This window comes from Microbacterium sp. KUDC0406 (assembly GCF_021582875.1).
Taxonomy (GTDB): Bacteria; Actinomycetota; Actinomycetes; order Actinomycetales; family Microbacteriaceae; genus Microbacterium.
In genome coordinates, this window is the sequence record NZ_CP091138.1 from 1,368,672 (window position 1) to 1,423,582 (window position 54,911).

Below are 54,911 nucleotides of genomic sequence, written 5' to 3' on the forward strand. Positions count from 1 at the left end.
CCGCCGCGGCGGCGACGCCAGCCGTCCACCGTGCCGGCGATCCCGCCGGGAAGGAACATCACGACGAGGATGAACAGCACGCCGAGCAGGAACAGCGGCTCGGACAGCGGCACGCGCAGCACATCGGGCAGCTGCTGGATCGCGTCGGCTCTGGCGAGCACGGTGAGACGCTGATCGAGGATGGTGTACAGCACGCCACCAACGATCGCACCCCAGCGGAATCCCACGCCACCGAGAACCACCATCACCAGCACGGTGATCGTGAGGTCGGCCCCGACGGCGCTGGGCTGCGTGCCGGACTGCAGCAGCAGGTAGGCGATGCCGGCGAGACCCGCGCACGCGCCCGCGATGACGAAGACGATGAGCTTGGCGCGTCCGGGCCGAAGCCCGAGCACGCGCACGCGCAGCTCGTTCTCGCGCGCCGCGGCGGCGAGGTGGCCGAGCCGGGAGCGATCGACCCAGAGCACGATCAGGTAGACGAGGACGACCACGACCAGCGAGGCCCAGTACAGGTTGCGGGTGTTCACGACGCCGACGAGGAAGTCGGGCACGTTCTTCGTCTCGAGCGCGAGGCCCTCCTCGCCGCCGGTGAGCGCCTGATTGCGGCGCACGAGGACGGAGCCGGCCTGGGCGAATGCGAGGGTGACCATCGCGAACGGAATGCCGTCGACCCGCATCGCGATCGCGCCGGTGATGAGCGCGATCACCATGCCGCCGATCAGAGCGGCGAACACGCCGGGAACGAGCGGCAGGTCGATCGCCTTCAGCAGGATTCCCAGGCCGTAGGCGCCCGCGCCGAAGTACAGCGCGTGCCCGAACGAGAGCATGCCGGCCGTGCCCAGCAGCAGGTTGTACGACAGTGCGAGCGCGGCGAACACCATGCACAGGGACAGCAGCGCGAGCGTTCCGGGCGTGTAGGTGGGGCCGGGCAGGATGCCGGGCAGCTGCAGGTTCAGCAGCGGCAGCACCGCGAGCAGAACCACGAACGCGGCGCCGATCACGATCGGGAGGAAGCGGGTGAAGCGGGTCATGCCGTCCTCCCCATCAGGCCGCGCGGGCGCACCAGAAGCACGACCGCCAACAGCACCACGACGATGAAGTCCCCGGTGCCGCCCAGGTAGGTGTTCGCGACCTGCTGCAGCACGGCGACGAGCACGGATGCCACGGCCGCGCCGGCCAGTGAGCCCAGGCCGCCGACCACGGTGACGATGAAGGCGAAGATCAGCAGAGTGGAGCCCAGATGCGCCGAGACGTAGGTGAGAGCGTGCATCGCCAGGACACCGCCGATGCCCGCCGCCGCTCCGCCGATCGCGAAGACCAGGGTGAACGAGCGGCGCACGTCGATGCCGAGGGCCGTGACCATCGACCGGTTCTCCACGCCGGCGCGGATGATGAGTCCGTACCGCGTCTTCTTCAGGAACAGCACGAGTCCGGCGAGCACCAGGGCCGCGGCGATGATGAGCACCCAGTACTTGTTCGGGATGCTCGCGCCGAGGATCGAGGTGGTCCGGCCGAGCCACGCCGGTCCCTTGACGTTGACGGGATCCGTGCCCCAGATTCCCTCGAACAGCGCCACGGCCGCGAAGGAGAGCCCGACCGTCACGAGCACCTGCTCGATGTGCCGCTCGTACAGCGGCCGGATCAGCGCGAGCTCGGTGAGGGCGGCGAAGACCGCGCCGACGACACCGCCGACGAGGATCGACAGCAGAAACGACCACCATGAGTCGGAGCCGAGCGCCTGGGCGACAGCCCAGCCGACGAACGCGCTCAGGGTGAGGAACGCGCCGTGCGCGAAGTTCAGCACGTGCATGAGGCCGTAGATCAGACTCAGGCCGCTGGCAACGAGGAAGTACAGGGCGCCGAGGCCGACGCCGATCACCAGGGTGAGGATGAGGGTGCTCATGCTGCCTCCGCGCTGACGCCGAGCAGGCGGCGGGTGAGGTCGGCGTCGTCCAGCACCTCGGATGCCGGACCGGTGTGCACGACGCGTCCGCCGGCGATCACGACCGCACCGGACGCCAGGCGCCGCACGACGTCGAGGTTCTGCTCCACGAGCAGGATCGGCACGGTCTTCGCCGCCTCGGCGAGTGCGTCGGCGACCTCGGTGACGATCTTGGGCGCGAGCCCCTTCGTGGGCTCGTCCACGAGCAGCAGTCGATTGTCGTTGAGCAGCGCCCGAGCCACCGAGACCATCTGCTGCTGGCCTCCGGAGAGTGTGCCGGCGCGCTGGTCGCGCCGGGCGACGAGGTCGGGGAACAGGTCGGCGACGAACGCGCGACGCGGCGACGACTGCCGTTCGGCGAGGGCGAGGTTCTCCGCGACCGTGAGCGCGGAGAACACCTCGCGGTCCTCGGGCACGTAGCCCACGCCGCGCCGCACGATGCGGTGCGTCGGCAGTCCGTCGATGCGCTCGCCGTCCAGGAGCACCTCACCGCGTCGGTGGATGAGGCCGAGAACGGCCCGGAGCGTGGAGGTCTTGCCCACTCCGTTGCGGCCGAGCACCGCGGTGATGCCAGTGGCCGGGACCTCGAAGCTGACGTCCTCGACGACCTGCTGACCGGCGATCGACGCCTGCAGCCCCGTGACCTGGAGGATCGGCGCACTCACGCTGCGGTCCCCAGGTAGGCGCTCTGCACAGTGGGGTTCTCCATGACGCGTTGCGGGGTGTCCAGCGCGATGATCGTGCCGAAGTACATCACCGCGACGAGATCGACGAGACCCATCAGCACGTCGATGTGGTGCTCGACCATCAGCACCGTGCATCCGGTGTCGCGATGCAGGGCACGGATGTTCTCGACCAGCCCCGCGACGTCCCCGGACGCGACTCCTGCCATCGGCTCGTCGAGCAGCACCAGTCGGGATCTCATGGCCAGAAGCACGGCGATCTCGAGCTTGCGTTTGTCGCCGTGACTGATGTCGCCCGCATAGGAGGTGCTGCGGTGCTCGAGGCCGACCGCCTGCAGCAGTTCGAGCGCGCTGTGCGTCTCTGCATCCGACTTCCGCGGGAAGCGGAACAGCGAGTAGCTGCCGCCACCGGTGGCCTGCACGGCCAGGCGCACGTTCTCGAGCACGGTGAGCCTGGGGAACAGACTGGACGTCTGGAAGGTCCTGCCCAGCCCCGCCCGCGCCCGCTGCGGCACCGGCATCCGGGTGATGTCGTCGCCGTCGAGAAGGATGCGGCCGGATGTCGGAGACAGCACGCCCGAGATCGCGTTGAACAACGTGGTCTTCCCGGCCCCGTTGGGGCCGATCACGCCGACGAGCGATCCGGGGCGATGTCGAGTGCGACATCGTCGAGGATGGTGGCTCCGCCGATGCGGAGGCCGAGTCCTTCGACGCGCAGGGCGGCACCTGCGAGCGGGGGCGGGGCGGGCAGTGTCATGTCGTGCGTCGTCCTCGGGTCAGGGGGCCACGTCGGCGCCGGGCACGGTCTTGACGAGCTCGGGCACGAAGGACCCGTCCTTCGCGACCAGCTTGGCCTGGTACATGTCCTGGATCAGCGCGTGGTCATCGGCACGGACGGTGTTGCCGCCCTTCGGACCGTCGAACTCGAAGCCCTCCAGTGCCTTGACCATCTTGTCGACGTCGCCGTCGCCCTCCTTGACGGCCTGCACGAGCATGATCGCCGCGTTGAAGCCGTCGGGGCTGAAGAGGTCGGGCGTTCCGCCGGCCTCCTCGATCGCCTTCACCATCGCGGTGTTGACGTCGTTGTCGGGCGCGCCGGGGAAGTAGTGGTTCAGGAAGCTGATCTTCTCGGATGCCTCGCCGTAGGCGCCGAACGTCGGCGAATCGCCGAGTCCGGTGACCACGGGGATGTCGTCCAGGACGCCCTGCTGGCTCATCGCCTGCCACATCGCACCGGAGGTCGCGCCGGCCCAGGCGACGAACACCAGGTCGGGCTCGGCGGTGAGCACCTGCTGCGCGAAGGGCGTGAACTCGGTGACGTCCTCCGCGACGAGCACGGGCTCGACCGTCGCGCCCTTGCCACCGAGGATGCTCTGCACGGCGGCGACGTTGCCCTGCCCGAACGCGTTGTTCTGGGCGAAGACCACGACCTTCTTTCCGTTCAGGTCGTCGAGGAACGTTCCGGCGGTCGCGACGTCCTGTGCGGACTGGCGGCCGGAGCGGAACGTGTACCCGTTGATGCCGGTGATGGCATCTGCCGCAGCGGGCCCCGAGATGAACAGCACCTTGTTCTGCGCCGCCTGCTCGGCGACCGCGAGTGCGACTCCGGACGAGGCGCTGCCGAGCAGGATGTTCACGCCGTCGCCGATGACCTCCTTGGCAGCCGTCACCGGCGGTGTCGGGGTCACCGGTGTCGTCACGGTACTCGATCACGATCTTGGTGCCGTCGACCTCGCCTGTGCCGTCCGTGGCGTAGTCGAGACCGGCCTTGAAGGCGTCGAGGTACTGCTTTCCGTAGCCCGCGAGCGGACCGCTCTCGCTGGTGATCACGGCAGCGCGGACCTCTGTGGGGCCGTCACCTCCGGTCTCAGCACCGGGCTGCGGCGCGCACGCCGACATCACGAGGGCGGCGCTGGCGAGCACCGATCCCAGGAGCAACTTCTTCGTAACCCGCATGGGGACGCCTTTCAACGGTGGAAGGTCGAGATACCTGAAAGGTGATTCAGGTCATTGGAATGCTAAGCCGTATGGCATCCACGGTCAAGCCGGCAGAAACTACATACCAGTTGATATATACTTGTTGGTATGGATCGTGACGAGATCATCCCCTCGATGGTGCTGTCGGCGCACGCCCTGGCCCGCATAGCGGCTCAGGACGCCCGCAACGACGCCCCCTCCGCCCAGTGGCGGGTGCTCAGCCTGCTGGAGGACTCCCCCGCGCAGCGGGTCGGAGCGCTGGCAGTCGCGGCGCGCACGACGCAGCCGGGCATGACCAGGCTGATCGGGGATCTCGAGCGCGCCGGCCTCGTCACCCGCGCCCCCGACCCGGAGGACTCCCGGGCGACGCTGGTGGCCATCACCGACGAGGGGCGGCGCACCGCACGCGAGTGGCGCGCGGAGTTCCGCGCCACGCTCGCGCCCCGGTTCGCCGGCCTGAGCGACGAGGACTGGGAGGTCCTCTCCAGGGCGGCGCAGATCCTGCATGACCACAGCAATGAACAGCGGACAGGAGACGCAGAATGAGCACGACGACAGGATCGGTCTGGAGACAGCCCGCGCAGGTGTGGGCGGTGGCGTTCGCCTGTGTCGTGGCGTTCATGGGCATCGGTCTGGTCGACCCGATCCTGCCGGCGATCGCCGAGTCCCTGGAGGCGACCCCCGTCGAGACCGAGCTGCTGTTCACCAGCTACCTGCTCGTGACCGGACTCGCGATGCTCATCACCAGCTGGGTGTCCAGCCGCATCGGCGCCAAGGCCACGCTGCTCACCGGCCTCGGGCTCATCGTGGTGTTCGCACTGCTCTGCGCCACGAGCGGCAGCGTCGAGGCCGTGATCGGCTTCCGCGCCGGCTGGGGTCTCGGCAATGCGCTGTTCATCTCCACCGCGCTCGCGACCATCGTCGGCGCGGCGTCCGGAGGCAGCGCGGCGGCAATCGTGCTCTACGAGGCCGCCCTCGGCCTCGGCATCGCCGTCGGCCCGCTGCTGGGCGGACTGCTCGGCGAGGTAAGCTGGCGCGGCCCGTTCTTCGGGGTCGTCGTGCTGATGGCCATCGGATTCATCGCCGTGCTCACCCTGGTGCGCGGCAAGGGCGAGAAGCGCGAGCCCGTGCCCTTCTCCGCGCCGTTCACCGCCCTGGGACGTCCGGCGCTGGCCATCCTGGCCGTCGCAGCGCTGTTCTACAACATCGGCTTCTTCGTGCTGCTGGCGTTCTCACCGTTCCCGCTCGGATTCGGCGCAATGGGCATCGGCTTCACCTTCTTCGGGTGGGGCGTGGCGCTCGCGGTCACCAGTGTCTGGGTGGCACCGGTCCTGATGCGCCGGATGCGCCGCACCACGATCATCCTCACCGTGCTGCCGCTGCTGGCGATCGATCTCATCGTCGCCGGGCTGCTCGTGGCCGACCCGGCCTCGCTCGTGGTGTGCATCATCGTCGGCGGCCTGCTGCTCGGCATCATGAACACCGTGCTCACCGAGGCGGTCATGGAGGCGACCGATCTGCCCCGCTCCGTGGCATCCTCGTCGTACTCGGCCGTGCGATTCCTCGGCGGTGCAGCCGCCCCGCCCCTGGCGGCCCTGCTGTGGCACCACTACAACGCGACGGTGCCGTACCTTTCGCCGCGGGGTCGGTGCTCGTCGCCGCCCTGACGGTGCTGCTCGGTCGCAGGGTGCTCGCACACATCGACGACGAGGGTGAGGGCGCCGGCGAGGACGCGGAGGCTATCCTCGTGGGAGATGCGGCCTGAGCCGCACTTCCCCGACCCGAGGACAGGACCACCTCATGACCGCAGAGCAGGCCCTCCCCGAGCGCAGCCGCATCGTGGCCGAGCACCTGGCCGCGGCCGGCGTCGACACCCGCGTCGTCGTGCTGCCGGATTCCGCCCGCACAGCGGCAGAGGCCGCACGGGCGGTGGGCTGCCCGGTCGGCGCGATTGCGAACAGCCTGGTGCTCACGGCCGACGGCGACCCGGTGCTGGTGATGACCAGCGGCGCCCACCGCGTCGACTTCACGGCCCTGAGTGCCGCCCTCGGTGCCGCCGAGGTCGCCATGGCGCCGGCAGCGATCGTGCGCGAGGTCACCGGCCAGGCGATCGGCGGCGTCGCCCCGGTGGGCACCCGGAGCCGCTGCGCACGTACATCGACGAGGACCTGCGGCAGCACGCGCAGATCTGGGCGGCGGCGGGCACACCGCACGCGGTCATGCCTCTCACCTACGAGCAGTTGCGCACCCTGACTGGTGGGACACCGGTCAGGGTGGCCTGAGAGGCATCACTCGACCATCAGGTCGTCGATCTCCAGGTCGTCGTCGAGCAGGCAATAGACCGTCGTGTCGGGAAAGTTGTCCGTGGCCACGTAGAGCAGCGTGATGCCGCCGTCGCCGAACACCACCACGCCGTCCAGAGTGATGTCGTCGGCGAGATCCGTCAGCAGATCATCGAGGTCGGACTCGTCGTCCTCGGCCGCGGCCTCAGCCAGCGCCCGGACGACGTCGCGTTCGATACCGTCCAGCAGCTCCTCCCCCAGCCGCGCGAGAGCGTGCTCTGCGGTGGCCTGCATCTCATCGAGGTCCGGCAGGTTCTCCGGGTCCAGGCCACCGCCGTCGTCGTCCTCGTCGTCGTCATCAAGGTCGTCGTCCTCGCCCTCGTCGAGGTCGAAGTCGTCATCGAAGTCGTACTGCACCGTGACCCGACGCCCACCGGGAAGCTCGGCGATCGCCGTGAGCGCGCCGTCCTCGTCGGTGTCGATCTCCTCGAGCTCGATCATGGGAGCCTCCTCGTGAAGGCCATGATCCCACCACGATGCGCGGGACGGAAGAGCCGGGTGGGTGAACCTCGCCGACGCCGTCCTCCCTGCGCTGGCAGGACCATCCGGAACACCGGTGGGGCCGGCCACGCGAGACACCGGTCGAGGAGCAGGACGAGGACCGCGACGCACTCCATGCGGCGTGGAGTCGGATCGCCACGACGATCATAGAACCGCAGCGCAGGCCGAACGGTGAGATCGCGGTGCTGCGTCTCAACGATGCCGGGGCGCCTCTGAGAGGCGCCCCGGGGCTTGCAGAAAGCGAAAAAGCCCCGAGGACTGGCGAGAGTCCTCGAGGCTGATCCGTGCACCCCCTGGGACTTGAACCCAGAACCCACTGATTAAGAGTCAGTTGCTCTGCCGATTGAGCTAGAGGTGCTTGCTGCCGTCTCCGGCACCGAGGAATTACGTTACCAGCCACGGCGGTCGCGCACAAAATCCCGCCGAGTCGCCCGGGCGCGTCGCACCCGACCGACGCACAGAGTTCGCCCATTATCCTGAGACCGTGACCTCTTCCCCGCGGACAGCCTCCTCGACGACGACCTTGAACTCGCCCTGCGCCTCGCAGACGCCGCGGATGCACAGTCGCTGCCGCGGTTCGACGCGGCCGATCTCGAGGTGTCGGTGAAGGCCGACCGCTCCCACGTCACGGACGCGGATCTCGCCACCGAACGCGCGATCCGCGATGTGCTCGCCGCCGAGCGACCGGAGGACGGCATTCTCGGCGAGGAGTTCGGCACCGGCGGCGACACGCACCGTCAGTGGATCATCGACCCGATCGACGGCACCGCGAACTTCCTGCGCGGCGTGCCGCTGTCGGGCACCATGATCTCCCTCGCGATCGACGGCGCGCCCCGACTGGGTGTCGTCAGCATGCCGGCCCTGGGACGCCGCTGGTGGGGTGTCGTCGGTCGGGGCGCATGGACCAACGGTGACGGCGGCTACCGCCCGATACGGGTGTCGGAGGTCGCCTCCCTCGACGAGGCGAGCGTGAGCTTCCAGAGCATCACCCAGTGGGTGGATGCCGGGCACCTCCCGCAGCTGCTCGCGCTGGCCGAGCGCGTCTGGCGCGACCGCGCATACGGCGACGTGTACAGCTACATGCTGCTCGCCGAGGGGCGCCTCGAGATGGTCGCCGAGTTCGACGTCAAGGAGTACGACATCGCCGCGGCGGTGGCGATCGTCCGTGCCGCCGGGGGCCGGTTCAGCGCGTTCGACGGATCCGACTCGATCACCGACCGCTCCGCCCTCGCCACCAACGGGATGCTGCACGACGCGATCCTCGAACTCACTCGCAGCGCTGCGAACTGACCCACCTCGGTGATGCCCGCGCACACCGACCGAACCGACAAGAGACGATGACCCCCCGCATCCCCGTCGCCGCCATCGGCATCCTGGCCCTCGCCCTCGCGATCACCGCCTGCGCGCCGTCCCCCGAGCCCGCACCGACGAAGACGACGGCCGAGAAGCCGCCCGTCGAGGCCCCACCGGCGACAGCCGCGGCCGAGGATCCGGATCCCGCGCCCGCCGAGGGCGCCGACCCGACCTGCGACACCATCATCTCCGAGGGCACCGTCGAGGCCCTGAAGGAGCAGGGCTGGTCGGCGGAGGCCTCCGAGTTCCGCGTGGGTGAGCTCGTGCTCGACGGCGGCCTCATGTGCAGCTGGGCCGACTACTCGACGGCCTCGGATCACGGGCAGCAGTACGGCTGGGCGCCCGTCGACGCGAAGACCGCGTCCGATCTGCAGGCGACCCTGCTGTCCGAGGGCTGGCAGCGGGTCGAGGGCGAGGACGGCGTCATCACCGAGGACCCGAGGTACGCGTTCGCGACCGACGACGAGGGCTACGGGGTGACCTACCAGTTCGGCGACGGCTGGGTGGAGATCGCCGACACCAAGCAGGGGCTGCTCCTCATCGACTGGAAGTGAGCGACCCGGCTCTCCCCGCACATGAGAGCGCGCGACGGCCGCCGGGCCGTCGCGCGCTCTGCGTCAGTGGCTCAGCTGTCCTGCGACCAGTTGTTCGAACGACGCGTGGCGGAGCCCCGCTGACGCATCAGGAAGGCCAGGGCGAGGCTGATGATCAGGATGCCGGCGATGAAGACGACGCCCTGGAAGGCCTCGAGACCGAACGAGATCCCGAGCAGGTAGATTCCGCCGAGGAACATGATGATGAAGGCGATGAATTCGGCCATGACGGTCCTCTCGGATTCGGGCAGTGTCCCTCCAGCTTAGCGCCGACGTCCCGCTACGTTTGATCCAGGATGCTGACGCGCCGACGCGTGCGCACGGAGAAGGGGGTCCGCGATGACGGCACCGCAGACGGCACGCCGCGGACGACCCGGCTACAGCCGGGAGGAGGTGCTGCGGATCGCCGTCGCACTGTTCAACGAGCAGGGCTATGACGCGACCTCGGTCTCGGATCTCGCCGCGCGTCTGGGACTGACGAAGTCGGCGCTGTACCACCACTTCGACTCGAAGGCACAGCTGCTCGAGCTCGCGCTGGACAGCGCTCTGGGCGGCCTCGAGGGCGCCATGGACGTGGCGATGGAGCGCAGCACCGTCGCCGAGCAGCTCGACGAGGGCATCCGCGGCGCCGTGCGCGTGCTCACCGCGCAGCAGCCGCAGGTGACCCTCCTCCTGCGTCTGCGCGGCAACAGCCCGGTGGAGGTCGCCGCGCTGCAGCGCCGTCGGGCGTTCGACCAGCGTGTGTCCTCGCTCGTGCGGAGGGCCCAGCGCGAAGGACTGCTGCGCGACGACATCGGCGCGGGGACGATCACGCGGCTGATCTTCGGGATGATCAACTCGATCGTCGAGTGGTACCGGCCCGACGGTGCGATCGACCCGCAGGGGCTGGCCGACGACGTGCTCGCCGTCGCGATCGACGGGCTGCGCCGGCCTACCGCCCGGTGAACACCGGCGGACGCCGGGCGAGGAACGCCTCGACGGCGTCGCGGTGGTCCTGGGCGGCTCCACTGCGCGCCTGAGACACCGCTTCCGCTTCCAGCGCCGACTCGAGCGCGTCGACATCCAGCAGCAGCCGCTTGCTCTCGGCGTACGCGGTGGTCGGCCCCTGAGCGATGAGCCCGGCGATCTCCCGCGCCCGCGCACGCGGATCGTCGGCGATCTCACCGGTGATCCCCCATGACACGGCCTCCTGCGGCCCGAACATCCGCGGCAGCAGGATCAGTTCGCGGGCGCGGGCGTCTCCCACCGAGCGCGGGAGCGTGTAGGAGAGCCCGGTGTCGAACGTCAGCCCGATGCCGGTGAAGGCGGTGCCGAGCTTCGCGCCAGGACCGAACACACGCAGGTCGCCGGCCAGCGCCAGTCCGAGCCCGGCCCCGACACAGGCGCCGTCGACCGCGACGATCACCGGCTTCGGCATCGTCATCACGGAGCGGACCACAGGTGAGTAGTGCTCACGCACCGTGCTGATCGCCGACGCCGCGCCTCCGCCGCCCGCCAGCTGTGTCGCATGCTCGGCGAGGTCCTGCCCCACGCAGAACGCCGGGCCGTTCGCATCGAGCACGACCGCGCGGACCGCGGAGTCGGCGGCCGCCTCCGAGACGGCGGCGACCAGCGCCGTCTTCAGCACGATGTTCAGCGCGTTGCGCGCTTCGGGGCGATTCAGCGTGATGACGGCGACCGCGCCGTCGCGCTCGAGCAGAACCGGATCGGTCATGAGTCCTCCAGGACGGGACGGCCGAGGGAGCGGCTGCGTCCTCGGAACACGGCGACGACCTCCTCGTCGCGACGCACCACCACATCGTAGACACCGGAGCGCCCGCGCAGCACGAGCTCGCGAGCCTCGGCGACGAGGCGATCGCCGAGTGCGGCCGGAGCGAGGAAGTCCACCTCGAACCCGGCTGCGACCGTGACGGTGCCGTGGCTGTTGCAGGCGAAGGCGAACGCGCTGTCCGCGAGCGCTGAGATGAGCCCCCCGTGGCAGATGCCGTGGCCGTTCACCATGTCGTCGCGCACGGTCATGGTCAGTGTCGCCGTGCCGGGCGTCACCCGTACGATGCTCATCCCGAGGGCCATGCTCGCAGCATCCGTCGCCCACATCCGCGCGGCGCACGCCTCTGCGAGCCACTGGGGGTCCGCGTCGCTCACCATTCGTAGAATCCCCTGCCGCTCTTGCGTCCCAGGTCACCGGCTGCGACCTTGTCGCGCAGCACCTGAGGCGGCGCGAACCGGGACCCGAGTTCGCGCTCCAGATGCTCGGCGATCGCGAGCCGAACGTCCAGGCCGACGATGTCGGTCGTCCGCAGCGGACCCACCGGGTGCCGGTACCCGAGCGTCATCGCGGTGTCGATGTCGGCCGCGTCGGCGACACCCTCCTCGAGCATCCGCATCGCCTCGAGAGCGAGCGCGACGCCCAGCCGGCTGCTCGCGAATCCGGGTGAGTCCTGCACGGTGATCGCCGTCCTGCCGAGGCCCGCCACCCAGGCGCGAGCCTGCTCGACGAGCCGCGCCGAGGTACGCGGTCCGACCACGATCTCCACGAGGTCGCTCATCGGAACGGGATTGAAGAAGTGCAGGCCGATGAGACGGGACGGGTCCGGCACCGCATCGGCCAGTGCGTCGATCGACAGCGAGCTGGTGTTGGTCGCCATCGCCGCCGACGGGGCGATCCGAGCGATCCGCGCGAGCACCTCGCTCTTGAGCTGGGCGACCTCGGGCACTGCTTCGACGACCAGCGCGCAGTCGTGCAGCGCTGACCCGTCGGTCACGACGAGGCTGGTGCCCAGGATCGCTGTGCCCTTCTCCGACGCCCTGGCAAGGCTCGCAGCGATCCGGTCGCGGGCCGCGGCAGCGGCATCCTCGCCGTTCTCGACGACCGTGACGGCGGCGCCGGCGGCCGCGAACGCGTGGGCGATCCCCGCCCCCATCCGCCCACCGCCGTAGACCCCGACGCGTGCCGGAACAGAGCACCGAGACCCCGCCGTGCCGTCGACACCCCTCCGCGGACGTCGGCACGGCGGGGTCTCGGCGGGAACGGGGTGTTTCGGCGGAATTCATGAGCGTCCCTTCTTCGTGCGGCGCTCCAGGAAGGCCGTCATCCGGTCGACCTTGTCCTGCGTCTCGAAGAGCACGGCCTGCGCGAGGTCGTCGATGATCGGGTGCGCCTCGCGCGGCGCGTGGAACGCCGCCTTCGTGAGACGCACCGCCAGCGGCGACTGCGCGGTGATCCGGTCCGCGAGCCGGTGACCGGCATCCTCCAGCTGGTCCGCGGGCACGACGTCACCGAGCAGGTGCATCTCGCTCGCCTCGCTCGCGGTGAGGATGCGCCCGGCCAGCAGGATCTCCTTCGCGAGGGGCTCGCCGATCAGCTCCTTGAGCCGCCACGACGCGCCCGCAGCGGCAAGGATGCCGAGTCCGGGCTCGGGATTGCCGATCCGGGCATCCGGCGTGCCGATGCGGAAGTCGCACGCGTAGGCGAGTTCTGCTCCCCGCCGAGCGCGTATCCGTCGATGAGCGCGATGGTCGGCATGGGCAGCCGCTGGATGCGGTCGAACAGCCCGGAGTTGATGCCGGCGAGAGCGTCGTCGCGGCGACGCTCCCTCAGCTCGGCGATGTCGGCGCCTGCGGCGAAGGTCCCGCCCGAGCCGATGATCAGCGCGATACGCGGCGCCCGCTCCAGCATCCTGCACGCGTCGTGCAGCGCATCGACAGTGGCGAGGTCGATCGCGTTGCGCATGGCAGGGCGATTCAGGCGCAGCACGACACGGTCGTCGTGCTCCTCGACCAGCACCGGCGCGCTCATGCGCGCTCCAGCAGGACCGCCGTGCCCTGACCGACGCCGACGCACATCGTGGCGAGACCGGCGGCTGAGGTCGTCGTGCTCCAGGCGATTCAGCAGCGTGATCACGATGCGGGTTCCGGAGCATCCGAGCGGATGTCCGAGGGCGATCGCCCCTCCCCAGGAGTTGACCCTCGTCTCGTCGAGCTCGAGACCGCGCATGCAGGCGATGGTCTGGGCGGCGAAGGCCTCGTTCAGCTCGATCGCTTCGAGGTCGGCGCCGTCCCAGCCTGCGCGGTCGAGTGCCCTGCGGGTCGCCGGGATCGGGCCGACCCCCATGATCTCCGGGGCAACGCCGGCGCTCGCCCCGGCCACGATGCGCGCCCGGGGCTGCAGGCCGTGCCGGTCGACGAAGCGCTCGCTGGCCACCACCACAGCTGCGGCGCCGTCGTTCAGCGCGCTGGAGTTGCCGGCCGTGATCAGGCCGCCCTCGCCGTGGATCGGGCGCAGAGCGGCGAGGCGCTCCGCACTGGTGTCGCGTCGCGGCCCCTCGTCCGCCGTCACGTCGCCGACGGCCACGAGCTCGGTCTCGAAGAAGCCGGCGTCCTGGGCGGCGATCGCACGCCGGTGCGAGCCGAGTGCGAAGTCGTCGAGCTCCGCCCTGGTCAGCCCGTACCGCTCGGCGACGCGCTCCGCCGTCTGCGGCATCGTGAGTGTGGTGTCGTCATCGAAGCGCGGATTCGTGAAGCGCCAGCCGATCGACGTGTCCCACGACCGGCCCGGCCGCCCCCACGCCTTCGCAGGCTTCTCGGTCACCCAGGGGGCGCGGGTCATCGACTCCACTCCCCCGGCGATCACGACATCGGCGTCGCCGGCGGCGATCATCTGACGAGCGGTCTGGATCGCGGTCATGCCCGAGGCGCAGAGCCGGTTCACGGTGAAGCCGGGCACGCTGGCCGGGAGTCCGGCGAGAAGTCCCGCCATCCGAGCGACGTTGCGGTTGTCCTCCCCGCCTGGTTGGCGGCACCGAAGACCACTTCGTCGACGTCGGCCGGGTCGATGACCGTGCGGTCGAGCAGCGTCCGGATGACCAGGGCGGCCAGGTCGTCTGGCCGCTCTGCGGCGAGCGCGCCGCCGTAGCGTCCGATCGGCGTCCGGATCGCGTCGAGGATGAAGGCGTCTGTCATGTCTGTCCCCCTCAGCTGTCGTAGTCCACGGTGACCTCGTCGCTCACGGGGAACGACTGGCAGGTGAGGATGAATCCGGCATCGACCTCGCCGGGTTCGAGGGCGTAGTTGCGCACCATGTCGACCTCGCCGGTGCACAGCTTGGCACGGCAGGTGCCGCACACCCCGCCCTTGCACGCGAACGGCAGATCGGTGCGGGTCTGCTGCGCCGAGTCCAGGATGCTGGCGCCGCGCGACATCGTGGTGGTCGTGCGGCGTCCGTCCAGCACGACGGTGACGTCGCTGGTGAGTCCCTCGACGACGGCATCCGGATGCCGCAGCTCGGGCGGCGGCGCGTCGACGTAGAACAGCTCGACGTGCACGCGGTCGGCCGGAACGCCCAGCTCCTCGAGCACGATCCGCGCGTCGGTGAGCATGCCGAACGGGCCGCAGAGCCAGACGTGATCCATGTCGCCGATCGGCACCAGTGTGGTGAGCAGGGTGCGCAGCCGTTCGGCGTCGAGCCGTCCGGAGAACAGTTCGACGTCGCGGGGCTCGCGCGAGAGCACATGCACCAGGTCGAACTGGCGGGCGTGCGCGTTCTTCAGATCGGCGAGCTCCTCGGCGAACATCACCGAGGTCGTCGTGCGGTTGCCGTAGATGAGGGTGACGTCGGATGCCGGGTCGCCGAGCACCGTCGCGGCGATCGACAGCATCGGCGTGATGCCCGATCCGGCGGCGATGCACAGGTGGCGTCCGCCCTCGCCCGCCTCGGCCCGGAAGCTGCCGCTCGGCGTCTGCACCTCGACGGCGTCGCCGGGGCGCAGCTCGTGCGCGAGCCAGGGCGAGAACAGCCCGTCGGGGATCACGCGCACGCCGATGCGCGGAGCGCTGCCGGCCGGCGAGCAGATCGAGTAGGTGCGCCGCTCCTCCACCCCGTCGACGAACCGGCGCAGGGTCAGCGACTGTCCGGCCACGAAGTCGTACTCGTCGCGCAGGTCATCCGGGACGGCGAAGGTCACCGCGACCGCGTCGTCTGTGAGGGCGTCGATCGCCGTGACGACGAGGGGGTGGAAGGCTCCCCTGCTTGCCGGAGGAGTGGAGGTGGCTGCTGCCGTCACGTCAGATCTCCTTCACGTGGTCGAAGGGCTCCAGGCAGGAGCGGCACCGGTACATGGCCTTGCACGCCGTGGAGCCGAATTCGCTGGAGAGCGCGACGTCCGCACTGCCGCACTGCGGGCAGTGCACAGCGCGGTGCGTGGGGCCGAGTCGTATCGCGACGGGTCCGGTCCGCACCGGCGCCGGTCCCGGCGGTGAGATGCCCGCCGCGGCGAGCGCGGCACGCCCCTCCGGGCTGATCCAGTCCGTGGTCCACGCCGGGTCGAGGGCGACGCGGATGCGGACGGCGGGGAACCCGGCCTCCTGCAGCTCACGCTGCAGGTCGTCACGCATGGTCGCCATGGCGGGGCATCCGGAATAGGTGGGCGTGATCGCGGCGATCACGGTGCCGTCGTCATCGAGGGCGACCTCCCGCAGCACGCCGAGGTCGGCGAGGGTGAGCATCGGCAGTTCCGGGTCGACGACGCGGGTGGCCGCGGACCAGGCGCGTTCCAGCAACTGGGCACGGTCGAGGACGGCAGTCATCGTCACCACCGTCCTTCCGGGTGGGCACGGGCGACGGCCTGCATCTCCGCGAGCAGGCCGCCGAGCGCCTCGGTGTGACAGCCGTCGCGTCCACGCCGCCCGTGAACCCCGGCCGATGGTGCGCGGTCAGGGCGCTCGACCGCGGCCGCTGCGAGCACCTGGTCGAGCACGGCATCCGCCTCGTCCTGCACCTGCGCGGGGTCGACACCGACACCGGCATCCGCCACTGTCCTCTCGACCGGGTGCGTCTCGAAGAGCTCGGCACGCAGCGGCCAGAGGCCGTCGAGCGCGGCGAGGAGGCGCCGACGCGACTCCTCCGTGCCCTGCGCGAGCGTGATGAACCAGCGCCCCGCGAAGTCGCGATGATAGGCGACCTCCTTCGCGCCCTTCGCCGCGACGGCGGCGAGCACGGCGTCACGGCTGCCCGACAGCCGCTCGAAGAGCGCATGGCGCCAGGTCGAGAAGATCAGGATGCGGGCGATCGTCTCGGCGAAGTCGCCGTTCGGCACCTCGGCGAGGCGCACGCTGCGGAAGGCGCTGTCGTCGCGGAAGAAGGCGAGCCGGTCCTCGTCGGGCACCGGCGAGCCGTCCGGCAGCGCGGGCACCACGGACGGGTCGGCGGCGGCCGCGCGCGCCAGCAGCAGGCGGGCCTGGCCGAGCAGGTCGAGGGCGATGTTCGCCAGCGCGATGTCCTCCTCGAGGTCGGGCGCGCGGCTGCACCACTCCGAGAGCCGCTGCGAGAGCACGAGGGCGTCGTCGCCCAGCATCAGGCAGTACGCGGCGAGCGCGTGCGGATCCACGCCGTCGGGGACGGTCGTGTCGACACCCGCGAGCGGGTCCTCGAAGTCGGTGCCGAACGCCCAGTGCGCGTCGTTCACCAGAAGGCCGGCGTACGCGTTGTCGTGGAACTCGTCTGTCATGTCGTCACGCCTCACATGTGGGGCACGTCGTCGGGGATCACGTAGAACGTCGGATGCCGGTACACCTTGTCGCCCGCGGGTGCGAACATCGGGTCCTTCTCGTCCGGACTCGACGCGGTGATCTCGTCGGAGCGCACCACCCAGATGCTCACGCCCTCGTTGCGGCGCGTGTAGACGTCACGGGCGTGCCGCAGCGCCATCTGGTCGTCGGCGGCGTGCAACGAGCCGACGTGCACGTGGTTCAGTCCGCGCTTGCCGCGCACGAACACCTCGTAGAGCGGCCACTCCGCCTTGACGTCGCTCATGCCGACTCCTCCTTCTCCGCGTGCGCCATCGCCGCCTCTCGCACCCACGCACCGTCCTCCCACGCCTTGCGCCGGTGCTCGATGCGCTGCGTGTTGCAGGGGCCGTTCCCGCCGACGACCGCCCAGAACTCGTCCCAGTCCGGTGTGCCGAAGTCGTAGTGCCCTCGCTCCTCGTTCCAGGCGAGGTCCGGGTCGGGCAGGGTGACACCGAGCGCCTCGGCCTGCGGCACCGTCATGTCGACGAACCTCTGCCGCAGCTCGTCGTTGGTGTGGGTCTTGATGCCCCAGGCCATCGACTGGGCTGTGTTCGGCGAGGAGTCGTCCGGCGGGCCGAACATCATCAGCGAGGGCCACCAGAACCTGTTCACCGATTCCTGCACCATCTCTCGCTGGGCGTCGGTCCCGCGCATCATCGTCATGAGCAGCTCGTAGCCCTGTCTCTGGTGGAAGGACTCCTCCTTGCAGATGCGGATCATGGCCCGGCCGTAGGGTCCGAACGAGGTGCGGCACAACGGCACCTGGTTGCAGATGGCGGCGCCGTCGACCAGCCAGCCGATCGTGCCGACGTCGGTGTACGACGGGGTCGGGTAGTTGAAGATCGACGAGTACTTCTGCCGGCCCGAGATGAGGTTCTCAGTGAGTTCGTTCCGCGAGACCCCGAGCGTCTCGGTCGCGGAGTACAGGTACAACCCGTGCCCCGCCTCGTCCTGCACCTTGGCGAGCAGGATCGCCTTGCGCCGCAGCGAGGGCGCCCGGCCGATCCAGTTGCCCTCCGGCTGCATGCCGATGATCTCGGAGTGCGCGTGCTGCGCCACCTGGCGGATCACGGTCCTGCGGTACGCCTCCGGCATCCAGTCGCGCGGCTCGATGCGATCGCGGCGCGCGACGATCTCCTCGAAGTGCCCGTCGAGCCCCAGGTCGTCCTCGACCTTCATGCTGCACCTCCATCGGAGCATCCGGCCTATTTACTGACCGACCGTTCTGTACTACTCTGACACACGGAAGCGGGTGGCGCAATGCTGCCCCGCGCCCTCGATGACGAGCGAAGGGATGCCCCCAGTGACCACTCCACTTCTGGAGAGCTACGCCGCCGGCGCCTGGTTCCGCGCGGAAGACGAGGGCACGCCCCTTCTCGATGCCGCGACGGGTGAGGAGATCGCACGCATCTCCAGCGCGGGCCTCGACACCGCGGCCATGGTCGACCACGCGCGGCGCGTCGGCGGTCCGGCGATCCGTCCCCTGACCTTCCATGAGCGGGCGACCATGCTCAAGGAGCTCGCGCTGATGCTCAATCAGCACAAGGACGAGTTCTACGCCCTGTCCGCGCGCACCGGTGCCACGCGGCGCGATTCGGCGGTCGACATCGACGGCGGCATCGGCACGATGTTCTCCTACGCGAGCAAGGGCAAGCGCGAGTTGCCGAACGACGTCGTGTACTTGGACGGCTCCGTCGAGCAGCTCGGCAGGGGCGGCACGTTCCTGGGACAGCACGTCTACACGTCGCGTCCGGGCGTCGCGGTGCAGATCAACGCCTTCAACTTCCCGGTCTGGGGCATGCTCGAGAAGCTCGCCCCCGCGTTCCTCGCAGGTCTCCCCACGATCGTCAAGCCGGCGAGTCAGACCGCGTACCTCACCGAGGCCGTCGTCCGCAGGATCGTCGGGTCCGGCATCCTGCCCGAGGGCGCCCTGCAGCTGATCTCGGGTGGCGTCGGCGACCTGCTCGCGATGCTCGGCGCGCAGGACTCGGTGTCGTTCACCGGCTCCGCCGCGACCGCCGACCTGCTGCGCCGTGATCCCGCCGTGCAGGAGCGCGGGGTGCGTCTGCAGGTCGAGGCGGACTCGCTGAACGCGTCGGTGCTGGGCACGGACGTCACTGTCGAGGACCCGGAGTTCGAGTTGTTCGTCAAGGGTGTCGTCGCCGAGATGACGGTCAAGGCAGGCCAGAAGTGCACCGCGATCCGGCGTGCGATCGTGCCGGAGGCGATGGCGGATGCCGTGATCGCCGCCGTGTCCGCCCGACTGGCGCGCACCGTGGTCGGCGATCCGGCCGAAGAGCAGGTGCGCATGGGTGCACTCGCCAGCGTCGGTCAGCGAGAAGAGGTGCGCCGGGCCATCGCGAACCTGCGCCGCAGCTCCGACCTCGTGTTCGGCGACCCCGACCATGTCGAGGTGGTGGGCGCGGATGCCACGGCGGGCGCGTTCCTGTCTCCGATCCTGCTCCGCGCGCACGAGGGCGCCGCAGAACCGCATGAGGTGGAGCCGTTCGGACCGGTGAGCACGGTCATCACGTATCGCACCGTGGAGGAGGCGATCGCTCTCACCGCTCGCGGACGCGGCAGCCTGGTGGCATCCGTCGTGACGCACGATCCGGCGTTCGCCCGTGAGGTCGTGCTGGGGCTCGCTCCCTGGCACGGCCGAGTGCTGGTGCTCGACCGCGATGACGCGGCCGAGTCGACCGGGCACGGCAGCCCGCTGCCGATGCTCGTGCACGGCGGACCGGGGCGCGCAGGTGGCGGCGAGGAGCTCGGCGGCATCCGCGGGGTGCTGCACCACATGCAGCGCACGGCGGTGCAGGCGTCCCCGGATATGATGACCGCGATCACCGGACGCTGGACCACCGGCTCGGCGCGCCGCGTGGAGGATGTGCATCCGTTCCGGAAGAGCCTGCGCGATCTGCGCATCGGCGACAGCATCGTCTCGGCGCCCCGCACGGTCACGCTCGCCGACATCGACCACTTCGCCGACTTCACGGGCGACCGGTTCTACGCGCACACCGACCCGGATGCCGCCGGCGAAGAACCCGCTTTTCGGCGGCATCGTCGCCCACGGGTACCTCGTCGTCTCGCTGGCCGCCGGCCTCTTCGTCGATCCCGATCCCGGTCCCGTGCTGGCGAACTTCGGCGTCGACGGGCTGCGCTTCCTGACGCCGGTCAAGGCCGACGACAGCATCCGGGTGACCCTGACGGTCAAGCAGATCACCCCGCGCAGCTCGGCCGACTACGGAGAGGTGCGCTGGGACGCCGTCGTCGTGAACCAGGACGACGAGCCAGTGGCGACCTACGACGTGCTCACTCTGGTCGCGAAGGAGTGGCCACCCGCCGAGTGACGAGAGCTACGATCACGGCCCCAGCGGCGCGAGGACAGAGCGCGGCATCCGACTCAGAGCGGCGGAGTCACTCGAGAAAGTCGAGCCAGATCGTCACGCCCACGTCGGCCAAGCGTCGCAGAGTCGACGAGCTGATCGTTTCCGCGCCATGCGGGAACGTGATGAAGAGGCGGACGAAGACCTCCTCTGAGCGGAGAAGCTCCGCTGGCACGCCATCGAGACGATCGATGAGCGAAAGGATCGTACGATCCAGCTCCTCCGCTCGTCGCGCAGCGTCCTTCTCCGTGAACGGGAGGGTGCCCAACTGGTACCAGTGCGAACCATCCGTCACCCGCTCGTCGAACGTCTCGTACGCGGCCAGCTCTGCGATCGGCGCTGCATGCACCACGGCCAGACTCACGATGACGTAACCATCAGCGCTGTCGTCTAGCTTCATGTGCACGCTCAGAGCCTGGCACAGTCGCCCTGACGATGCCTGCTCAGGCGATCATGTCCTTCACCATCGGCACGACCTTCTCGCCGTACAGCTCGATCGAGCGCTGGTGGTCCGCGTGCTGCACGGGCTGGTCGTACTTGAAGTCGAAGCGGTCGACCTTCAGCACCTGCAGCGTCGCGGCGATCTTCCGTGCGACGGTCTCGGGAGACCCGACGTACAGCGCACCGGACTCGATCTCGCGCTCGAAGTCGCCGACGGCGGGCGGCGGCCAGCCGCGCTCCTGACCCATCCGGGTGCGCATCGCGACCCAGCCGTCGTGCACCAGTGCGCGCGCCTTCTCGTCGGTCTCGGCGACGAGTCCTGGCGAGTGCACCGCGACCGGCTGCCTCTCGACACCGAACTGATCCTGGGCACGCTCGAACAGGTCGACGTACGGCGCGAATCGCGCGGCCGGCCCGCCGATGATGGCGAGGAACAGACCGAGGCCGTGCCTGGCCGTGCGCACGACGGAGTCCGGGCTGCCGCCCACCCCCACCCAGGCCCGGAGGCCCCGCTCGGTCGTCGGATAGACCCGCTGATCGGTCAGGGCCGCGCGGGTGCTCCCCTGCCAGGTCACCGGCTCCTCCTTCAGCAGCGCGGCGAGCAGCTCGAGCTTCTCCTCGAAGAGCACCTCGTAGTCCTGCAGGTCGTAGCCGAACAGCGGGAACGACTCGATGAAGGAACCGCGCCCCGCGACGATCTCGGCCCGCCCGCCCGAGACGGCGTCGAGCGTCGCGAAACGCTCGAAGACGCGCACCGGGTCATCGGAGCTGAGCACGGTGACCGTCGAACCGAGTCGGATCCGCTCCGTCTTCGCGGCGACCGCAGAGAGCACCATCTCGGGACTCGAGACCGCGAAGTCCGGACGGTGGTGCTCACCGATCCCGAAGAAGTCCAGCCCCGCCTGATCCGCGACGACGGCGTCGTCCACCAGATCACGGATGACCTGCGGATGCGGCAGCGACCGCCCGTCGGCATCCGTCGTGACTCCGCCGAAGGTGTCCAGCCCGAATTCGATCTCGCTCATGCCGGAGTCAACGTTCCATGCATCCGAATGTATTCCTCACTCGGTGACGGCGTGACTTGACCTTGACACGGTGCCAAGGTCTTCGATGTGATGTGGAGGTGGTCGACATGACGAACACAGAGAGCGCAGCACAGCGCGCCACGGCACTCCGCCACGCCCTCGCGCAACCCGATGCCTCTTCACGGCTGCAGGCCGCGCTGAGTGCAGGCACCACGCCGGACCCCGAGTACGTGGAGGAGCTGATCGCCCGGTGCGCGATCGAACCGGACTTCTACGTGCGCGACATGCTGACCTGGGCCCTCACCCGGCAGGACCCGGCGCTCACGCTGCCGCGACTGCTCCCCGAGCTGCACTCCCCTGCTCCTCAGGCCCGAAGTCAGGCGCTGCACACGCTGTCGAAGATCGCGGACCCGTCGATCTGGCCGGAGATCCCGCCCGGCCTGCTGGTCGACGAGGACGACGAGGTCGCCCGCACCGCCTGGCGCACATCCGCGGGTCTGGTGCCTGAGGGCGCCGAGACCGCACTCGCCGAGACCCTGTCGACGCAGTTCGGCCGCGGCGATCGCGACGTGCAGCTCAGCCTGAGTCGCGCTTTCGCAGTGATCGGCGAACCCGCAGCCTCGTCGGTGGCGAGAGCGACGGATCACAACGAAGAACATGTGCGCATCCACGCGATCGCAACCGAACGGATCATGTCCGACCCCGAGGAGGGGTTCGACGCGGCGATCGCGGAGGCCAGGCGCGTCTTCGCGCTGCGTAGCGCACCGCAGACAGGAGACCGCTGATGCTCATCGGCGAGGTCGCCGCGCAGTCCGGCATCAGTGCGCGGATGCTGCGGCACTACGACTCCATCGGTCTGGTGTCCCCGAGCGAACGCACGGCCGGCGGATACCGCCGGTATTCCGAGGAGGACATCAGGCGACTGTTCCACGTGGAGGCGCTGCGTTCGCTCGGGCTCACCCTGCAGGAGGTCGCCGATGCCCTCGACGATCCGGCGTTCACACCCGGATCGGCCGTGGACGGCCTCCTGGGCCGCACCCGGGAGCGGATCGAACGCGAGCATCAGCTGCTCCGACGTCTCGAACGGGTCCGGGACAGCGGTCCGGGGGCCTGGTCTGAGGTGCTCCGCATCATCGGCCTGATGCACGGTCTGGACTCAGAGGACCCGTCGGCCAGGCAGCAGGCGGTGCTCACCACTGCACCGGAGCAGCGCGATGCGGCGATGCTCGTCGACGCCGCGATCAAGGAGACCGATCCGAACGCGGCCGGAGCATTCGACTGGGCGCTGGCGCGGATCGGTGACGACGCCGTGCCCCTGCTCGCCGAGGCGCTGGGCTCCTCCGACGAGCCCCGCCGCCGGCGGGCCGCCGCGACGCTGGAGAAGATCGGTTCCGCACGCGCACTGAAGGCGCTCGGTGCCGCGTCCGCCGATCCGGTCGTGACGGCACGCGCTGCGCTCGCGAGGGGCCGTCATGGCGATGCCGGCGCCGTTCCCGCGCTCATCGGACTGATCGTCGAGGGGCGGAACGACGTCGAGGCCGCTGATGCGCTGGAGACCCTCGCCGTACAATCCGACCAGGCATCCGAGATCCTCGATGCGCTGGCAGGGCAGCTGGAGAGCTCCGCCGGCGGAGCCCGGTTGCGCTTGACATCGGCGCTCGCGGGAATCCCTGGTGAGCGGGCACGCACCATCCTCGGCGAGCTCGCTGAGGACGACGACGAACCCGTCGCGCTGACGGCGAAGTACCTGCTCCGCATGAGGGCGTATCCGACGTGAGCGCGCCGGCCGTCGCTCTGAACCCGGTCAGTCCGCGGTGAGGTGCGCACGCTGTTCGATGAGCGGGCACGCGAAGACGTCCCGCTCTCCGAGCCCGACGCGGTTGATGTATCTGATCACGATCGCGTAGGAGGCGAAAAGACCCGTTTGCGTATAGGGGACGCCGTGCGCGCGGCAGTACTCGGCGATCACCGGCGCAGCGCGGCGTAGGTGCGGGCGGGGCATCGAGGGGAACAGGTGATGCTCGATCTGATAGTTCAACCCGCCCATAGCGACGTCAAGGAACCGGCTACCGCGGATGTTCCTGCTCATCATCACCTGCCGCCGCAGGAAGTCCAGCTTCATGTCTCGGGGGACGACCGGCATCCCCTTGTGATTGGGGGCGAAGAGACGCCCATGTAGAACCCGAACAGTCCCAGCTGTACGGCGAGGAACGTCACGGCGATACCCGGCGACAGCACGACGAACACCAGAACCAGGTAGCCGACCATCCGCAGGGCGAGGAACGTGATCTCCACCCAGCGCCGCTCCAGGCGACCGCGGGCGAAGACCCGGCGCACGCTCGACGCGTGAAGCGAGATCCCTTCGAAGAACAGGATCGGGAAGAACAGCAGCCCCTGATGCGCACGCAGCCATGTGATCGCCGGATTGTGCTGACGGGCCGCTGTCTCAGCGGTGACGGCGATGACGGGCAGCTCGATGTCGGGATCCGATCCGAGCTTGTTGGGATTGGCATGGTGCCTTGTATGTTTGTGCTGCCACCATCCGTAGCTCATGCCCACCAGCAGGTCACCGAGGACCAGGCTGATCCAATCGTTCCAGCGGCCCGAGACGAAGATCTGTCGATGCGCGGCATCATGACCGAGAAACGCGATCTGGGTGAAGACGATGGCGAGGACCACGGCGGTGAAGAGCTGCCACCAGGTGTCCCCGATCCAGACGAAGGCGCCGAGGCAGATGGCGAGCACGAGTGGTGCGCCGATGAGTTTCGACCAGTAGTAGCCGTAGCGCCGACGCAGCAGTCCGCGGACGCGGATCTGCTGTGCCAGCACGGTGAAAGTGCTCGATCCGCGCGCCCCGCTTTCGCGAGGGCGCGTACGGATCGTCGGACGGATGCCGTCCATGATGACTTCTCTCCGGCGTCGCCCTAATCGCGGACGGCGCCTCCTTCTTCCAACCAGTCCGAGATGCGCGCCTCGTCATCGGACGGAGTCTCGACGGGGCGACGGGCGAAGGTGACGGACTCAGCGAGGGCGGCGACGGCCGCAGCTCGCTGCTGTTCGCGGTCGGAGGCGTCCTGGTACCGATGGGCCGCGATCGCCCGTTCGGCGTGAAGGGCGGCGCTGATCTCGGCGAGCCGAGTGGCGAGCACGGCGCCGAGTCCGTCCCGGAGTTCCTCCAGGTTGGTGTTCGCGATCTCCAGTCGTCGATCTGCGACATGCAGTTCGACGGTCGGGAATCCGTTCGCCGCCAGGTATGCGCGCGTCTCGCCTCCCTGGATCGCGGCGACCTCGTCGCGATCAGTCTTGCGTGTGAACACCGCTTCCACGGTGTAGCGGTCCGGTGCCTCGTCCGTCAGGAGCGTCGCGGGAAGCGAGCCGACGAGAATGGATCCGAGCCCCAGCAGTCCAGGGTCCTGCCCTGCGATCTTCACTTGTGTGTTCATGAACCGACGGTACGCCTCGAACATGTGTGCGCTCACAGGTTGCATCGCCCTGCCGGAGCCTGTGAAGAGCCCTCACCGGATCGCGCGCGTCCCCATGGACCGTCATCACGGTGAGAGCTCTCATTCCACAATGAGCAACCAGATCCTCGCGCGGATCGGTGGCTCATTCGCGAGACTACACCGCTCGCTGCTTCGCCGATAGTCTTCGTCTCAACCGCGCTCGTCCGGGCGCTGGGATGCTATGTGTTTCGGTTTCGACGCCCGGACACCATCCTCGAGATCCGCACGCGCCGAGGTCCCCGCGGTCGCCGAGTACGTATGCCAGTGCAACCCCACAGCGCGATCCCAGCTGGTGTCCCCTTCGCTCGGGGCACGCGGACGGCGCTTTGCGCCGCCGTCACTCCTGTGTGCGGTCGCTTCGCGGTCGGCATTCTCATCGGGCGAACTCTTGCTGGTCATTTCCTGACCGTACGCGCCCGACATGTACGCGCTCACAGGTTCGAGGACGATGCCCGCAACTTCCCGCAGGAGCTCCCGTCCCAAGCAGACGGAGACGCACTTGCTGTGAATGTGTCCGGTTCTCGCCATTCGCCTTGGATGACGCGTACGGTGAGGATCATGTGGACAGTACTCGTGATCCTGCTTGTGGTCTGGGTGGTGCTGTCAGTCGTCGGATTCGCGTTCCAGGGTCTCCTGTGGCTGGCCATCATCGGAATCGTGCTCTTCGTCGGCACCCTCATCTTCGGATTCTTCCGGCAACGGGCCAAGCGTACGGCCGCCTGAGTCTCGTCCGGCTGCACCTGCCGGAGTGCAGATGTCGAGCGTTGCTGCTCTGAGAGCGATCCGCGCCCGCTTGACCAGCCCGAAACCATCTCCGTCCAGCTCGATTCCGCGCGGAGTCTCGAAGCGGGCGTCGAACCTCGTGCCCTGCGCATACACCAGCGCCTTCAGATCAGGTGCAAGCCGGAGCATGCTCCGGCCGAATCGGGATCGATGGGCGAGGCCCTGAAATGTCAGACGGGTCCCGATGCTGGCCCATCCCAGTCGCCCCTTCGGACGGAGCATCACCACGTCCAGCAGTCCGTCATCGACCTTCGCATTCGGGATCAGCAGCATGTTGCCGGTGAGGGTCCCGCAATTTCCGACGATCACCGTGTGCGCACGCGCCGATCGGGTGCGGCCCCCGTCGATGCGGTAGTCCAGATGGAACAGACGATTCGCGATGACCGACCGGGCGATAGGTGCCACATACGCCATCCAGCCCAGGCGCTTCTTCGCCAGCGCGCTCGTGTTCTCGGCCATCTCCGCGTCCAGCCCGATGCCGGCCATCACCAGGAACAGGTGGGTGCGCCGTTCTCCGGACTCGTTCTCGAGCTCGGCGACACCGACATCCACTGCTCTGGTCACCCCCGAGAACGCCGCGGCGATCGCGCGATCGACATCGTTCAACGGAAGACCGAGGTTTCGGGCCAGGAGGTTCCCGGTCCCGGCGGGCAGCAGCGCGATCGGCGTACCGCTCCCCTGCGCCGCCTCCGCGCCCGTTCGCACGGTGCCGTCCCCGCCGGCGATGATCATCACTGCGGGTTCACCCGCAAGCGCCTCTTCGGCTGCCCGCAGCCCGGAGTCCTCACCGCTCGTCTCGTACCAGCGCGATGTATCCCACCCGTGCGCGTGCTCCTGCTCAGCGACGGCGCGCCGGACGCGCTCAAGCGGCACCTTGACCGGGTTGTAGACGACCGCCGCATGCTGTGTCCGCACACCTCGAGCCTAAGCGCAGGATGACAGCCGGCGGCGACGCGCACCGGTTCCAAGTTTCCGTCGGATGAGTTGTCCACAGACGCAAGAAGGCCCGCCTCCCCAGTGTTCACTAGGGAGGCGGGCCTCTTCATGATGCGACAGCGGTCAGTGGAGCTGGGGGGAATCGAACCCCCGTCCGACGCTGAGTCTCCACGCCTTCTCCGGGCGCAGTCTGTGCAGACGTTCTGCTCGGCTCCGACCTTTGTCACAGACACCTAAGTCGACAAGCCCAGCCTGGGAAGAGTCCCGTGCGACGTCCAGACGCCATCGCACAGCAAGATTCCTAGATGACGCCAGGATCCGTATCGGAATCACATACGGTCTGACGGACTATCGGGCTCGCTTACGCAGCGAGGGCGAAGTCAGTGCGCTTTGCATTGGCACTTATTGTTTTGCAGGGAGCGTTCACGAGATAACCCTGCATCCTCGGCCCGCTTCTCGTGGATTCACAGGCGCCGTCGAAACCGATCAGCCCCGTGGACCTTCTTGCGAAGGAGCCGCTGTCGCACTGTTGATTTACCACCTCGGATGCATCGCAGCCGAGCACTACAGACTACAACGGATACCGGGCCCGCGCCGTTCCGCATGCCGGTCCGTGTGCCGTAGAGTCCCCCTCATGAGCGATGTCATCATCACCGTACGGGGCGAGAACGAGGCGCGCATCGCGCCGGAGCGCGCCGTGATCCAACTCACGATCCGCGCCGAGGGGCCCGAGCGGGCCTCCGCCGTCGACGAGGCCACCCGCCTCGCCGAGCCCGTGCGGCAGAGCATCGTCGACCGCAAGGACGACGGTGCCGTCGTGGAGTGGTCGAGCACGCGGATGACGGTGCACGCGGAGCGCCCGTGGAACAACGAGGGCAAACGCCTCGCGCCGGTCTATCACGCCGCGATCTCGTTCACGGTGACGTTCCCCGAGGCGGCGGAGCTCTCGCTCTGGGTGTCGGATGTCGCAGTGCGCGACGGCGTCGAGATCGGCGGCGTCGACTGGCAGCTCACCCCTCAGACCAGGGCACGCACCGAGCGGGACGTCGCCGCCGAGGCGGTGTCCGTCGCGGTCGCACGCGCCGAGGCCTACGCCGCAGCCCTCGGCCTGCACACCGTGCAGCCCGTGGAGATCGCCGACCTCGGTCTCATCTCCCGGCACGAGTCGGCCGCCCCTCCCCAGGGCAAGATGATGATGCGCGCGGTGGCGTTCGACTCCGCTGCTCCCGGCATGGTGTTCGAGGCCGAGGACATCGTCGTGTCCGCGACCGTCGAGGCCCGTTTCAGCGCGAGCTGACTGTGAACGGCGCGAGTTCGGCTGCGAGGCGCTCGGAGACGTGCGCGTGGATCGCGGTGCCGTTCTCCTCGTGCTCCGCCGAGATCAGCACGCCGTTCTCATGCACGGCCGAGACCAGGTCTCCGCGGTCGTAGGGCACGAGGGCCCGCACCTCGACGGCCGGCATCGGCAGCGCCTCGTCGATGGCCGCGCGCAGTTCCTCGATGCCCTCTCCGGTGCGGGACGACGCGAAGTGCGCTCCGGGCACGAGTCCGCGCAGCACGAGCCGCTCGTCCTCTGTCAGCAGGTCGGCCTTGTTGAACACGACGATCTCGGGGATGCCGCGCGCACCCAGGTCGCCCATCACATCCCGTACGGTCTGCAGCTGCGCCGAGGGATCGGGATGCGAGCCGTCCACAACGTGCACGATCACGTCGGACTCGGCGACCTCTTCGAGCGTGGAGCGGAAGGCCTCGACGAGCTGATGCGGCAGGTTGCGCACGAAGCCGACCGTGTCGGTCAGCGTGTACACGCGGCCGTCGGCGGTCTCGGAACGCCGCACCGTGGCATCCAGAGTCGCGAACAGCGCGTTCTCGACCAGCACACCGGCGCTCGTGAGCGCGTTCAGCAGACTCGACTTGCCCGCGTTCGTGTACCCGGCGATCGCGACCGACGGGATCGCATTGCGATGCCGCTCAGCACGCTTCGCCTCGCGCGCGGGCGCGAAGTCGCGGATCTGCTTGCGCAGCAGCGCCATCTTGGTGCGGATGCGGCGGCGGTCCAGTTCGATCTTGGTCTCACCGGGTCCGCGCGATCCCATACCCGCACCGCCGGCGCCGACCTGTCCACCGGCCTGACGGCTCATCGACTCGCCCCAGCCGCGCAGGCGCGGCAGCAGGTACTCGAGCTGCGCGAGCTCGACCTGCGCCTTGCCCTCGCGGCTCTTCGCGTGCTGGCTGAAGATGTCCAGGATGACGGTGGTGCGGTCGATCACCTTGACCTTGACCACGTCCTCCAGGGCGCGCCGCTGGCTTGCGGCGAGTTCCGTGTCGGCGATGACCGTGTCGGCGCCGACTGCGCGCACGATGTCTCGCAGCTCCTCGGCCTTGCCCCGGCCGAGGTAGGTGGCGGGATCCGGATGCGGGCGACGCTGCAGCAGCCCGTCGAGGACTACGGCGCCCGCCGGTCTCGGCCAGGGCGGCGAGTTCGCGCAGCGAGTTCTCCGCGTCGTCCTGGGCGCCCTGCGGGTACACGCCGACCAGCACCACGTTCTCGAGCCGCAGCTGCCGGTACTCGACCTCGGTGACGTCCTCGAGTTCGGTCGACAGCCCGGCCACACGCCGCAGCGCATGCCGGTCCTCGAGGTCCCACTGGTCGCCGTCCGCCGGAGCCGTACCCGGCTGTCGCAGCATCCTGCAGCGCCTGGGCGCCGCCGAAGACGATCGGCTCGATCCGCGGCTCCGCGTTCGCGAGCACCCGGTCCAGGGAGTCCTGCGTGTTGTCTTCGTTGTTGGGGTTCGTCATCCGGTCCGGATTCCTGCTTTCTCGATAAGAGCGTCTTAACCCTAGCCCGCTGCGTCCGCTACGCTCGCGGTATGGGGTCCGACCATTACTTCACCGCGACCCCGGCCAGTGCGGAGAACCTGCGGAACATCCGCGTCACCCTCGCCGGCCGTGACCTCGAAGTCACGACCGCCGGCGGTGTCTTCAGTCCCGACCGCCTTGATGCCGGAACCGCTGTGCTGTTCGCCAACATGCCGCCGCTGCCGCCGGGCGGGGAATTCCTCGACCTCGGATGCGGATGGGGTCCGATCAGCCTGACCATGGCACTGTCTGCACCGCACGCCACCGTGTGGGCGGTCGATGTCAACGAGCGCGCCCTCGATCTGACGCGCCGCAATGCAAAGGCACTCGGCCTCACCAATGTCAACGCCGTACTGCCCGACGATGTTCCCGACGACGTGGTGTTCCGCACCATCCGATCGAATCCGCCCATCCGCGTCGGCAAGAACGAGCTGCACGGCATGCTCGAGCGGTGGATCCCCCGGCTCGACGAGCGCAGCGACGCCTGGCTGGTCGTGCAGCGCAATCTCGGCGCCGACTCGCTGCAGCGCTGGATCGATGCGACCTTCACCCCGGGCTACAGCGTGTTCCGTGCGGCCACCGGCAAGGGTTACCGCGTGCTGAAGGTGCGCAAGCACGGCACCCCGCCGACCGAACCTGTCGCTCTGCCGTCCTGACGCCGGCCGAGACGGCGCCGGACCGCTCGTTCCGGCGAGCATCTGCGAAGCCGGCGACGAACCACCCACACGCACACGAGACGTCCGTGCCGTGCGCGCGGCTCCCGCAGAGGTGGGTGTCTCGTGCCGGACGGGGTGGAGCGCGTCTCAGGCCAGGTCGATCTCGCCGGTGTAGACCAGCTGCGCCGGACCCGAGAGGGCGACGTGCTCGCCGTCCTCGGCCGGGAACATGCGCACGCCGAGCGTTCCGCCCGGAACCTCGACGCGCCAGTTCGACGGCGCCTTCTCCCCGCCCAGTACCGCACGGCGAGGGCGGTCGCAGCGACCCCGGTGCCGCAGCTGAGTGTCTCGCCGACACCGCGTTCGTGCACACGCATCCGGACGTGACCTACGCCGTCACGTACCAGCGGCTCGCCCGGAACGACGAACTCGACGTTCGCGCCCTCGGAGGGCGCGGGGTCGAGGATCGGCCCGACGTGCAGGTCGAGCCCGACCAGTTCCTGCTCGGATGCCAGTGCGACCACGACGTGGGGGTTGCCGACGTCGATGCCGGTGCCCGGACGCGGAACTGCGAGGCCGCGTGCCTTCACGAGCGGCTCGCCGCCGGCGAGCCGCCAGCGGCCGAGGTCGACCTGGTAACCGGTCTCGCTGCGCATCACGTCGCGGACGCCCGCGCGGGTTCCGATCGGCAGCGTCGAACCCGGCTCGAGGGTCGCGAGCCCGGCACGCACCAGGTAGTGCGCGAAGACCCGGATGCCGTTGCCGCACATCTCGGCGACCGAGCCGTCGGCGTTGCGGTAGTCCATGAACCACTCCGCGTTCGGCTCTTCCGCGAGTGCGGCGGCGCCGTCGGAGAGCGCGGAGGACCGCACGACGCGCAGCACGCCGTCGGCGCCGATGCCGAAGTTGCGGTCGCACAGCACGGCGACCTGCTCGGCGCTCAGCTCGAGTTCGCCGTCGGGGTCGGCGATGATGACGAAGTCGTTGCCGGTGCCGTGCCCCTTGGTGAATGCGACCATGCCCTCAGTCTATTCAGCGGCGGAAGGCGCCTCGTTCAGACGGCGGACTCCGCGGGTGCGTCGACGATCAGCCGCTTGCCCGTCATGCCGATGTCGAAACGCTCGTACCCGATCTGATCGTAGAAGGCGAAGACGATCTCGTTTCCCGGGCGGACCATCAGCTGCACCTTCGGGCAGCCCAGTGCGAGAAGCCGGCGCTCCGCCTCTTCGACCAGCGACCGTCCGATGCCCTCGCCCCTTCGGTCGGCGGCGCTGGCCAGGTAGTAGATCCAGCCCCGATGCCCGTCGTAGCCGGCCATGACGGTGCCCACGATCCGCCCGGACTCCTCGGCGACGACGAGCAACTCGGGCCAGACGGCGAGCATCCGCTCGATGTCGGCGTGCGGGTCGTTCCAGGGCCGGGTCAGACCGGCCTCGTCCCACAGCGCGATGACGGCGTCCTCGTCCGCCCTGTCGAAGGTCCGTAACTGCACGGTCACTAGTGTCTCCGTTCTACGCGCCCTTGAGCACGCGGTAGCGCGTGCAGGCGAACGCCCTATTGCGCGCGACGTCGATGAGTTCCAGGTCAAGAGTACGGGGCAGCAACGGCGCTCCGGATCCCAGAGTCACCGGTGCGTACTGCACCCACACCTCGTCGAGCAGACCGGCGTCGGCGAACTGCCCGGCCAGGTCTCCCCCGCCGACGATCCAGAGGTCCTTGCCGTCGGCGACTTCCGTCATCTCGGCGTGCGCCTCGCGCACGTCGCCCTGGGTCAGCCGCAAGCCTGCCCCCTCGGGCAGGTCGAGGGGGCGATGCGAGAAGATCCAGCCAGGCAGCGTGTGACTCCAGCCGTCCTCGTCGTGGTTCATGATCCACTCGAAGGTGTGCGCACCCATCGCCATCGCACCGAGCCCCGCACGGAAACCGGGGTAGGCCATCGGGCCGTCGTCGTCGATGTCCTGCTTCAGCAGCCAGTCCAGGGAGTGATCGGCGGTGGCGATGAAGCCGTCCAGCGACGAGGCGGTGTAGAAGTATGTGGTCATGCTGCCATGGTGCCTTCGGCCACCGACACTCGGAACCCCTCGGTCCTCGCAACGACGTGGTCCAGACTCGAGATATGGGATGCGACAAGAAGTCCGAGAAGAAACAGATCAGCACCGGCGGCAAGGTGCTCCTCACGATCCTGGGCATCGTGCAGGTCGCGTTCGCCGCACTGGCGTTCTGGGATCTCGCCGCTCGCGACGCCCGGCAGGTGCGCGGGCCGAAGCCTGCGTGGATCCCGGTGATCCTGGTGAACTGGATCGGCCCTGCGACCTACTTCGCGTTCGGCGTCAAGCCCGACGAGCTGTCAGTCAAGGATTGACCCTGCCCCCGTGTCCGGCTCGGCCCAGCGGATTCCGGGATACCGCTTGAACCACGACACCTGTCGGCGCGCGTAGCGGCGGGTCAGCGCCTGCGTCTCGGCGATCGCCTCGGCCCGCGACATCCGCCCGTCCAGCTCGGCGAGCGCCTGTGCGTAGCCGATCGCCTTGCGCGCGGTCACGCCGTCGTCGAGTCCCTCGCCGCGCAGCGCTCGCACCTCCTCCAGGAGCCCGTCGGCCCACATCCGCTCGACGCGCCGGTCGAGCCTCTGGACCAGTTCCGGACGGTCGACGTGCAGCCCGATGATGCGGGTGTCGGGATGCCACAACGCCGGCGCGTCCGGCAGAACCGCCCCGTGTGTCTCGGAGCCCTGCGCGATCACCTCGAGCGCCCGGACGATCCGCCGGCCGTTCTTCGGGTCGATCTTCGCCGCGGTGGCCGGGTCGAGCGCCTGCAGCCGGGCGAACAGCGCGCCGGTGCCCCGCGCGTCGAGCTCGGCCTCGAGCTCGGCACGCAGCGCGGCATCCCGTGGCGGGAAGCGGAAATCGAAGATCACGCTCGACACGTACAGCCCGGATCCGCCGACGAGGATCGCGTCGCCGCCGCGCGTGAGGATCGCCTCGATCGCCTCGCGAGCGATCGGCTGGTACCACGCGACTGCAGCCTCCTCCGTGACCTCGCGCACGTCGAAGAGGTGATGCGGGATGCCGCGGCGCTCGGCCTCGGTGAGCTTCGCCGTGCCGATGTCCATGCCGCGGTAGAGCTGCATGGCGTCGGCGTTGACGATCTCCGCCGGGTTGCCGCGCGCACGCAGACTCTCGGCGAGGTCCAAGGCGAAGTCGCTCTTCCCTGTCCCGGTGGCGCCGACGATCGTCCAGAGACGCGAGGTCATCGCACGTCCCCTATCGAGCGCGAAGACTTCACACGCCCACGCGCAGCGTGGGCAGCCCGAGGCGCACGGCGCCGGCCGTGCCCGGCTCGGGCAGGGCGCAGCTCTCGGCCTGCGCACGGTCCCACGCGTCGCCGCCGCGGGTGCGGCGGATGCGCAGCGGAGCGCCGGTCGGGTCGTCGGCGAGCAGATGGAACGGCGCCGCGTGCGTCACCGTCACGGTCACGACATCGCCGGGACGCGGCAGATCGGAGCCGGGCGTCACCTCGAAGTGCACCAGACGGTTGTCCTCGGCGCGGCCGGTGAGCCGGTGCGTCTCGGCATCCTTCTTCCCCTCGCCGACCGAGACCAGCACCTCGAGCTCGCGACCGACCTGCTTCTGATTCTCCTCGAGCGAGATGCGCTCCTGCAGGGCGATCAGGCGGTCGTAGCGCTCCTGCACGACCTCCTTGGGCACCTGGTCCGCCATGGTCGCGGCGGGCGTGCCCTCGCGGATGGAGTACTGGAACGTGAACGCCCCCGAGAAGCGGGCCTGCTCGACGACGCGCATGGTGTCCTCGAAGTCCTCATCGGTCTCCCCCGGGAACCCGACGATGATGTCGGTGGTGATCGCCGCGTTCGGGATCTTCGCGCGCACGCGATCGAGGATGCCGAGGAAGCGCTCACTGCGGTAGGAGCGGCGCATCACGCGCAGGATGCGATCGCTGCCGGACTGCAGCGGCATGTGCAGCTGCGGCATGACGGCAGGGGTCTCGGCCATGGCATCGATGACGTCGTCGGTGAACGCCGCCGGATGCGGGCTGGTGAAGCGGATGCGCTCGATGCCGTCGATCTCCCCGCAGCGCGCAGCAGCTTGCCGAAGGCCTGCCGGTCGCCGAACTCGACGCCGTAGGAGTTCACGTTCTGGCCGAGCAGAGCGACCTCGATCGCGCCGTCGTCGGCGAGCAGGCGGATCTCGTTCAGGATGTCGCCGGGACGGCGGTCCTTCTCCTTGCCGCGCAGGCTCGGCACGATGCAGAACGTGCAGGTGTTGTTGCAGCCGACCGAGATCGACACCCAGCCGCTGTGCGCGGAGTCCCGCTTGGTGGGCAGGGTCGAGGGGAACACCTCGAGGGACTCGAGGATCTCCAGTTCGGCCTCGCCGTTGTGGCGGGCGCGCTCGAGCAGGCTGGGCAGCGATCCCATGTTGTGCGTGCCGAAGACCACATCGACCCAGGGTGCCTTCTCGAGCACGGCGTCCTTGTCCATCTGCGCGAGGCAGCCGCCGACGGCGATCTGCATGCCCTCGTGCTTGTCCTTCTTGGACTTCAGATGCCCGAGCGTGCCGTACAGCTTCCCCGCGGCGTTGTCGCGCACGGCGCAGGTGTTGATGATCACGACGTCGGCGTCCTCGCCGTCGGCTGCACGGACATAGCCCGCGCTCTCCAGAGAGCCCGAGAGGCGCTCGGAGTCGTGCACGTTCATCTGGCACCCGAAGGTGCGCACTTCATAGGAGCGGTGATGCCCGCCGGCGTCGATCGCCGCCGACGACGGCGCGATGATCGTCGGTTCGCTGCGCGGAGTAGTCATGATGACAGCCATTCTACGAGCCGCCATCTTTATCGGGCTCAAAGGAAGCGCAACGACGACGCTACGTCCCGCTTCGTACCTTCTTCTCATCGGGCCCCGTCCGGAGCGCCCATCCCTGACCCCGACAGGAGCACACCCCTGAGATGAGCCCTCGAACGTTCCTCGCCAGATTCCGCACCCGGACCAAGGTGGTGGTCTCCGTGGTTGTCGTCATCGTCGCTGCCGCCGCCGTCTGGGTGTTCGCCTTCCTGCTGCCCGCGCAGAACGCGACGGCCGAGACGATCACCCGCACCACGACCGCGAGCCTGGAGACCCTCGAGAAGACCGTGCAGGGCACCGGCACGGCGACGCCCGCGGTGCAGGACGATGTCTCCTTCACCGTGTCCGGAACCGTCACCGCCGTGAAGGTCGCAGAGGGACAGACCGTCGCCGCCGGCGACGTCCTCGCGACCGTCGACACCCTTCAGCTCAACGCCGACCTGCTCGATGCCAAGGCCTCGCTCGCGGATGCCAAGGCGTCGCTGGCCGTCGCCCAGGACTCCGACGCATCGGATGCCCGCATCTCGGCCGCGTCCGCTGCGGTCGACGTCGCGCAGTCCGATGTGGACTCCGCGACCGCCGCTCTCGACGACGCCACTCTGAAGGCCCCCGCCGCCGGTCTGGTGACCACTGTCGGGATCGCCGTCGGCGACAAGGTGACGGGGACCGGGTCCTCATCGTCCTCGAGCCCGTCGACGCCCGTCGACTCCTCCGCCACGACATCGGCCAGCCCGTTCGGCGGCGGCAGCAGCAGCGGGTCGTCCAGCGATTCCGGCGCCAGCACCGCGGCCTTCACCATCGTCAGCACGAACGCATGGTCCCTCGACGTCTCGGTCGGCGAGACCGATATCGCGAACGTGAAGAAGGGCCAGCAGGTCGAGCTGGCCACCGACGACGGGGACGAGTACTTCGGCGTGGTCTCCGAAGTCGGGGTTCTTCCGGGCACCACCTCGGGCTCCGCCCAGTACCCGGTCACCGTGACGGTCACCGGCGACGGCAAGGGGCTGTTCGACGGCGTCTCGCTGACGGCATCCATCGTGTACCAGCGCCGGACCGATGTGCTGGCCCTGCCCTCGGCCGCGGTCACCACCGCTGACGGCAAGAGCACGGTCACCCTCGTCTCCGATGACGGGAAGCAGACCGAGACCTCCGTCGAGGTCGGCGAGACCAGCGGCGGCTACACCGAGATCGTCTCGGGCATCTCCGAGGGCGACAAGGTCGTGCTCACGAGCTTCACGCCCGGTGAGGGGAACTCGGGGCAGTTCCCTGGCGGAGGACGGGTGCCCGGCAACGGCGAGTTCCCCAGCGGCGGAGAGTTCCCCAGCGGCGGGCAGATGCCCGGCGGCGGCGAGTTCCCCGGCGGGAACGGAGGCCAGCGATGAGCGGCCCCGTCATCGAGCTGATCGGCGCACGCAAGACCTACCACTCTGGAGATCTCGAGTTCGAGGCCCTGCGCGGCATCGACCTCCAAGTGCACGAAGGCGAGTACCTCGCGATCATGGGCCCGTCTGGTTCCGGCAAGTCCACGCTGATGAACATCCTCGGATGCCTCGACGTGCTCACGGACGGCGAGTATCGGCTCGGCGGGGAGGACGTGTCGCAGCTCAGCGAAGCTGCCCTCGCGCAGGTGCGCAATCGCCGGATCGGGTTCGTGTTCCAGCAGTTCCACCTGCTGCCGTCGCTCTCGGCACTGCGCAATGTCGAACTGCCACTGGTGTACGGCGGCATCGGCAGAGCGGAGCGGCACGATCGCGCCGTCGCCGCGCTGAGCAAGGTCGGACTCGAGCAGCGGCTGCACAACCGCCCGGGTGAGCTGTCCGGCGGGCAGCAGCAGCGCGTCGCGGTGGCCAGGGCCCTGGTGGGCGAGCCGACCATGATCCTGGCGGACGAGCCGACGGGAAACCTCGACTCGACCTCCACCGACGACGTTCTCGGCCTGTTCGACGAGCTGAACGACGCGGGCCGCACAATCGTGCTCATCACCCACGAGCACGATGTCGCCCGGCGCGCCGAGCGCGTCGCCCTGGTGCGCGACGGCCAGATCACGGAGTCCGCGGAGGTGGCGGCGTGAACTGGTCCGAGACCTTCAGCACAGCCTGGCATGCGATCCGCTCGCACACGCTGCGATCCCTGCTCACCGTCCTCGGCATCCTGGTCGGCGTCGCCGCCGTGGTCGTGACGGTCGGCCTCGGCCTCGGCACGCAGAAGGATGTCAGCGAGCAGATCAGCTCGCTGGGCAGCAACCTGCTCATCGTCTCGCCAGGGTCCAGCACCGATTCCAGTGGCATCCGCGGCGGATTCGGCACTTCGACGACGTTGAAGGCGACGGATGCCGCAGCGCTGCAGTCCGAGGTCGCGGCCCCGGACGTGCAGAGCGTGGCCCCTGAGAAGACGTCGTCGCTGTCGCTGGTCGCCAATGACACGAACTGGACGACCACCGTCACGGCGACGACGACGGACTGGCCCGAGGTGCGCTCTCGCACCCTCGCCACCGGCTCGTTCTTCACCGATGAGGACTATGCGTCGAACGCGCATGTCGTCGTGCTCGGCTCCGAGACCGCATCCGAGCTGTTCGGCCGCACCGGAGTGGTCGGGCAGTCCGTGACGATCGACGGCACCGCCTTCGACATCGTGGGAGTGCTCGACTCGGCCGGCTCGAGCTCGTCGTCCAATCTCGACGATGCCGCCGTGATCCCGCTTTCGACCGCGGCCAGCACCGTGATGGGCGGCACGAGCTCGTCGGCCGTGAACACGATCTACGTCAAGGCTGTGTCCGACGACGTGCTCTCCGGCGCATATCAGGAGGTGCAGTCGGTCCTGCTGAACCTGCACGGCATCACCGACGCCGACAGCGCCGACTTCACCGTCGAGAGTCAGGATGCCCTCGTCGACACCGCGACCGCCGTCTATCAGACGCTCACGGTTCTGCTCGCGGGCGTCGCCGCCCTGTCGCTGCTGGTCGGCGGGATCGGTGTGATGAACATCATGCTGGTCTCTGTCACCGAGCGCACCAGGGAGATCGGCCTTCGCAAGGCGCTCGGTGCGCCGCCGGGAGCCATCCGCAACCAGTTCCTGCTCGAGGCGACCGTGCTCGGCTTCGGCGGAGGCATCGTCGGCGTGATCCTCGGCGTCGTGGTCGCCCTGGTGCTGCCGGCGATCATCGGCAGCTCCGTGGTGCTGTCGCTCCCGATCGTGTTCCTCGCGATGGGCGTCGCCGTCGCGATCAGCCTGGTCTTCGGGGTGTACCCCGCCACCAGAGCCGCACGGCTCGTCCCCATCGACGCGCTCCGCAGCGAATGACCTCCCTCTCCCAAGGAAAGAAATCATGACTCTCAGCTCCTCCCGCTTCCGTACGGTGCCGACACCACGGTCACCCAGCGCGTCACGGTCGATGCCTCGACGATCGCCGTCGGCGACTGCGTCATGATCATGACCGATGAAGATGCGAAGACGGCGACCACGGTGACCGTCACCGAGGCCTCGGACGACGGCACCTGCGGCATGGGCGGCGGATTCCCCGGCGGAGGCGGCATGCCCTCCGACGGTGAACGTCCGGAAGGAATGCCGACGGACATGCCGACGGACATGCCGAGCGAGCGTCCCAGCGACATGCCCTCGGGCGGGCCGGGAGGCCGCGGCGGCTTCGGGTCGATGGTCTCGGGCGCGGTCACCGCCGTCTCCGACTCGGCGATCACCGTCGACGCCGTCGCCTTCGGCGAGGACGCGAAGACCACCAGCACCGAGGTGGCGCTGAGCGCCGACACGACGATCACGGGCACAGCCGCGGCCACCACCGCCGATGTCAAGACCGGACTGTGCGTGACGGCCATGGGTGAGGCCGACGACGCCGGCGGTTACGACGCCACGTCGCTGGCCCTCTCCGACCCCGACAGCAGCGGCGAGTGCACCGGCGCGTTCCCCGGTGGCGGGCGGATGCCCGGTGCGAACAGCGGTCAGGGAGGCGACTCCGAATGACGAACGACGACGACCTGTTCGACGCACTCGCCGGAACCGGCGACGAGTCATCCCCTGCGGAACGTGAGCCCCTGGGCGCGCGACTGCGGCATGGCACCGGGGCGCTCTTCGGCCGGCGCCGCAATCGCGTGATCGTCGGCGTCACCGTGACCGCGGTGGTGCTGGCATCCGGGACCACCGCGGTGTACGCCGCCACGCAGGGCGGCGACGGGAACTACCGCACCGCGGTCGCGGAGAAGGCCGATGTCACCGAGGCTCTGGATCTGTCCGGTCAGCTCGCGTCGGCGAACAGCGCCGATGTGGCCTTCCAGGTGGACGGCACGGTCTCCTCGGTGTCCGTCGCGCTCGGCGATGAGGTGAAGGCCGGGCAGAACCTCGCCACCCTGGACACCGGCGACCTGCAGGATGCCGTGACGAAGGCGGAGGATGCCGTGGCCGCGGCCGCGCAGACTCTCGAGGACGATCTGGAGGCGCAGGCGAACGGCACGGACTCCTCCGAGTCCGGCGCAGCGTCTCGTTCCGTCACGCCGCCGTCCGACAGCGCCGAGCAGGACGCACCCGATGGCTCGAGGTCTGGTGGTTCGACGCCGGGCGGCTCCACGCCCGGCGGCTCGACGACCGGCGGCGGGTCCGATGGGGGCGACGGTTCCGGATCCGGCGACGGAGACGGCGGAGAGAACGATGCCGAGACGGAGGCCTCGATCCAAGCCGTCACCGAGGCCCAGCAGAACCTTCTCACGGTGTACGAGCAGTCCGTGACCGCCGGCGAGGCTTCCACCGCGGCACTCGCCTCGGCGCGGGAGGTCTGCGCACCGTTCCTCGACGCGACGCTGGAGTTGCCCGCCGACGACGGCTACGACGCGACGGAGGATCCCGAGGCTCCTGCCGTCGATGATGCGACCATCGCCGCGCTGCAGAATGCGCTGAAAGACGCACAGGGCCGGCTGACCGACTGCCAGGATGCCGTCGCCACGACGCAGACCGCCCAGGAGTCCACCGAAGAGGCGAACGGCGCGGTCACGGATGCCGCAGAAGCTCTGAACGATGCGGTCGCGGCTCTGGAGGAGCAGCTTTCGTCTGCGGACCAGCCGACGGATGGATCGGGAGACGACTCGTCGCCGACGGCGGGCTCCGACGGGACGACGGCGAGCACCGACGGAACGACGGCGAGCACGAGCGCCTTCAGCTCGGCCCTGGTGATCCGCACCGCTGCAGTGACGAGCACCGCCGCCCCCGGCGAGATGGCCGGAGATTCCGCGGGATCCGGCACGATCACCGCCGAACGGATCCTCGCCGATCAGGCAGCGATCGACTCCGCCGAGGCGCAGCTCGCCATCGCGAAGCAGGATCTCGGGTTCGCCACGCTCACGAGCCCCATCGAGGGCACCATCGTCGCGGTGAGCCTCGCCACCGGTGACGATGTCACAGCGGGTTCCGACAGCGCGGTGATCACCGTCCAGAGCGCCGGCGGCTACATCGTCGACGCGAGCGTCGGCCTGTCGATGATCTCCAAGATCGAGGTGGGTCAGACCGGCACCGTCGCACTGCCGGCATTCGGTGCCAGTTATGACGCCACCGTCGCATCGATCGGCGTGCTCAACACGTCATCGAGCTCCACGCCGTCGTACACGGTGACCCTCGCCGTGGATGCAGGGGATGACGAGCCCCGAATCGGCGCGACCGCCACGGCGACCGTGCAGCTCGCGTCGGCGACCGGTGTCCTGACCGTGCCGACGTCCGCGGTGACACGATCCGGCTCCACCGCGACGGTCCAGGTGCTGACGGATGGAGCGCCGAAGCAGACGGTCATCACACTCGGCGCGATCGGCGCCGAACGCGCCGAGATCACCGATGGCCTTGCCGTCGGCGACGTCGTCGTGCTCGCGGATCTCGATCAGAAGATCACCTCGGACGACACCTCCGGCAGCGGCGGACGCACTGCTGGACGCTTCAGCTCGGGGGACTTCCCGTCCCCCGGGTCCGGGTTCAGCGACGGTGGCGACTTCCCCGCACCCCCGGGAAGCTGATCCCCAGGTCCGAGTGCGCCGAGGGGAGAACGTTCCCCCTCGGCTCACTCGGACTCGGTGAACCGCACCCGCGCGACCGAGCCGGCGGATGACGCTTCACGGAGGGCGGTGCGGGCCGCGTTCATCGCGACCGAGCCACCGAATCCGCGTCGCGACAGCTGACCGACCAGGCGCCGCAGCGCCGTGTCGGGATCGAGCCGCGCCATGGACCGGGCCTTGCCCCTCGCGTACTCGAGCGCTCGCTCGGTGTCGTCGTCCGGCAGGTCGGCGAGGGCCTCGTCGATGATGTCCCTGGGGATGCCCCGTTGCGCAAGAGAACGCGAGAGCGCGACGCGACCCTGTCCCTTCCGTTCGACGCCCGAGGTGACGAGGTGACCGGCGAGCGTGCGATCGTCGAGGTACCTGCGACGTTCGAAGTCGTCGATCACCTGATCGACCTGATCGCCGTCGAGGCCCGAGGTTCGCAGGGCGATACGTGCCTCCGACACCGACAGGGCACGGCTGCGGAGCTTGCGAACGAGGTTCTCCTCGGCACGGAATCGCAGCTCGTCGGGATCGGGGACGGTCTCTTCGCTTTCGGCGTCCGCGAGGTGCGGGGCGTCCGTGGGCCGGAGTGCACGCAGGCGCGGGGCGGCGTCCGGTCTCGTCTCTTCTCGCGACATGCGCGTGTGTGCACCGTACGCGGGATGCCGGGCGCCCGGGTCGGTGGGGTGCTCCGCGTCGCCCTCGTCCCAGGTGGAGCGCCAGAGTCCGGCGTCACCGGTGCGCCGTGGGACGGTGCTGCCTGCCTTCTCCGCAGTCGGTGCGGACTCCTCCTCCGTGGGGCCCTCTTCCGCGTCGCGCGATGGTCGAGGCGCGGAAGACGATCCGAACAACGGGATCACGGGGGCGAGACGATCGTCGTCGCCCCCGTCACGCATAGCTCACCCCGGTTGTTGAGCGACGCCGAAGCACGGTTGCTGAGCGACGCCGAAACATCAGGCCGGGCGGCGCTGAGCCAGCTCGTCGGCGGCGGACTCGGCCGGATCAGCCGCCCCGCCGATGCCGAGCTTCTGCTTGATCTGCGTCTCGATCGCCAGGGCGATGTCGTCGTTGTTGATCAGGAAGTTACGGGCGTTCTCCTTGCCCTGACCGAGCTGGTCGCCGTCGTAGGTGTACCAGGACCCCGACTTCTTGACGATGCCGTGCTCGACACCGAAGTCGATCAGGCTGCCTTCGCGGGAGATGCCGACCCCGTACAGGATGTCGAACTCGGCCTGCTTGAACGGCGGTGCCATCTTGTTCTTGACGACCTTGACGCGGGTGCGGTTTCCGACCGCGTCAGAGCCGTCCTTCAGGGTCTCGATGCGACGGATGTCGAGGCGCACCGACGCGTAGAACTTCAGCGCCTTGCCGCCGGCGGTGGTCTCGGGAGAACCGAAGAACACGCCGATCTTCTCGCGCAGCTGGTTGATGAAGATCGCAGTGGTCTTGGTCTGGTTCAGCCCACCGGTCAGCTTGCGGAGGGCCTGCGACATGAGGCGGGCCTGCAGACCGACGTGCGAATCACCCATCTCGCCCTCGATCTCGGCACGGGGCACCAGGGCCGCCACGGAGTCGATGACGACCAGGTCGATCGCACCCGAACGGATCAGCATGTCAGCGATCTCGAGCGCCTGCTCACCGGTGTCGGGCTGAGAGACCAGCAGCTGGTCGATGTCGACGCCGAGCTTCTTCGCGTACTCGGGGTCGAGCGCGTGCTCCGCGTCGATGAAGGCGGCGATGCCGCCGGCACGCTGGGCGTTGGCGATCGCGTGCAGCGTCAACGTGGTCTTACCCGAGGACTCCGGGCCGTAGATCTCGATGATGCGACCGCGCGGCAGTCCTCCGATGCCGAGGGCGACGTCCAGCGCGATCGATCCGGTGGGGATGACCTCGACCGGCGCGCGCTCGTCGCTGCCCAGTCGCATGACCGAGCCCTTTCCGAACTGGCGGTCGATCTGGGAGAGGGCGGATTCCAGGGCCTTCTCGCGGTCTGCGGGTGAGGGCATGACGTGCTCCTTCGTGCTCGAGTTCTGCCGCCTGTAGGCTGTCGCGCCCGACTCCGGCGGGGTCGGATCTGCGACAAGGCGTATGGCTTCAGGCCATGTCTTCACCGTACGAGGGGCCACCGACATCGCATCGGTGATACCCCCTGCTGTGGGAAGACTCCGGCAGGAACCCATCTGTGCAGAACGATACGCGCCCATCGAACACTTCTTCGACGACACGCCGCCGCAGCATCGATCAGAAGTGCGGTTGGACGGGACCGGTCAGTTCTTGCGCGGCTCCAGGCGCCCCACACCGTATCGCCGGCTCTGCGGCACATCGACCTCTTCGCACAGCGCGAGCCAGATCTCGCGCGGCGGCACACCGGCATCCAGCGCTTCGACGGCCGTGCGGCCGAGGCCGCCGAGCACGAGATCCTGAGTCAGGGCCGTTGCACGCGCGCCGAACTCGTCGTCGACGGCGCGCAGGAACTCACTGCGTCGCATCCGCGGTCAGCGCAGCGAGAGCTCGGGCTCGACCGAGGCGACCAGGTCGTCGGGCACCACGTCGGGGAAGACCTGCAGGCCCTCGAGCACCGAGATGCGGTCGCCGACCTCACGCATGATGATCGAGATGGGGACGTCGAGGGCCTCGGCGACCGATGCGAGGATCTCGCTGGACGCCTCCTTCTGACCGCGCTCGACCTCGCTGAGGTAGCCGAGGGCGACGGATGCCTTGCTCGCGACCTGCCGGAGCGTGCGCCCCTTCTGCAGGCGGAAGTCCCTGAGCACATCGCCGATCTCCTGTCGTACAAGGATCATCGGAACCTCCTCTCCATCGTCTCCGCCGGCTGTCGCGCCGAACGGATCGCCAGTCTAACCCCACCCGGGGTCTTCGAATCTACTGTTTCTCTCTGTGGTTCGGATGTGAGCGTTCGCCGTGTCATCAGCACATCTGGAAGAACCGGGAAGACGCCGCCGCTATTCCCTCACCAGTTCGAGAGCTGCGGCGATCGCGGCATCCGCGCTGCGACGGCGCACCTGTGCGCGATCACCGTCGAACACGAACGACCGCACCACCCGCCCCACGGGTGTCGCGACACCGACGTGCACCGTGCCGACCGGCTGACCGTCGGGCGAGTCGGGGCCGGCGATGCCGGTGGTGCTGATGCCCACGTCGGCGGGACGCCCGTCGACCAGGACCGTCCTTCGAACACCGTCGGCCATCTGCGCTGCGACGTCCGGATGCACCGGGCCGTGGGCGTCGAGCAGGACCTGGTCGACGCCCAGAAGGCTGTGCTTGACGGGGGTGGCGTAGGCGACCACGGCACCGAGCAGGGCGTTCGACGCGCCGGGGACCGAGACCAGCTCGGCCGACACCGCTCCCCCGGTGAGGGATTCCGCGACACCGAGGGTCCACCCGCGGCTGCGCAGCGCGCCGATCAGTTCCGCAGCATCGCTCATCCGCGTGCCGCGCGCGATCCGCGCACCTGCGCGACGATGTAGTCGATGCCGCTCGCCACGGTGAGAACGAGGGCGGTGATCATCAGCGTCTGGGTCACGACGATCCAGGCCGGCATCCCGACCAGGACGTGCAGCGGCAGCAGCGCCCAGCTCAGCGCCACCGCCTGGACGACGGTCTTGATCTTGCCCATCCACGCCGCTGCGACGACGTGCTCGCTCCGGATCATGAGTCGGTGCACGGTGATGCCCCACTCGCGGATCAGGATGATGATGACGATCCACCACGGCACCTCGGCCAGGATCGCGAGCCCGATGAATCCGGCGCCGGTCAGCAGCTTGTCGGCGATCGGGTCCCACAGCTTGCCGAAGTCGCTGACGATGTCGTACCTGCGCGCGAGGTACCCGTCCACCCAGTCGGTCGAGATCGCGATGACGAACAGCACGGCGGAGATCCAGCGCAGCACGGGCTGGGCCTCGCCGTACGTACCGCCCATGAGCAGGAGCACGAGGAACACCGCCGCGAGCGGGATGCGGGCGACGGTGATCGCGTTGGGGAGCTGCCGGGGAATGGCCATCAGTCGCGCCCCGTGAGGCCCCAGGCGTCCTCATCGCCGTCGCCCTCGACGACCGGCAGGCCGTCGTACTGCGCCTCGAGGGGATCGCGCGGGTACGGATCAGCGGCATCCGTCGCCGGGGTCTGCGGTGCCGGAGAGGCGGCCGGAGCAGAGGAGGGGGCCGGTTCGCCCCGCAGCCGCGCGATCACCTCCGGCAGCCGCTCGGAGGTCACCAGCACATCGCGGGCCTTCGATCCCTCGGAAGGGCCGACGATCTCACGGGACTCCAGCAGATCCATCAGACGCCCGGCCTTGGCGAATCCGACACGGAGCTTGCGCTGCAGCATCGAGGTCGAGCCGAACTGCGAGGTGACGATGAGCTCGGCTGCGGCCAGCAGGAGTTCGAGGTCGTCGCCGATGTCCTCGTCGACCTCCTTCTTCGCTGCTCCCGCCGCCTCCTGCACGTCGGGACGATACTCGGGGCGCGCCTGCCCGGTGACATGCTTGACGACGGCGTCGATCTCGCTCTCCTGCACCCACGCGCCCTGCAGGCGGAAAGGCTTGGACGACCCCATCGGAGAGAACAGCGCGTCGCCCTGCCCGATCAGCTTGTCGGCGCCGGGGCTGTCGAGGATGACGCGGCTGTCGGTGACGCTCGTCACGGCGAACGCGAGTCGCGACGGGACGTTGGCCTTGATCAGACCGGTCACGACGTCGACGCTCGGACGCTGCGTGGCCAGCACCAGGTGGATGCCGGAGGCACGAGCGAGCTGGGTGATTCTGACGATCGAATCCTCGACGTCGCGGGGCGCGACCATCATCAGGTCGGCGAGCTCGTCCACCACGACCAGCAGATAGGGGTACGGCTTGAGCACGCGCTCACTGCCCGCGGGGACCTCGACCTCGCCGTTGCGCACGGCCTTGTTGAAGTCGTCGATGTGCCGGAAGCCGAACGACGCCAGGTCGTCGTACCGCATGTCCATCTCCTTCACGACCCACTGCAGCGCCTCGGCGGCCTTCTTCGGGTTCGTGATGATGGGCGTGATCAGGTGCGGCACTCCGGTGTAGCTGGTGAGCTCCACGCGCTTCGGGTCGATCAGCACCATCCGCACGTCGGCGGGACGCGCCCGCATCAGCAGACTGGTGATCATCGAGTTCACGAAGCTGGACTTGCCCGAGCCGGTGGAACCGGCCACGAGGAGGTGCGGCATCTTCGCGAGGTTGGCGACCACGAAATTGCCGCCCACGTCCTTGCCGACGCCGATCGTCAGCGGATGGGTGCTCTTCTGCGCCGCTGGAGAGCGCAGCACGTCACCCAGCGACACCGTCTCGCGGTCGGTGTTGGGGATCTCGATGCCGATCGCGCTCTTGCCCGGGATCGGCGAGAGGATGCGCACGTCGTTCGACGCCACCGCATAGGCGAAGTTGTTGCTCAGCTGCAGGATCTTCTCGACCTTGACGCCGTGCCCGACCTCGACCTCGTACTGCGTGACCGTCGGGCCGCGCGAGAACCCGGTCACCTTCGCGTCGACGTTGAACTGGGTGAGCACGTTGGTGATCTGCTGCACGATGCGGTCGTTCGCCTCGGAGCGCGCCACCGACGGCGGGCCCTCGGCGAGCACGGACGGTGCCGGCAGCACGTACGGCGCGGCCGGCGGCTGCGGGCCGTTCTGACCCGGACCCGCCGTGCCGAAGCCGTCGAAGCCCGGCAGTTCGCCCGTCGTGCCCGAGTCGTCCATCAGTGCCGTCGCGCTGTTCTGCTCGTCCAGCAGCTGCGTCAGTGCACTGACGTCGGTGAGCACCTCGGTCGCCGCATCCGAGGGGTCGTCGACGATGATCGCCTGGTCGTAGGCCGTCTTGGCGGTGGGCTCGTCGAGCAGGGCGGTGATCGCCTTCGAGTCGACGTCGTCGTCGGGGTCCTCCTCGCGACCGGTCTTGTTCCGCCGCCACCAGGGCAGCACGCCGTCGTCCTCGTCCGGCGTCTCGTCCGCGGCATCCGCCGTCTTCTCGGCGCGCTCACGGCGCTCGGCGCCGAACATCCAGGCGTACAGATCGCCCAGCCGCTGGCCGATGCGGTTCGGCGGGGTCTTGGTGATGATGAGGATGCTCAGCGCGATCAGCAGTGCGAGCACGACGTAGGCGAAGATCTGGCCGAGGAAGACGAGAGGCTGACCGATCATCCAGCCGAACAGCCCGCCGGCCTTGCTGAGCTCGGGCATGCCGTCGCGGGGCTGCGGCCAGACCATGACCCCCTTCGGGTTCACGGCGCCGGCGGCGACGTGGCAGATGCCGGCGATGGAGAGGATCAGCATGCCGAAGCCGATGCCGATGCGCCCATTGTCGTGCACGGACGACGGATGCCGGAACAGCCAGCCCGCGAGGAACAGCAGCAGCACCGGCATCAGGAACGCGGTGCGCCCGACCAGACCGCCGAACGTGTAGGCCGAGATCTGAGCGGCGACGTCGTTGCCGATGAAGAACCACTCCACCACCGCGCCCATGCAGGCCAGCAGCACGAGGAAGAACGGGAAGCCGTCACGGCGCTGGTCTTTCTCGAGCGTCTCCGGTCCGAAGGCGCGGAAGAGCCCGCCGACTCCATGCGCGACGCCCATCCACATGCGGGATCCGATCGACGGCTTGTCCAGTTCGTCGGCGTATTTCTTGGGCGCGGGAGCCGATTTCGGCGACTTCGATGCCGACGATCGCGAGGAGGACTGCCGCGGAGCGCTCTTGGCGGCGCCCGCGGACGCGCGCTCGGACTTCGTGGTGCTCCTGGCCATGACCCCTACCGTACGGCCGGACACCGACATGGAGCCGTAATGACGCGGGTTCTGCCCGGATCGATACGCGTGGACAGGCTCAGCGACCCGTGCGAGTGGATCCCTGAGCCTGTCGAGGACTACGCCTCGATGACGAGAGGGACGATCATCGGGCGGCGGCGGAGCTTCTGGTTGACCCAGCGGCCGATCGTGCGGCGCACGACCTGCGAGAGCGCGTGCGTGTCGCGCACGCCGTTCTCCGAGGCCTCCTTGAGCGCCGAGACGATCTTCGGCGCGACGTCGTCGAACACCGCGTCGTCCTCCGCGATGCCGCGGGCGTGGATCTCGGGCCCCGAGATGATGCGGCCGGTGGCGGCGTCCACCACCACGATGACCGAGACGAAACCCTCCTCGCCGAGGATGCGGCGGTCCTTGAGGTCGGCGTCGGTGATCTCGCCCACCGTGGAGCCGTCCACGTAGACGAAGCCGAGGTCGAGCTGGCCGGCGACCCGGGCGACGCCGTCCTTGAGGTCGATCACTGTGCCGTTCGAGGCGATGATCGTGCGCTCCTCGTCGATGCCGGTGTCCTGCGCGAGCTTGGCGTTCGCCATCAGGTGACGGTACTCGCCGTGCACGGGCAGCACGTTCTTCGGCTTCAGGATGTTGTAGCAGTACAGCAGTTCGCCCGCCGCCGCGTGCCCGGAGACGTGCACGCGCGCGTTGGCCTTGTGCACGACGTTCGCACCGAGCTTGGTCAGCCCGTCGATCACGCGGTAGACCGCGTTCTCGTTCCCCGGGATCAGGCTCGAGGCGAGGATCACGGTGTCACCGGGTCCCGGCTCGATCGCGTGGTCGAGGTTGGCCATACGGCTCAGCACGGCCATCGGCTCGCCCTGCGAACCGGTCGACATGTAGACGATCTGATCCTCGGGAAGGTCGCGCGCCTTCTTGTAGTCGATGAGCACGCCCTCAGGGACGTGCAGGTAGCCGAGCTGCTCGGCGATGGTCATGTTGCGCACCATGCTGCGGCCGAGGAAGGCCACGCGGCGTCCGTGCGCGTACGCGGCGTCGATGACCTGCTGCACGCGGTGCACATGGCTGGAGAAGCTCGCCACGATCACGCGCCGGGGCGCCTTGCCGATCACCTGGTCGAGCACCGGGCCGATCGATCGCTCGGTCGGCGTGAAGCCCGGTACATCCGCGTTCGTGGAGTCCACGAGGAAGAGGTCGACGCCCTCCTCACCCAGCCGGGCGAACGAGCGCAGGTCGGTGATACGGCCGTCCAGCGGCAGCTGATCCATCTTGAAGTCGCCGGTGGCCAGCACCATGCCGGCATCCGTGCGGATCGCGACGGCGAGCGCGTCGGGGATCGAGTGGTTCACGGCGACGAACTCGAGGTCGAACGGACCGACCTGCTCGCGGTCGCCCTCCTTCACCGTCAGGGTGAAGGCCTTGATGCGGTGCTCCTTGAGCTTCGCCTCGACCAGCGCGAGCGTCAGCCCCGAACCGATCAGCGGAATGTCCTGCTTGAGGCGCAGCAGGTACGGGACTGCGCCGATGTGGTCCTCGTGGCCGTGCGTGAGCACGACGCCGACGATGTCGTCGAGCCGGTCCTTGATCGGCTCGAAGTCGGGCAGGATCAGGTCGACGCCGGGCTGGTGCTCCTCGGGGAACAGCACACCGCAGTCGACGATGAGGATCTTGCCGCCTGACTCGAAGATCGTCATGTTGCGGCCGACCTCGCCGAGACCGCCCAGCGGGGTCACGCGCAGGGTGCCGTCGGCGATGGGTTCCGGATCGGCGATGGGGATGGACATGGGTGCCTCCTAGGCGGGGCGCGCTGCGCGCCCGGTGATCTGATCCCCGTGCTTCGACAGGCTCAGCAGCCGATTGAAGAGGCGCCGACGAAAGACCGTCATCTGGTCGTGCCGTGCACCTTGGGGAGTGCGCCGCCAGCGGCGGCATTGCGGTCGGGGCGGAAGTCGGAGAAGTCCGCACCAGGGATGTCCTTGACGAGTGCGAGCTCGTCCTCGATGGCTGCTGCCTCCCACTCCTCCGGCCCGACCAGGGGCAGGCGGACACGAGGGCTGTCGATGCGGCCGAGGCCGTGCAGGATGTACTTCGCCGAGACGGTGCCCGGCACGTGCGTCATCGCCGCGCGGACGAGCGGCTCGAGGCGCTTGTGCTCGGCCGTCGCCGTGGCGAGATCCCGCGGTTCACCGCGTCGACGATCGTGCGATACGGCGCAGAGGTGATGTTCGCGGTGACGCCGATGAGGCCGGTCGCCCCGATCGACAGGTGCGGCAGCACATTCGAGTCGTCGCCCGAGAAGTACATCAGATCGGTCTGGTTGAGCACGCGGCTGACCTCGGAGAAGTCACCCTTGGCGTCCTTCACGGCGAGGATGTTGGGGTGCTTGGCGAGCCGCAGGATCGTCTCGTACTTGATCGGCACGCCGGTGCGGCCTGGGATGTCGTACAGGATCACCGGCAGGTCGGTCGCGTCGGCGACGAGGCGGAAGTGGGTCAGGATGCCGGACTGGGTCGGCTTGTTGTAGTACGGCGTGACGATCATGATGCCGTCGGCGCCGGCCTTCTCGCTGGCCTTGTAGAGCTCGATGGCGTGCGCCGTCTCGTTCGACCCGCCGCCGGTGATGATCTTCGCGCGGCCCGCCGCGACGTCCTTGCCGACCTCGACAAGACGGAGCTTCTCGTCGTCGGTCAGCGTCGACGTCTCACCGGTGGTGCCGGTGACGACGATGCCGTCGGCGCCGTCGGAGATCACGCGGTCCATGTGCTTCTCGACGGAGGGCCAATCGACCTCACCGTCGGCCGTCATCGGAGTGATGAGGGCGACGAGCACCTGTCCGAAGGGGTTGCCCGTGTGCGTCATGCCCCTTAGCGTATCGGTTCGGGCCGCTGCGGTGCGCGACGCATCCGTCACACGCGGCCGCGGCGCGCGACGCCCGCGGTCAGCGAGCGCGGCAGGATGCCGGTGAGCGCGACGACCGTCTTGTACCGCAGCGACGGGATCGACACGGCCTTCCCGCGTGCGGCGTCGCGCAGCCCCTCGCGCACCACGTCCTCGGCATCCAGCCATCCGATGCCGGGGATCCCCTCCTCGCCAGGGGCGAGGCCCATCCGCTCGTGGAACGTGGTGTGCGTGAAGCCGGGGCATACGGCGGTGACGGTCACGGCATCGCGCGCGTACTCCGCGTTCGCCCAGCGGCTGAACCCGATCAGCCAGGACTTGCACGCCGAGTACGTCGAGCGGGAGATGAACCCGGCGACCGATGCCACGTTGATGATGCGCCCTCCGCGACCGCGCATGGTGCGCAGCGCGGCGTGCATCAGTCGCATCGGCGCCTCGACGTGCACTCTCAGGTGGCGCACCTCTTCGTCGATGTCGTTGTCGGCGAACTGCAGCGGCAGTCCGAATCCGGCGTTGTTCACGAGGAGGTCGATCGGGTCTGCGGCATCGCGCAGCCGCGCGGCGACGAGCTCGACATCGGACTCGGCGGAGAGGTCGGCGGACATCACGTCGGCGGAGATCCCGTGAGCCTCGCGCAGCTCTGCGGCGAGCGACTCCAGAGCGTCGACGCCACGGGCGACGAGGACGAGATCCGCGCCGCGCGCAGCGAGCTGCCGCGCGAACTCCGCGCCGAGTCCGGCGCTCGCACCGGTGATCAGGGCGGTCGGCATCAGCGTTCGTACCTCAGGAACCGATAGCGGATGCCGGTGCGCGAGGTCTGCCACTCCCCCTCGGACACCAGGCGCCAGCCGCTCTTCGGCGGGGCGTACGCGTCGCCGGCGACCTCGAGGTCGAGTTCGGTGACCTCCAGGCGGTCGGCGTCGGCGATCACCTGGGCGAAGATCTCGGCCCCGCCGATCACCCAGACCTTCTCGAGCCCACGTGCGGCATCCTGCACGCTCGACGCGCGGCGAGCACCCTCCGCCGTCCAGTCCTGCTGCCGGGTGATGACGATGTTCTCCCGACCCGGCAGCGGGCGGAACCGCTCCGGCAGGGAGTCCCAGGTCTTGCGTCCCATGATCACCGGGGCGCCGAGCGTGACCTCCTTGAAGTGGGCCATGTCCTCCGGCACGTGCCAGGGCATGCCGCCCGAGGCGCCGATGACGCCGCCGTGCGCCTCGGCCCAGATCAGGCCCGCCCAGGTCATACCGCCACCGCCGCCCGGATCGAGGGGTGGTGCTGGTAGCCCTCCACGACGAAGTCGTCATAGACGTAGTCGAGGATCGACTCGGGCTTCCGTGCGATGTTCAACGTCGGGTACGGGTACGGCTCACGGGTGAGCTGCTCGCGCACCTGCTCGACGTGGTTGTCGTAGATGTGGCAGTCGCCGCCGGTCCAGACGAAATCGCCCGGCTCGAGTCCGGTCTGCTGCGCGACCATCATCGTCAGCAGCGCATATGAGGCGATGTTGAACGGCACGCCGAGGAACAGGTCGGCGCTGCGCTGATACAGCTGGCAGGACAGCTTCCCATCGGCGACGTAGAACTGGAACATCGCGTGGCAGGGCGCCAGCGCCATCTCGGGGATGTCGGCGGGATTCCAGGCCGACACGATCAGCCGGCGCGAGTCGGGCGTCGCCCTGATCTGCTCGATCACCTGGGCGAGCTGGTCGATGTGACCGCCGTCGGGCGTGGGCCAGGAGCGCCACTGCACGCCGTACACAGGTCCGAGATCACCCTCGGCGTCGGCCCACTCGTCCCAGATCGTGACGCCGTGCTCCTGCAGCCATCGCACGTTGGAGTCGCCGCGCAGGAACCAGAGCAGCTCGTAGGCGATCGATTTGAAGTGCACGCGCTTGGTCGTGATGAGGGGAAAGCCCTGAGAGAGGTCGAACCGGATCTGGCGACCGAACACGCTGGTCGTGCCGGTGCCGGTGCGGTCGTCCTTGTGGGTTCCGTTCGCGAGGACGTCGCGCAGCAGATCTTCGTACGGCGTGGGAACGGTCATGACAGACACGATACCGGCGGGGCACCGACACCGGCCCGTCATCGTCTGTCACATCCGGCCCGCGTCGATCCCGCCGGACGTACCCTCTGAGCATGGACCCGATCGTCGCACTATCCGTCGCCGCGGCGCTGCTCGTCGGCACCCTCGTGGTCGGCTTCGTGTGGAACGCGCGGGATGGCCGCCGCCGCACCGGCCGCGGCGAGGTCGTGGACGCGGCGGATGCCGGTGGGCTGGGCGCCCGCGCCACGCTCGTGCAGTTCAGCACCGAGCTGTGCGCGCGGTGCCCGCAGGTGCGACGGATGCTCGGTCAGGTGGCAGGCGAGCTCGAGGGCGTCCTGCACGCCGATGTCGATCTGACGCACCGCACCGACCTGGCGTCCAAGTACCGGGTGCTGCAGACGCCGACGACGTTCATCGTCGACGGCACCGGAACGGTGCGCGCCCGTTTCAACGGCGTGCCGCGCCGTGCCGACGTCGAAGAGGCCCTGGGCGCACTGCCCGCACTGCAGGAGGCGTGATGAGCACTCCCACCGGCATCGATCCGCGCGGACCGCGGTTCGCGGCATTCATCACTGCCGTGCTGCTGCTGGTCGCCGTGCTGCTCGGGCTGACGGGGCTGTCGACTCAGCAGTCGGCCGCCTCCTTCGGCTGGTTCGCCTACCAGCCCCTCGTCACGGACCCCGACTGGACCATCGCGGTGGTCCCGGTGTCGGAGCGGTTCCTCGATGCGGCGTTCCTGCTGCTGCTCGCCATCGCGCTGCTGTTCCTGTGGGGCGTCCTCTCACCGCGGACCCAGCCGTGGAGCGTGCTGTACCGCACGACCGTCCGTCCACTGCTGTCACCGCCGACAGAGCTGGAAGACCCGCGCCCGCCGCGCTTCGCGCAGGGCGTCGGCCTGTTCGTGGTCGGCCTCGGCCTGCTGCTGCACCTGCTGGGCGTGCCGTGGGCACTGCCGATCGCGGCCGCCGCGGCGTTCGTCGCCGCGTTCCTGAACGCGGTGTTCGGGTTCTGCCTGGGCTGCGAGCTGTACCTGCTGCTGCGGCGCGCCGGCATCCTGCGCACGGCCTGAACCGTTCCCTCCTGCATGCGGGCTGGATAGGCTTGCTGGACAGCCCGCCCAACACAGGAGGAATCATGCCCGTCACCAGTGAAGCCGCCAGCACCTGGACCGGATCTCTCATCGAGGGGTCGGGCACCGTCGCCTTCTCCTCGTCGAACCTCGGCACCTTCCCGATCGACTGGAAGGCCCGCAGTGAGGGCTCCGACACGACCACCACGCCCGAAGAGCTCATCGCAGCGGCGCACGCGTCGTGCTTCAGCATGGCGCTCTCGAACGCCCTCGCCGAGAACGGCACCCCGCCGGAGCGCGTGAACACCACGGCCTCCGTCACCTTCAAGCCCGGCACCGGCATCACCGGCAGCCACCTGAACGTGAACGCGACCGTCCCCGGTCTCACCCCCGAGCAGTTCCAGCAGTTCGCCGAGGGAGCGAAGGCCGGATGCCCGGTCTCGCAGGCCCTCGCCGGCATCGAGATCACCCTCGAGGCCGCGCTCGCCTGAGCCGACCGACGCCGACGTCCTCGTTCATCGACGCGGGCGTCGGCGTTTCTGTGCGCAGGCAGCACCGCCCGACGTGCTCAGCTTCGGATCACGCGGCCGAAACGCCGACGACAACCGGCGACACACCGCCGCGCGGCGCTTCAGCTCCGAAGCTGGGCACGCAGCGCGATGTCAGGGGGCGGTC

General features: G+C 69.1%; 49 protein-coding genes, 1 tRNA gene, 1 other RNA gene and 12 pseudogenes (2 of these 63 cut by a window edge). 20 read left to right on the forward strand and 43 right to left on the reverse strand.

Annotation, left to right across the window (positions count from 1 at the left end):
• From L2X99_RS06905 to L2X99_RS06925, 5 genes and pseudogenes are all read right to left on the reverse strand, one after another.
• Window positions 1–1,031, reverse strand: partial view of a branched-chain amino acid ABC transporter permease gene (locus L2X99_RS06905; RefSeq protein ID WP_236124459.1) — the 5' portion only. The gene continues 79 nt to the left of window position 1, outside the view; 1,031 of the gene's 1,110 nt are visible here — the first part of the coding sequence; its start codon is at window positions 1,029–1,031; its stop codon lies off the left edge, out of view.
• Window positions 1,028–1,903, reverse strand: a complete 876-nt coding sequence (locus L2X99_RS06910; protein WP_236124458.1) for a branched-chain amino acid ABC transporter permease — start codon at window positions 1,901–1,903, stop codon at window positions 1,028–1,030. Before L2X99_RS06910 ends, L2X99_RS06905 begins: the two co-directional genes overlap by 4 nt.
• Window positions 1,900–2,607, reverse strand: coding sequence for an ABC transporter ATP-binding protein (locus tag L2X99_RS06915; protein ID WP_236124457.1), 708 nt, complete (start codon window positions 2,605–2,607; stop codon window positions 1,900–1,902). Before L2X99_RS06915 ends, L2X99_RS06910 begins: the two co-directional genes overlap by 4 nt.
• Window positions 2,604–3,382 (reverse strand): annotated as a pseudogene (locus L2X99_RS06920) (ABC transporter ATP-binding protein). Before L2X99_RS06920 ends, L2X99_RS06915 begins: the two are co-directional and overlap by 4 nt.
• Window positions 3,383–3,401: 19 nt before the next feature.
• A pseudogene (locus tag L2X99_RS06925) lies at window positions 3,402–4,581 on the reverse strand (substrate-binding domain-containing protein).
• A 129-nt stretch (window positions 4,582–4,710) separates the two neighbouring features.
• Here L2X99_RS06925 and L2X99_RS06930 point away from each other — a divergent pair.
• The 3 genes and pseudogenes from L2X99_RS06930 to L2X99_RS06940 all read left to right on the forward strand — a co-directional run bounded on the left by L2X99_RS06930 (window position 4,711) and on the right by L2X99_RS06940 (window position 6,855).
• Complete coding sequence (locus tag L2X99_RS06930) at window positions 4,711–5,148, forward strand: MarR family winged helix-turn-helix transcriptional regulator (protein ID WP_236135794.1); 438 nt, start codon at window positions 4,711–4,713, stop codon at window positions 5,146–5,148.
• Window positions 5,145–6,367 (forward strand): annotated as a pseudogene (locus tag L2X99_RS06935) (MFS transporter). The gene L2X99_RS06930 and the pseudogene L2X99_RS06935 overlap by 4 nt, the downstream one beginning before the upstream one ends.
• A gap of 35 nt (window positions 6,368–6,402) precedes the next feature.
• Window positions 6,403–6,855 (forward strand): YbaK/EbsC family protein, encoded by a 453-nt coding sequence (locus tag L2X99_RS06940; RefSeq protein ID WP_329608141.1) that lies wholly within the window; start codon window positions 6,403–6,405, stop codon window positions 6,853–6,855.
• Between the two features lie 35 nt (window positions 6,856–6,890).
• Here the strand turns inward: L2X99_RS06940 and L2X99_RS06945 are convergent, their stop codons facing one another.
• Together L2X99_RS06945 and L2X99_RS06950 are read right to left on the reverse strand one after the other, a co-directional pair.
• Window positions 6,891–7,385, reverse strand: coding sequence for a hypothetical protein (locus L2X99_RS06945; protein WP_236135795.1), 495 nt, complete (start codon window positions 7,383–7,385; stop codon window positions 6,891–6,893).
• A gap of 345 nt (window positions 7,386–7,730) precedes the next feature.
• Window positions 7,731–7,803, reverse strand: a tRNA-Lys gene (locus L2X99_RS06950).
• 176 nt (window positions 7,804–7,979) lie between these two features.
• Between L2X99_RS06950 and L2X99_RS06955 the strand changes: the two genes are divergently transcribed.
• Window positions 7,980–8,735: an inositol monophosphatase family protein gene (locus L2X99_RS06955; protein ID WP_236126884.1), complete on the forward strand. Its 756-nt coding sequence runs from the start codon at window positions 7,980–7,982 to the stop codon at window positions 8,733–8,735.
• Window positions 8,736–8,782: 47 nt separating this feature from the next.
• A complete protein-coding gene (locus L2X99_RS06960; RefSeq protein ID WP_236124450.1) occupies window positions 8,783–9,352 on the forward strand; it encodes a hypothetical protein in 570 nt (189 codons plus the stop codon).
• 71 nt (window positions 9,353–9,423) lie between these two features.
• Here the strand turns inward: L2X99_RS06960 and L2X99_RS06965 are convergent, their stop codons facing one another.
• Entirely contained in the window at window positions 9,424–9,618 is a 195-nt protein-coding gene (locus tag L2X99_RS06965) for a hypothetical protein (RefSeq protein ID WP_236124449.1), read from the reverse strand.
• Between the two features lie 112 nt (window positions 9,619–9,730).
• Between L2X99_RS06965 and L2X99_RS06970 the strand changes: the two genes are divergently transcribed.
• Entirely contained in the window at window positions 9,731–10,336 is a 606-nt protein-coding gene (locus L2X99_RS06970) for a TetR/AcrR family transcriptional regulator (protein ID WP_236124448.1), read from the forward strand.
• On the opposite strand, the gene L2X99_RS06975 is transcribed toward L2X99_RS06970, so the two are convergent.
• The 10 genes and pseudogenes from L2X99_RS06975 to paaA all read right to left on the reverse strand — a co-directional run bounded on the left by L2X99_RS06975 (window position 10,323) and on the right by paaA (window position 18,136).
• Window positions 10,323–11,105: an enoyl-CoA hydratase/isomerase family protein gene (locus L2X99_RS06975; RefSeq protein ID WP_236124447.1), complete on the reverse strand. Its 783-nt coding sequence runs from the start codon at window positions 11,103–11,105 to the stop codon at window positions 10,323–10,325. The genes L2X99_RS06970 and L2X99_RS06975 overlap by 14 nt on opposite strands.
• Window positions 11,102–11,539: a hydroxyphenylacetyl-CoA thioesterase PaaI gene (paaI, locus tag L2X99_RS06980; protein ID WP_236124446.1), complete on the reverse strand. Its 438-nt coding sequence runs from the start codon at window positions 11,537–11,539 to the stop codon at window positions 11,102–11,104. Before paaI ends, L2X99_RS06975 begins: the two co-directional genes overlap by 4 nt.
• Window positions 11,533–12,354 (reverse strand): annotated as a pseudogene (locus L2X99_RS06985) (3-hydroxyacyl-CoA dehydrogenase family protein); the annotation flags it as partial. The gene paaI and the pseudogene L2X99_RS06985, both read right to left, overlap by 7 nt.
• 87 nt (window positions 12,355–12,441) lie before the next feature.
• A pseudogene (locus L2X99_RS06990) lies at window positions 12,442–13,190 on the reverse strand (enoyl-CoA hydratase/isomerase family protein).
• Window positions 13,187–14,353, reverse strand: a pseudogene (locus L2X99_RS06995) (thiolase family protein). The pseudogenes L2X99_RS06990 and L2X99_RS06995 overlap by 4 nt, the downstream one beginning before the upstream one ends.
• Window positions 14,354–14,364: 11 nt before the next feature.
• Window positions 14,365–15,453, reverse strand: coding sequence for a 1,2-phenylacetyl-CoA epoxidase subunit PaaE (gene paaE / locus L2X99_RS07000; protein WP_236124444.1), 1,089 nt, complete (start codon window positions 15,451–15,453; stop codon window positions 14,365–14,367).
• Between the two features lies 1 nt (window position 15,454).
• Complete coding sequence (gene paaD, locus L2X99_RS07005) at window positions 15,455–15,976, reverse strand: 1,2-phenylacetyl-CoA epoxidase subunit PaaD (RefSeq protein ID WP_236124443.1); 522 nt, start codon at window positions 15,974–15,976, stop codon at window positions 15,455–15,457.
• A gap of 2 nt (window positions 15,977–15,978) precedes the next feature.
• A complete protein-coding gene (paaC, locus tag L2X99_RS07010) occupies window positions 15,979–16,896 on the reverse strand; it encodes a 1,2-phenylacetyl-CoA epoxidase subunit PaaC (RefSeq protein WP_236124442.1) in 918 nt (305 codons plus the stop codon).
• A gap of 11 nt (window positions 16,897–16,907) precedes the next feature.
• Window positions 16,908–17,201 (reverse strand): 1,2-phenylacetyl-CoA epoxidase subunit PaaB, encoded by a 294-nt coding sequence (paaB, locus tag L2X99_RS07015; protein ID WP_236124441.1) that lies wholly within the window; start codon window positions 17,199–17,201, stop codon window positions 16,908–16,910.
• Window positions 17,198–18,136, reverse strand: coding sequence for a 1,2-phenylacetyl-CoA epoxidase subunit PaaA (paaA, locus tag L2X99_RS07020; RefSeq protein ID WP_236124440.1), 939 nt, complete (start codon window positions 18,134–18,136; stop codon window positions 17,198–17,200). Before paaA ends, paaB begins: the two co-directional genes overlap by 4 nt.
• Window positions 18,137–18,236: 100 nt before the next feature.
• Here paaA and paaZ point away from each other — a divergent pair.
• Window positions 18,237–20,307 (forward strand): annotated as a pseudogene (gene paaZ / locus L2X99_RS07025) (phenylacetic acid degradation bifunctional protein PaaZ).
• A 67-nt stretch (window positions 20,308–20,374) separates the two neighbouring features.
• Here the strand turns inward: paaZ and L2X99_RS07030 are convergent.
• Together L2X99_RS07030 and L2X99_RS07035 are read right to left on the reverse strand one after the other, a co-directional pair.
• On the reverse strand, window positions 20,375–20,749 hold the full coding sequence (locus L2X99_RS07030; RefSeq protein WP_236124438.1) for a hypothetical protein: 375 nt from the start codon (window positions 20,747–20,749) through the stop codon (window positions 20,375–20,377).
• A 37-nt stretch (window positions 20,750–20,786) separates the two neighbouring features.
• Window positions 20,787–21,809 carry an Atu2307/SP_0267 family LLM class monooxygenase gene (locus L2X99_RS07035; RefSeq protein ID WP_236124437.1) on the reverse strand — a complete coding sequence of 341 codons (1,023 nt, stop codon included), beginning with the start codon at window positions 21,807–21,809 and terminating at the stop codon, window positions 20,787–20,789.
• A gap of 107 nt (window positions 21,810–21,916) precedes the next feature.
• On the opposite strand from L2X99_RS07035, the gene L2X99_RS07040 reads away from it, so the two are divergent.
• Both L2X99_RS07040 and L2X99_RS07045 read left to right on the forward strand, forming a co-directional pair.
• Window positions 21,917–22,594, forward strand: coding sequence for a HEAT repeat domain-containing protein (locus L2X99_RS07040; protein ID WP_236124436.1), 678 nt, complete (start codon window positions 21,917–21,919; stop codon window positions 22,592–22,594).
• Window positions 22,594–23,586, forward strand: a complete 993-nt coding sequence (locus tag L2X99_RS07045; protein WP_236135796.1) for a MerR family transcriptional regulator — start codon at window positions 22,594–22,596, stop codon at window positions 23,584–23,586. The genes L2X99_RS07040 and L2X99_RS07045 overlap by 1 nt, the downstream gene beginning before the upstream one ends.
• Before the next feature lie 27 nt (window positions 23,587–23,613).
• Here L2X99_RS07045 and L2X99_RS07050 read toward each other — a convergent pair.
• From L2X99_RS07050 to ssrA, 4 genes and pseudogenes are all read right to left on the reverse strand, one after another.
• Window positions 23,614–24,710: pseudogene (locus L2X99_RS07050) on the reverse strand (fatty acid desaturase family protein).
• A 23-nt stretch (window positions 24,711–24,733) separates the two neighbouring features.
• Entirely contained in the window at window positions 24,734–25,252 is a 519-nt protein-coding gene (locus L2X99_RS07055; RefSeq protein ID WP_236124432.1) for a hypothetical protein, read from the reverse strand.
• Window positions 25,253–25,915: 663 nt separating this feature from the next.
• The gene (locus tag L2X99_RS18525) at window positions 25,916–27,010 is read right to left on the reverse strand and encodes a diacylglycerol/lipid kinase family protein (protein WP_442923503.1); all 1,095 of its coding nucleotides are present in this window, start codon (window positions 27,008–27,010) and stop codon (window positions 25,916–25,918) included.
• 145 nt (window positions 27,011–27,155) lie between these two features.
• Window positions 27,156–27,525, reverse strand: a transfer-messenger RNA (tmRNA) gene (gene ssrA, locus L2X99_RS07065).
• A 140-nt stretch (window positions 27,526–27,665) separates the two neighbouring features.
• Here ssrA and L2X99_RS07070 point away from each other — a divergent pair.
• On the forward strand, window positions 27,666–28,328 hold the full coding sequence (locus L2X99_RS07070) for an SIMPL domain-containing protein (RefSeq protein WP_236124431.1): 663 nt from the start codon (window positions 27,666–27,668) through the stop codon (window positions 28,326–28,328).
• On the opposite strand, the pseudogene hflX reads toward L2X99_RS07070, so the two are convergent.
• Window positions 28,315–29,831: pseudogene (gene hflX / locus L2X99_RS07075) on the reverse strand (GTPase HflX). The gene L2X99_RS07070 and the pseudogene hflX sit on opposite strands and share 14 nt — an antisense overlap.
• A gap of 71 nt (window positions 29,832–29,902) precedes the next feature.
• Here hflX and L2X99_RS07080 point away from each other — a divergent pair.
• Window positions 29,903–30,547, forward strand: a complete 645-nt coding sequence (locus tag L2X99_RS07080; protein WP_236124430.1) for a class I SAM-dependent methyltransferase — start codon at window positions 29,903–29,905, stop codon at window positions 30,545–30,547.
• A 147-nt stretch (window positions 30,548–30,694) separates the two neighbouring features.
• Here L2X99_RS07080 and dapF read toward each other — a convergent pair.
• The 3 genes and pseudogenes from dapF to L2X99_RS07095 all read right to left on the reverse strand — a co-directional run bounded on the left by dapF (window position 30,695) and on the right by L2X99_RS07095 (window position 32,589).
• Window positions 30,695–31,566 (reverse strand): annotated as a pseudogene (gene dapF, locus L2X99_RS07085) (diaminopimelate epimerase).
• A 35-nt stretch (window positions 31,567–31,601) separates the two neighbouring features.
• A complete protein-coding gene (locus L2X99_RS07090; protein ID WP_236124429.1) occupies window positions 31,602–32,045 on the reverse strand; it encodes a GNAT family acetyltransferase in 444 nt (147 codons plus the stop codon).
• Window positions 32,046–32,058: 13 nt separating this feature from the next.
• On the reverse strand, window positions 32,059–32,589 hold the full coding sequence (locus L2X99_RS07095) for a dihydrofolate reductase family protein (RefSeq protein ID WP_236135797.1): 531 nt from the start codon (window positions 32,587–32,589) through the stop codon (window positions 32,059–32,061).
• Window positions 32,590–32,663: 74 nt separating this feature from the next.
• Here L2X99_RS07095 and L2X99_RS07100 point away from each other — a divergent pair, with 74 nt between their 5' ends.
• Entirely contained in the window at window positions 32,664–32,909 is a 246-nt protein-coding gene (locus L2X99_RS07100; RefSeq protein ID WP_236124428.1) for a PLDc N-terminal domain-containing protein, read from the forward strand.
• On the opposite strand, the gene miaA is transcribed toward L2X99_RS07100, so the two are convergent.
• On the reverse strand, window positions 32,895–33,800 hold the full coding sequence (gene miaA, locus L2X99_RS07105; protein ID WP_236135798.1) for a tRNA (adenosine(37)-N6)-dimethylallyltransferase MiaA: 906 nt from the start codon (window positions 33,798–33,800) through the stop codon (window positions 32,895–32,897). The genes L2X99_RS07100 and miaA overlap by 15 nt on opposite strands.
• Before the next feature lie 28 nt (window positions 33,801–33,828).
• Window positions 33,829–35,366: pseudogene (gene miaB, locus L2X99_RS07110) on the reverse strand (tRNA (N6-isopentenyl adenosine(37)-C2)-methylthiotransferase MiaB).
• A 143-nt stretch (window positions 35,367–35,509) separates the two neighbouring features.
• On the opposite strand from miaB, the gene L2X99_RS07115 reads away from it, so the two are divergent.
• The 5 genes from L2X99_RS07115 (at window position 35,510) to L2X99_RS07135 (ending at window position 41,407) form a co-directional block, all read left to right on the forward strand.
• Window positions 35,510–36,787 carry an efflux RND transporter periplasmic adaptor subunit gene (locus L2X99_RS07115; RefSeq protein WP_236124427.1) on the forward strand — a complete coding sequence of 426 codons (1,278 nt, stop codon included), beginning with the start codon at window positions 35,510–35,512 and terminating at the stop codon, window positions 36,785–36,787.
• Window positions 36,784–37,476, forward strand: coding sequence for an ABC transporter ATP-binding protein (locus L2X99_RS07120; protein WP_236124426.1), 693 nt, complete (start codon window positions 36,784–36,786; stop codon window positions 37,474–37,476). The genes L2X99_RS07115 and L2X99_RS07120 overlap by 4 nt, the downstream gene beginning before the upstream one ends.
• Entirely contained in the window at window positions 37,473–38,705 is a 1,233-nt protein-coding gene (locus tag L2X99_RS07125) for an ABC transporter permease (RefSeq protein WP_236124425.1), read from the forward strand. The genes L2X99_RS07120 and L2X99_RS07125 overlap by 4 nt, the downstream gene beginning before the upstream one ends.
• Window positions 38,706–38,834: 129 nt before the next feature.
• Complete coding sequence (locus tag L2X99_RS07130; RefSeq protein WP_236124424.1) at window positions 38,835–39,380, forward strand: hypothetical protein; 546 nt, start codon at window positions 38,835–38,837, stop codon at window positions 39,378–39,380.
• Window positions 39,377–41,407, forward strand: coding sequence for an HlyD family efflux transporter periplasmic adaptor subunit (locus L2X99_RS07135; protein WP_236135799.1), 2,031 nt, complete (start codon window positions 39,377–39,379; stop codon window positions 41,405–41,407). The genes L2X99_RS07130 and L2X99_RS07135 overlap by 4 nt, the downstream gene beginning before the upstream one ends.
• Window positions 41,408–41,451: 44 nt before the next feature.
• Here L2X99_RS07135 and L2X99_RS07140 read toward each other — a convergent pair whose 3' ends face one another.
• The 12 genes and pseudogenes from L2X99_RS07140 to L2X99_RS07195 all read right to left on the reverse strand — a co-directional run bounded on the left by L2X99_RS07140 (window position 41,452) and on the right by L2X99_RS07195 (window position 53,167).
• Entirely contained in the window at window positions 41,452–42,327 is an 876-nt protein-coding gene (locus tag L2X99_RS07140; RefSeq protein WP_236124421.1) for a regulatory protein RecX, read from the reverse strand.
• 57 nt (window positions 42,328–42,384) lie between these two features.
• Window positions 42,385–43,437, reverse strand: a complete 1,053-nt coding sequence (gene recA / locus L2X99_RS07145) for a recombinase RecA (RefSeq protein ID WP_236124420.1) — start codon at window positions 43,435–43,437, stop codon at window positions 42,385–42,387.
• A 261-nt stretch (window positions 43,438–43,698) separates the two neighbouring features.
• Window positions 43,699–43,920, reverse strand: a complete 222-nt coding sequence (locus L2X99_RS07150) for a DUF3046 domain-containing protein (protein WP_236124419.1) — start codon at window positions 43,918–43,920, stop codon at window positions 43,699–43,701.
• Between the two features lie 6 nt (window positions 43,921–43,926).
• On the reverse strand, window positions 43,927–44,235 hold the full coding sequence (locus L2X99_RS07155) for a helix-turn-helix domain-containing protein (protein WP_236124418.1): 309 nt from the start codon (window positions 44,233–44,235) through the stop codon (window positions 43,927–43,929).
• Window positions 44,236–44,394: 159 nt separating this feature from the next.
• A complete protein-coding gene (locus tag L2X99_RS07160; RefSeq protein WP_236124417.1) occupies window positions 44,395–44,877 on the reverse strand; it encodes a CinA family protein in 483 nt (160 codons plus the stop codon).
• A complete protein-coding gene (pgsA, locus tag L2X99_RS07165) occupies window positions 44,874–45,452 on the reverse strand; it encodes a CDP-diacylglycerol--glycerol-3-phosphate 3-phosphatidyltransferase (RefSeq protein WP_236124416.1) in 579 nt (192 codons plus the stop codon). The genes L2X99_RS07160 and pgsA overlap by 4 nt, the downstream gene beginning before the upstream one ends.
• A complete protein-coding gene (locus L2X99_RS07170; protein WP_236124415.1) occupies window positions 45,452–48,211 on the reverse strand; it encodes a DNA translocase FtsK in 2,760 nt (919 codons plus the stop codon). The genes pgsA and L2X99_RS07170 overlap by 1 nt, the downstream gene beginning before the upstream one ends.
• A 119-nt stretch (window positions 48,212–48,330) precedes the next feature.
• A complete protein-coding gene (locus tag L2X99_RS07175) occupies window positions 48,331–50,007 on the reverse strand; it encodes a ribonuclease J (protein WP_236124414.1) in 1,677 nt (558 codons plus the stop codon).
• Between the two features lie 98 nt (window positions 50,008–50,105).
• Window positions 50,106–51,082: pseudogene (dapA, locus tag L2X99_RS07180) on the reverse strand (4-hydroxy-tetrahydrodipicolinate synthase).
• Window positions 51,083–51,129: 47 nt separating this feature from the next.
• On the reverse strand, window positions 51,130–51,891 hold the full coding sequence (locus L2X99_RS07185; protein ID WP_236124413.1) for an SDR family NAD(P)-dependent oxidoreductase: 762 nt from the start codon (window positions 51,889–51,891) through the stop codon (window positions 51,130–51,132).
• Window positions 51,891–52,367 carry a dihydrofolate reductase gene (locus L2X99_RS07190; RefSeq protein ID WP_236124412.1) on the reverse strand — a complete coding sequence of 159 codons (477 nt, stop codon included), beginning with the start codon at window positions 52,365–52,367 and terminating at the stop codon, window positions 51,891–51,893. The genes L2X99_RS07185 and L2X99_RS07190 overlap by 1 nt, the downstream gene beginning before the upstream one ends.
• A complete protein-coding gene (locus L2X99_RS07195; protein ID WP_236124411.1) occupies window positions 52,364–53,167 on the reverse strand; it encodes a thymidylate synthase in 804 nt (267 codons plus the stop codon). The genes L2X99_RS07190 and L2X99_RS07195 overlap by 4 nt, the downstream gene beginning before the upstream one ends.
• A gap of 92 nt (window positions 53,168–53,259) precedes the next feature.
• Between L2X99_RS07195 and L2X99_RS07200 the strand changes: the two genes are divergently transcribed.
• The 3 genes from L2X99_RS07200 to L2X99_RS07210 all read left to right on the forward strand — a co-directional run bounded on the left by L2X99_RS07200 (window position 53,260) and on the right by L2X99_RS07210 (window position 54,727).
• Window positions 53,260–53,685: a thioredoxin family protein gene (locus L2X99_RS07200; protein WP_236124410.1), complete on the forward strand. Its 426-nt coding sequence runs from the start codon at window positions 53,260–53,262 to the stop codon at window positions 53,683–53,685.
• On the forward strand, window positions 53,685–54,236 hold the full coding sequence (locus tag L2X99_RS07205; RefSeq protein ID WP_236124409.1) for a DUF4395 domain-containing protein: 552 nt from the start codon (window positions 53,685–53,687) through the stop codon (window positions 54,234–54,236). The genes L2X99_RS07200 and L2X99_RS07205 overlap by 1 nt, the downstream gene beginning before the upstream one ends.
• Window positions 54,237–54,301: 65 nt before the next feature.
• Window positions 54,302–54,727: an OsmC family peroxiredoxin gene (locus L2X99_RS07210; RefSeq protein WP_116241690.1), complete on the forward strand. Its 426-nt coding sequence runs from the start codon at window positions 54,302–54,304 to the stop codon at window positions 54,725–54,727.
• Between the two features lie 171 nt (window positions 54,728–54,898).
• Here L2X99_RS07210 and L2X99_RS07215 read toward each other — a convergent pair whose 3' ends face one another.
• Window positions 54,899–54,911, reverse strand: partial view of a hypothetical protein gene (locus L2X99_RS07215; RefSeq protein WP_236124408.1) — the end only. Its footprint extends 431 nt past the window's final position; 13 of the gene's 444 nt are visible here — the last part of the coding sequence; its start codon lies beyond the right edge, outside the window — the gene reads right to left on this strand; its stop codon occupies window positions 54,899–54,901.

What these genes read in the sequence shown, in the direction of transcription:
- L2X99_RS07035 (WP_236124437.1), bottom strand. Translation starts at nt 21,809, where the DNA reads ATGAGCGAGATCGAATTCGGGCTGGACACCTTCGGCGGAGTCACGACG.
- L2X99_RS06945 (WP_236135795.1), bottom strand. Translation starts at nt 7,385, where the DNA reads ATGATCGAGCTCGAGGAGATCGACACCGACGAGGACGGCGCGCTCACG.
- L2X99_RS07120 (WP_236124426.1), top strand. Translation starts at nt 36,784, where the DNA reads ATGAGCGGCCCCGTCATCGAGCTGATCGGCGCACGCAAGACCTACCAC.
- paaA (WP_236124440.1), bottom strand. Translation starts at nt 18,136, where the DNA reads ATGAAGGTCGAGGACGACCTGGGGCTCGACGGGCACTTCGAGGAGATC.
- L2X99_RS07190 (WP_236124412.1), bottom strand. Translation starts at nt 52,367, where the DNA reads ATGACCTGGGCGGGCCTGATCTGGGCCGAGGCGCACGGCGGCGTCATC.
- L2X99_RS07080 (WP_236124430.1), top strand. Translation starts at nt 29,903, where the DNA reads ATGGGGTCCGACCATTACTTCACCGCGACCCCGGCCAGTGCGGAGAAC.
- L2X99_RS06970 (WP_236124448.1), top strand. Translation starts at nt 9,731, where the DNA reads ATGACGGCACCGCAGACGGCACGCCGCGGACGACCCGGCTACAGCCGG.
- L2X99_RS07100 (WP_236124428.1), top strand. Translation starts at nt 32,664, where the DNA reads ATGGGATGCGACAAGAAGTCCGAGAAGAAACAGATCAGCACCGGCGGC.
- L2X99_RS06910 (WP_236124458.1), bottom strand. Translation starts at nt 1,903, where the DNA reads ATGAGCACCCTCATCCTCACCCTGGTGATCGGCGTCGGCCTCGGCGCC.
- L2X99_RS07155 (WP_236124418.1), bottom strand. Translation starts at nt 44,235, where the DNA reads ATGATCCTTGTACGACAGGAGATCGGCGATGTGCTCAGGGACTTCCGC.
- paaD (WP_236124443.1), bottom strand. Translation starts at nt 15,976, where the DNA reads ATGACTGCCGTCCTCGACCGTGCCCAGTTGCTGGAACGCGCCTGGTCC.
- pgsA (WP_236124416.1), bottom strand. Translation starts at nt 45,452, where the DNA reads ATGGCCATTCCCCGGCAGCTCCCCAACGCGATCACCGTCGCCCGCATC.
- L2X99_RS07055 (WP_236124432.1), bottom strand. Translation starts at nt 25,252, where the DNA reads ATGAACACACAAGTGAAGATCGCAGGGCAGGACCCTGGACTGCTGGGG.
- L2X99_RS07205 (WP_236124409.1), top strand. Translation starts at nt 53,685, where the DNA reads ATGAGCACTCCCACCGGCATCGATCCGCGCGGACCGCGGTTCGCGGCA.
- L2X99_RS07195 (WP_236124411.1), bottom strand. Translation starts at nt 53,167, where the DNA reads ATGACCGTTCCCACGCCGTACGAAGATCTGCTGCGCGACGTCCTCGCG.
- L2X99_RS07070 (WP_236124431.1), top strand. Translation starts at nt 27,666, where the DNA reads ATGAGCGATGTCATCATCACCGTACGGGGCGAGAACGAGGCGCGCATC.
- L2X99_RS07185 (WP_236124413.1), bottom strand. Translation starts at nt 51,891, where the DNA reads ATGCCGACCGCCCTGATCACCGGTGCGAGCGCCGGACTCGGCGCGGAG.
- miaA (WP_236135798.1), bottom strand. Translation starts at nt 33,800, where the DNA reads ATGACCTCGCGTCTCTGGACGATCGTCGGCGCCACCGGGACAGGGAAG.
- L2X99_RS07130 (WP_236124424.1), top strand. Translation starts at nt 38,835, where the DNA reads ATGACCGATGAAGATGCGAAGACGGCGACCACGGTGACCGTCACCGAG.
- L2X99_RS07115 (WP_236124427.1), top strand. Translation starts at nt 35,510, where the DNA reads ATGAGCCCTCGAACGTTCCTCGCCAGATTCCGCACCCGGACCAAGGTG.
- recA (WP_236124420.1), bottom strand. Translation starts at nt 43,437, where the DNA reads ATGCCCTCACCCGCAGACCGCGAGAAGGCCCTGGAATCCGCCCTCTCC.
- L2X99_RS07200 (WP_236124410.1), top strand. Translation starts at nt 53,260, where the DNA reads ATGGACCCGATCGTCGCACTATCCGTCGCCGCGGCGCTGCTCGTCGGC.
- L2X99_RS07170 (WP_236124415.1), bottom strand. Translation starts at nt 48,211, where the DNA reads ATGGCCAGGAGCACCACGAAGTCCGAGCGCGCGTCCGCGGGCGCCGCC.
- L2X99_RS07150 (WP_236124419.1), bottom strand. Translation starts at nt 43,920, where the DNA reads ATGCGACGCAGTGAGTTCCTGCGCGCCGTCGACGACGAGTTCGGCGCG.
- L2X99_RS07160 (WP_236124417.1), bottom strand. Translation starts at nt 44,877, where the DNA reads ATGAGCGATGCTGCGGAACTGATCGGCGCGCTGCGCAGCCGCGGGTGG.
- paaC (WP_236124442.1), bottom strand. Translation starts at nt 16,896, where the DNA reads ATGACAGACGAGTTCCACGACAACGCGTACGCCGGCCTTCTGGTGAAC.
- L2X99_RS06930 (WP_236135794.1), top strand. Translation starts at nt 4,711, where the DNA reads ATGGATCGTGACGAGATCATCCCCTCGATGGTGCTGTCGGCGCACGCC.
- L2X99_RS07210 (WP_116241690.1), top strand. Translation starts at nt 54,302, where the DNA reads ATGCCCGTCACCAGTGAAGCCGCCAGCACCTGGACCGGATCTCTCATC.
- paaI (WP_236124446.1), bottom strand. Translation starts at nt 11,539, where the DNA reads ATGGTGAGCGACGCGGACCCCCAGTGGCTCGCAGAGGCGTGCGCCGCG.
- paaB (WP_236124441.1), bottom strand. Translation starts at nt 17,201, where the DNA reads ATGAGCGACGTCAAGGCGGAGTGGCCGCTCTACGAGGTGTTCGTGCGC.
- L2X99_RS06940 (WP_329608141.1), top strand. Translation starts at nt 6,403, where the DNA reads ATGACCGCAGAGCAGGCCCTCCCCGAGCGCAGCCGCATCGTGGCCGAG.
- L2X99_RS06965 (WP_236124449.1), bottom strand. Translation starts at nt 9,618, where the DNA reads ATGGCCGAATTCATCGCCTTCATCATCATGTTCCTCGGCGGAATCTAC.
- L2X99_RS07040 (WP_236124436.1), top strand. Translation starts at nt 21,917, where the DNA reads ATGACGAACACAGAGAGCGCAGCACAGCGCGCCACGGCACTCCGCCAC.
- L2X99_RS07095 (WP_236135797.1), bottom strand. Translation starts at nt 32,589, where the DNA reads ATGACCACATACTTCTACACCGCCTCGTCGCTGGACGGCTTCATCGCC.
- L2X99_RS06975 (WP_236124447.1), bottom strand. Translation starts at nt 11,105, where the DNA reads ATGACCGATCCGGTTCTGCTCGAGCGCGACGGCGCGGTCGCCGTCATC.
- L2X99_RS07175 (WP_236124414.1), bottom strand. Translation starts at nt 50,007, where the DNA reads ATGTCCATCCCCATCGCCGATCCGGAACCCATCGCCGACGGCACCCTG.
- L2X99_RS06960 (WP_236124450.1), top strand. Translation starts at nt 8,783, where the DNA reads ATGACCCCCCGCATCCCCGTCGCCGCCATCGGCATCCTGGCCCTCGCC.
- L2X99_RS07135 (WP_236135799.1), top strand. Translation starts at nt 39,377, where the DNA reads ATGACGAACGACGACGACCTGTTCGACGCACTCGCCGGAACCGGCGAC.
- L2X99_RS07045 (WP_236135796.1), top strand. Translation starts at nt 22,594, where the DNA reads ATGCTCATCGGCGAGGTCGCCGCGCAGTCCGGCATCAGTGCGCGGATG.
- L2X99_RS07140 (WP_236124421.1), bottom strand. Translation starts at nt 42,327, where the DNA reads ATGCGTGACGGGGGCGACGACGATCGTCTCGCCCCCGTGATCCCGTTG.